This window comes from Variovorax sp. Varisp85, from assembly GCF_047304045.1.
Taxonomy (GTDB): domain Bacteria; phylum Pseudomonadota; class Gammaproteobacteria; order Burkholderiales; family Burkholderiaceae_C; genus Variovorax.
The window spans coordinates 1-55007 of sequence record NZ_JBGLYN010000007.1; the positions used below are offsets into that span (position 1 = coordinate 1).

Here is a 55007-nt window from a genome sequence, read left to right on the forward strand (position 1 = left end):
GTGCTGGGGCGCTGGGGTTCCGAGGCGGGGTGGATCGGCCTGGGCATCCTGGCAATCGTGCTGGTCGCGGTGATCTGGCGGGTTTTCGACGACGGCGAGCGGGCACCGGTCGGCGGCGGGGCTGCGCCGGCGCCTGCTGCCGCGGCCCGCGAAGCCGGATCGGCGGCCGACCGCAGCGACGCCATCTGGCTGGTCGCGCTCTATGGCCTGGCCGGTTTTGGCTACATCATCACTGCCACCTTCCTGCCGGTGATCGCCCGGCAGGCGCTGCCGGGGTCGCCCTGGCCCGATTTCTTCTGGCCGCTGTTCGGGCTGGCCATCATTCCGGGGGCGTTGATCGGAGCCCGCGCGCCAACGCATTGGGACAATCGGCTGCTGCTGGCTGGCGCCTACGCGCTGCAGGCGCTCGGTGTCGTTCTGTCGGTGGCGTGGCCGAGCATCGCCGGATTTGCGCTCGGCAGCCTGCTGCTGGGCATGCCGTTCACCGCCATCACGCTTTTCGCCATGCGGGATGCCCGTCGTCTGCGAGGCAATGCGGCGGCCGGGCTGATCGGCTATGCAACGGCTTCCTATGGGGTAGGGCAGATCATCGGGCCGCTGTTTGCGGCGCCGCTGGCCCAGCGAACCGGGTCTTTTCAGTTGCCGCTACTCGTCGCGGCGGCGGCGCTGGCACTCGGTGCGGTCCTGTTTGCGTTGGTTTGGTCTAAATCGCGTCGCGCAATGGCCGATTGAGGGGCAAAGCCCCTTCATATATTGCACAAATAGCATATAATTCGAGGCTCACGACCAAACGGGCGGGTACCAACCGCCCGTTTTTTTTGGTCTATGCATTCTGGGCTGAGCATTCATGGCTGAGCTCATGGCGATTTGGCATCCGTGGCGGGCGGGTGGCATGAATCCAGTTACTCAAAAGGCGCATTCGAACACGTGGCATTGCAGCAAATAGTGGAACAAACCGTGGCCGGTCTCGGCTATGACCTGGTCGAGATCGAGCGCTCGGCCGGGGGATTGCTGCGCGTGACGATTGATTTGCCCTGGACGGCCCCCACCTCCGAAGCCGTGGCTGCCGGTGTGCCCGAGCCCTTCGTGACGGTTGAGGACTGCGAGAAGGTGACGCGCCAATTGCAATTCGCGCTCGAGGTCGATGGTGTCGATTACAAGCGGCTCGAGGTGTCCTCGCCGGGTATTGACCGTCCGCTGCGCAATGAGCAGGATTTCGAGCGTTTCGTGGGCGAGGTGATCGACATCACGCTCAAGGCGCCCATGGGCGCGGCAGCGGCGGGCCAGGTGTCGGCCAACCGCAAGAAGTTTCGCGGCACGCTGGAGCGGGTCGCAAAGGTAGAGGGTGCCGCTGGCGCCCAGGGCTGGCAAATCGTCTGGAGCGATGCGCCGGAGCCCAAGCCAGGTCAAAAAGTGAGCAAGAAGCGCGCGCCCGCAACGCTGCAGGCGCTGGGCTTCGTGCTGGACGAGCTGCGCGACGCGCGGCTCGCGCCCATTGTGGATTTCAAGGGCCGCAAGGCCAAAACCCAACCGGGTTTTTCGGATATTGACGACGGAACGCAGGTTCCGGACTGACCAGAGGAGTGGTGGCATGAATCGCGAAATGTTGATGTTGGTGGATGCGATCTCGCGCGAGAAGAACGTCGAGCGTGACGTCGTCTTCGGCGCGGTCGAATCCGCACTGGCGCAAGCCACCAAGAAGCTCCATCAGGGCGATGTGGACATCCGCGTCGCGGTCGATCGCGACAGCGGCGACTACGAGACCTTCCGCCGTTGGCATGTCGTGCCCGACGAGGCCGGCCTGCAGCTGCCTGACCAGGAAATCCTCCTGTTCGAAGCCAAGGAAGAAATGTCGGACATCGAAGTCGGCGAGTACATCGAAGAAGCGGTGGATTCGGTGCCGATCGGCCGCATCGGCGCCATGGCCGCCAAGCAGGTCATCCTGCAGAAGATTCGCGATGCCGAGCGCGAGATGCTGCTCAACGACTTCATGTCGCGCGGCGACAAGATCTTCGTGGGCACCGTCAAGCGCCTGGACAAGGGCGACATCATCGTCGAGGCCGGCCGCGTCGAAGGCCGCCTGCGCCGCAGCGAGATGATCGCCAAGGAAAATCTGCGCAATGGCGACCGCGTGCGCGCCATGATCATGGAAGTCGACCTGACGCTGCGCGGCGCGCCCATCATTCTTTCGCGCTCGGCCCCCGAGTTCATGATCGAGCTGTTCCGCCAGGAAGTGCCCGAGATCGAACAAGGCCTGCTCGAAATCAAGAGCTGTGCTCGCGACCCCGGTTCGCGCGCCAAGATTGCCGTGCTCTCGCACGACAAGCGCGTCGATCCGATCGGCACCTGCGTCGGCGTGCGCGGTACCCGCGTCAACGCCGTGACCAACGAGCTCGCCGGCGAGCGCGTGGACATCGTGTTGTGGAGCGAAGACCCGGCCCAGTTCGTGATCGGTGCGCTGGCCCCGGCCAACGTGTCGTCCATCGTTGTGGACGAAGAAAAGCACGCCATGGACGTGGTGGTCGACGAGGAAAACCTCGCGATCGCCATTGGCCGCGGCGGCCAGAACGTGCGCCTGGCTTCCGACCTCACCGGTTGGAAGATCAACATCATGGACGCCAACGAGTCGGCCCAGAAGCAGGCGAGCGAAACCGACGCCAGCCGTAAGCTCTTCATGGAAAAGCTCGACGTCGACGAAGAGATCGCCGACATCCTCATTTCCGAAGGCTTCAACAGCCTCGAAGAGGTGGCCTACGTGCCGATCTCAGAAATGCTGGAGATCGAGGCCTTCGACGAAGACACCATCAATGAGCTGCGCTCGCGTGCCAAGGATGCGCTGCTGACAATGGAAATCGCCAAGGAAGAGGGTGTCGAGCCCCAATCGGCAGTGTCGCAAGACCTGCACGATCTCGAAGGCCTGGACCCCGAGCTGATTCCCAAGCTGACCGAAGCGGGTGTGAACACCCGTGACGACCTTGCCGACCTCGCGGTCGATGAACTCACCGAGATCACCGGCCAGAGCGCCGATGACGCCAAAGCCCTCATCTTGAAAGCCCGCGAACACTGGTTCGCCGGCCAAGAGTGACGGTCATGGAGGCACGAAACCAATATGTCCAGTACCACTGTCGCCGAGTTCGCGAACGAGCTCAAGAAGACTCCCGAAACCTTGCTTGACCAGCTCAAGAGCGCAGGCGTGCCCAAAGCGGCCGCCACCGATGCACTCACCGAGGCTGACAAGCAGCGCCTGCTCGGCCATCTGAAGGCCAGCCATGGCACTGTCGAGCCCGAGCGCAAGAAGATCACGCTGACCAAGAAATCGACCAGCGAGATCAAGCAGGCCGACGCTACCGGCCGCGCCCGCACCATCCAGGTGGAGGTGCGGAAGAAGCGCACCTTCATCCAGCGCGAGGATGGCCATCCGGCCACGCCCGAACACGCGCAGCAGGCCGCCGAAGCCCCGGCAGCCGCACCGGCCGCACCCCGCGTAGACGAAGCCGAACTGGCCCGCCGCGAGGAAGAAGCGCGCCGCCAGGCCGAGCTGATCCGCCGCCAGGAAGAAGAGCTGGCCGAAAAGCGTCGCCTGCGTGAAGAAACCGAAGCACGTGAACGCGAACAGGCTGAAAAAGCCGAACGCGCCGAACAAGCCGAGCAGGAAGCCGCTCGTATCGCCGCCGAAAAGAAGGCTGCCGCCATCGCGGAGGCCGCGGCAGTGAACGCTGCCGCCAGGTCAGCCGCCGCGCCGGCCGTGGCGCCAGCGCCCGCAGCGACAGCGGCTGATGCTGCTGCCGCCGCCGCGGAGCAACAGGCTGCCGACACCAAGCTCGCCGCGCAGACCGCTGCGATGCAGGCCAAGGAAGACGCGAAGGCCAAGGCTGCGGCCGAATCGAAGGCCCGTGCCGACGAGGAAGCTGCGCGCGCCAAGGACCTCGACGAGCGGCGCCGCAAGGCCCTCGCCGAAGCCGAAGCCATCCGCGCCATGATGAACGCACCGGCCCGCGTGCTGGTGCCGCACAAGGCGCCCGAGAAGCCGCAGCCCGAGAAGGCCGCGGTCAAGGGCACGCTGCACAAGCCGGCTGCACCCGCAGCGCGCCCAGGCGCGCCTGCCGCGCCCGGCGCTGCAGCGGCACCCGGCGCTGCCGGTGCCGGCAAGGAAGTCAAGTCAGCGAAGCTCTCGTCGAGCTGGGCTGGCGATCCCGCCAAGAAGAAGGAAATCAAGACCCGCGGTGATGCCAGCGGCGGCGTCGGTCGCGGCAATTGGCGCGGAGGCCCGCGTGGGCGTCGCGGCAACGACCGTGGCGGTCATGACGAGCAGCACGCACCGGCCGCGCCGGTCGAGGCACGCGTGCTCGAAGTGCACGTGCCCGAAACCATCACCGTGGCCGAGCTCGCGCACAAGATGGCCGTCAAGGCGCAGGAAGTCATCAAGCAGCTGATGAAGCTTGGCATGATGGCGACCATCAACCAGTCGCTCGATCAGGACACCGCGATGATCATCGTGGAGGACATGGGTCACAACGCCGTGGTTGCCGCGCTGGACGATCCGGAAGCCTTCACCGACGAGGACGTGTCGGCGCAAACCGCCGAAGCCCTGCCGCGCGCACCGGTCGTGACCGTCATGGGCCACGTCGACCACGGCAAGACCTCGCTGCTCGACTACATCCGCCGCGCCAAGGTCGCCGCGGGCGAAGCCGGCGGCATCACGCAGCACATCGGCGCGTACCACGTGCAAACCGAACGCGGCATGGTGTCCTTCCTCGACACCCCGGGTCACGAGGCCTTCACGGCCATGCGTGCCCGCGGTGCGCAGGCCACCGACATCGTGATCCTGGTGGTGGCGGCCGACGACGGCGTCATGCCCCAGACCAAGGAAGCCATCAAGCACGCGAAGGCGGCAGGTGTGCCGATCGTGGTTGCGATCAACAAGATCGACAAGCCCGATGCCAGCCCGGACCGTGTGAAGCAGGAACTGGTGGCCGAAGAGGTCGTGCCCGAAGAGTACGGCGGCGACGTGCCGTTCGTGCCGGTGTCCGCCAAGACGGGCCAGGGCATCGACGACCTGCTCGAGCAGGTGCTGCTGCAGGCCGAAGTGCTGGAACTCAAGGCGCCGGTGGATGCCGCCGCCAAGGGCCTGGTCATCGAAGCCCAGCTCGACAAGGGCCGCGGCCCGGTCGCCACCGTGCTGGTGCAGTCCGGCACGCTCAAGACCGGCGACGTGGTGCTGGCCGGCTCGACTTACGGCCGCGTTCGCGCCATGCTGGACGAAGACGGCAAGTCGACCAAGGCCGCGGGCCCCTCGATCCCGGTCGAGATCCAGGGCCTGACCGAAGTGCCGCAGGCGGGCGACGAGTTCATGGTGATGAGCGACGAGCGCCGTGCGCGCGAAATCGCCACCTACCGTGCCGGCAAGTTCCGCAACACCAAGCTGGCGAAGGCGCAAGCCGCGAACCTGCAGAACATGTTCACCGACCTGTCGGCCGGCGAAGTGCAGACGCTGCGCATCATCATCAAGGCCGACGTGCAGGGCTCGCAGGAAGCGCTGGCGCAATCGCTGCTCAAGCTGGCGACGGACGAGGTCAAGGTGCAGGTGGTGTACGCGGGCGTGGGTGGTATCAGCGAAAGCGACATCAACCTCGCCATCGCCTCCAAGGCGGTCGTGATCGGCTTCAACGTGCGTGCCGATGCCGGTGCGCGCAAGCTGGCCGAAGGCAACGGCGTGCAGCTGAACTACTACAGCATCATTTACGATGCCGTGGACGAGATCAAGGTCGCGATGTCGGGCATGCTGGCGCCGGAGCGCCGTGAGGAAATCATCGGCTCGGCCGAGATCCGCACGGTGTTCGTGGCCTCGAAGATCGGTACGGTCGCGGGTTCGTACATCACATCGGGCTCGGTCAACCGCAGTGCGCACTTCCGCCTGCTTCGCGACAACGTGGTGATCTACACCGGCGAAGTCGACTCGATCAAGCGCATGAAGGACGATGTCCGCGAAGTCCGCGAAGGTTTTGAGTGCGGTATCAAACTCAAGAACTACAACGACATCAAGGAAGGCGATCAGCTCGAGTTCTTCGAAATCAAGGAAATCGCCCGGACGCTGTAAGCGTTCGAAGCGAGAGAGTCCATGCCGAAAAGAAAAGCCGCCGCCCCCAACCGCGCGTTCAAGGTTGCCGACCAGATCCAGCGCGATCTGACGGAGCTGATCGCGCGTGAGTTGAAGGACCCGCGCGTGGGCATGGTCACGATTCAGGCGGTCGAGGTCACGCCGGACTATGCGCATGCGAAGATCTTCTTCAGCCTGCTCACGGGCGACGTGGACGAGACCACCGAAGCGTTGAACCAGGCCGCGGGATTCCTGCGCAACGGCCTGTTCAAGCGCCTGCATATCCACACCGTGCCCACGCTGCACTTCCTGTTCGACCGCACCACCGAGCGTGCAGCCGACATGAACGCGCTCATCGCGCAGGCCGTCGCTTCGCGTTCGAAAGACGACTAGCCATGAACGCGCCACGCACACGGGTGCAGCGGCGCCCTGTGCATGGGGTGTTGTTGCTCGACAAGCCGCTGGGACTCTCCAGCAACCAGGCCTTGCAGAAGGCCAAGTGGTTGCTGCGCGCCGAAAAGGCGGGCCATACCGGCACGCTCGATCCGCTCGCCACGGGAGTCCTGCCGCTGTGCTTTGGCGCGGCCACCAAATTCAGCCAACTTCACCTTGACGCCGACAAGACCTACGCGGCCACGGCCCGTCTGGGCGTCAAGACCGCGACCGGCGATGCCGAAGGCGACGTGATCGCCGAGCGGCCCGTGCACGTCACGCCGGAAGACCTGGCGCGCGTGGAAGCGCAGTTCACAGGCCCGATCCGCCAGGTGCCCCCGATGCACAGCGCGCTCAAGAAAGACGGCAAGGCGCTGTACGAGTACGCCCGCGAAGGCATCGAAGTCGAGCGCGCGCCGCGCGACGTGGTGATACACAAGCTCGAACTCGCCGCCATCGATGACAACACGATCCGCATTCTTGCCGCCGTCAGCAAGGGCACCTACATCCGCACCCTCGGCGAAGACATCGGCGAGGCGCTGGGCTGCGGTGCGCACCTGACCTCGTTGCGCCGCACCGCCACTGGCGGCTTCGTCGAAGCCCGGTGCATCACGCTCGAGGCGCTCGAAGCCTTGGACGAAGAAGAGCGACTGGCACGGCTCCTGCCTGCCGAAGCTCTGGTGGACGGCCACAGCCGCGTCACGCTCGGCGCGGAAGATTCGGCACGTTTTCTCTCGGGCCTGCGCCGCCGCGGCAGTTGGGCCGATGCGAGCGAGGTGGCCGTGTTCGGCACCGAGCCACCTGCCTTCCTCGGCACGGCCCACGTCACGGCCGGCGAACTGATACCGGGGCGCTTGCTGAACCCCATCGAAATCCAGCAAATTCTTTTGAACGCACAACAGATCGAAGCGACACCATGAGTACCAACCAAATCCGCAATATCGCCATCATTGCCCACGTGGACCATGGCAAGACCACGATGGTCGACCAACTGCTGCGCCAGTCCGGCACCTTCGCCGAGCACGAGAAAGTGGTCGACACGGTGATGGACAACAATGCCATCGAAAAGGAACGTGGCATCACGATCCTGGCCAAGAACTGCGCCGTGACCTGGGAAGGCACGCACATCAACATCGTCGACACCCCGGGCCACGCGGACTTCGGCGGTGAAGTGGAGCGCGCGCTGTCGATGGTCGACGGCGTGGTGCTGCTGATCGATGCACAGGAAGGCCCGATGCCGCAGACGCGCTTCGTGACCAAGAAGGCGCTGGCCCTGGGCCTGAAGCCTATCCTCGTGGTGAACAAGGTCGACAAGCCCGGCGCGAACCCCGACAAGGTGGTCAATGCCGCCTTCGACCTGTTCGACAAGCTCGGCGCAACCGACGAGCAGCTGGACTTCCCCGTGGTGTACGCCTCGGGCATCAACGGCTGGTCGTCGCTGGAAGAAGGCGCACAGGGCGAGCAGTGGGGCCCCGACATGTCGGCCCTGTTCAACACCATCCTGAAGCACGTGCCGTCGCAAAAGGGCGACCCCGCCGCGCCGCTGCAACTGCAGATTTCCGCGCTCGACTTCTCGACCTTCGTCGGCCGCATCGGCGTGGGCCGCATCAGCCAGGGCACGCTGAAGCCGATGACGGACGTGATCGTGATGGAAGGTCCGGATGGCAAGGCCGTGAAGGGCCGCGTCAACCAGGTGCTGACGTTCCAGGGCCTGGACCGCGTGCAGGCGACAGAAGCCGGCCCCGGCGAGATCGTGCTGATCAACGGCATCGCTGACATCGGCATCGGCGTCACCGTGACCGACGCCGCCAACCCGGCGCCGCTGCCGATGCTCAAGGTCGACGAGCCGACCCTGACCATGAATTTCTGCGTCAACACCAGCCCGCTGGCCGGCCGCGAAGGCAAGTATGTCACCAGCCGCCAGATCTGGGACCGCCTGCAGAAAGAACTGCAGCACAACGTGGCGCTGCGCGTGAACGAGACCGACGAGGAGGGCGTCTTCGAAGTCATGGGCCGCGGCGAACTGCACCTGACCATCCTGCTGGAAAACATGCGTCGCGAAGGCTATGAAATGGCCGTGTCGAAGCCGCGCGTGGTGTTCCGCAACGTCAACGGCGAAAAGCACGAACCCATCGAGCTGGTCACGGCCGACATCGAAGAACAGCATCAGGGCGGCGTGATGCAGGCACTGGGCGAGCGCAAGGGCGAACTCGTCAACATGGAACCGGACGGCCGCGGCCGCGTGCGCCTCGAATACCGCATTCCGGCGCGGGGCCTGATCGGCTTCACCAACGAATTCCTGAACCTGACGCGCGGCTCGGGCCTCATTAGCAACATCTTCGACAGCTACGAGCCGCACAAGGGCGAGATCGGCAGCCGCAAGAACGGCGTGCTGATCTCCATGGACGACGGTGAAATCTTCACCTACGCCCTGGGCAAGCTCGACGATCGCGGCCGCATGTTCGTGAAGGCGAACGACCCGGTGTACGAAGGCATGATCGTCGGCATCCACAGCCGCGACAACGACCTGGTGGTGAATGCCACGCGTACCAAGCAGCTGACGAACTTCCGCGTCTCGGGCAAGGAAGACGCGATCAAGATCACGCCTCCGATCGAACTCACGCTCGAATACGGCGTGGAATTCATCGAGGACGACGAGCTGGTCGAAATCACGCCCAAGAGCGTGCGCCTGCGCAAGCGCTACCTGAAGGAACACGAGCGCAAGCGCGCAGGCCGCGACACGTCGCAGGGCTGATCGCTTTTTTTCGGATTGCAGCCCCCTTCATGCGCCTGACGCACGGCAGCGCCGTCTGGCTGATGGCCGTCGTGACCCTGATGTGGGGCACGGCGGGCGTCGTTACGCGGCACCTCGCGCAGGCGCACAGTTTCGAGATCACCTTCTGGCGCAGCTTCTTCACGATGCTGGCGCTGCTGGTGATCTTGCCGCTTTGGCGGGGGCGTGCGGTGTTCTCGCAGCTGCGTCATGCCGGGCGCGAACTCTGGATTTCCGGCGTGTGCTGGGCCGTGATGTTCACGGCCTTCATGGTCGCGCTCACGCTGGCTTCGACGGCCAGCGTGCTCGTCACGATGTCGCTCGGGCCGCTGTTCACTGCGCTGGCGGCGCGCTCTTTCATCGGGCATCGGCTGCCCGCGCGCACCTGGCTGGCCATCGTGGTCGCGGGGGCCGGCATCGGCTGGATGTACGGCACGCAACTGCTGCAGGGCGGCGGCGGTTCACTGGCCGGTACGCTCGTTGCGCTGTGCGTGCCTTTGGCCGGCGCGACCAACTGGACCGTGGTTCAACACGCGCAAGCCAAGGGTCGCAGGATCGACCTGGTACCTGCCGTGCTGATTGGTGCGGTGCTCTCGGCGCTGTTCACGTTGCCCTTCGCCTGGCCCTTCAGGGCCAATGCGCATGATCTCGGGCTGCTGGCTTTCCTGGGCGTGTTCCAGCTCGCCATTCCCTGTGTGCTCTCGGTTCTGTGCGCCCAGGTGCTGAAGGCGCCTGAGGTCGCGTTGCTGGCCTTGCTGGAGGTGATCTTCGGCATCGCGCTGGCCTGGATCGGCGCGGGAGAGCGGCCTGCAGCGAGCGTGCTGACCGGCGGGGTGCTGGTCATCGGCGCGCTGGTGTTCAACGAACTGCTGGCATTGCGTGGGCGGCGCAGCACGATCGCCGACACCGCGGTGCCGGGTGCCCACTGAGGGGCCGGTTCTGCCGCGTGCGGTTCGGATCTCCTCCACACCGCGAAACCAGAAAAAAACGCCGGCAGATGCCGGCGTTTTTGCGTCAGATCCGCAGGGGATCAGGGACGGGCAACCTTCCAGGCGCCGTTCAGGACACCATCGCCGGTCTTGTCGCCGGGCTTGGCATCCTTCGCCCAGTAGTACAGCGGCCAGCCCTTGTAGGCCCACTGGCGCTTGCCGTCTTCGCGAATGATGATGGTGTAGCCGCCGATGGGCTTGGCGGCGTCGGCCACGCCGAGCGGGGGCCAGTTGGTGGCGCACTGGGCGTTGCAGGCGGAGGTGCCGGAGCCCGCGGTGTCCTTGGCGAAGGTGTACAGCGTCATCCCGTTCGGTCCGACCAGCACGCCGTCAGCGGTGCGGGTGGGCGTGTCGGGCGCGCTGGCGGTCTTGTTGGACATGCCGCCGCAGCCGGCGAGCAGGGCCGCCGCGAGGATCGAGGCGCTGAGCAATTTCATGCAGTTTCTCCTTCAGTTGAAAAATCGCGACAACAAGCTTGGTGACAGGCCAGGCGAGATGATTGCGCGAGCCGGCAGTTTATGCGGTCGGCACGACAAATTGCGGTAGGCCGGGGTCGCGAGTTCGAGCAAAAGGGTCGTGCGGCAACCTGCCGGGGATGGCGCCTGCAGAAAAGACTCAGCGGCTGCGGTTCTTCATCGCGCGCTCGACCTCGCGCTTGCCTTCGCGGTCCTTGATGGTGTCGCGCTTGTCGTGCTCGGCCTTGCCCTTGGCGAGCGCGATCTCGCACTTCACCTTGCCGGCTTTCCAGTGCAGGTTGAGCGGCACCAGCGTGTAGCCCTTTTGCTCGACCTTGCCTATCAGGCGACGGATTTCGTCCTTCTTCAGAAGCAGCTTCTTGGTGCGGACCGAATCGGGATTGACGTGGGTGGACGCGCTCTTGAGCGGGTTGATCTGGCAGCCGACGACGAACAGTTCGCCGTTGCGGATCACCACGTAGCCGTCGGTGAGCTGCACCTTGCCTTCGCGCAGCGATTTGACTTCCCAGCCTTCGAGGACCATGCCGGCCTCGAAGCGCTCTTCGAAGAAATAGTTGTACGCGGCCTTCTTGTTGTCGGCGATGCGGGAGGAGGTGTCTTGTTTCTTTGTGGCCATGACTCGGGAATGTGGGGGCTGCATGGCTTCAATACAATCCGTCGCGCACGCTGTGCCGATTCTATGAAAACAGTCAACAAGTCCGTCCTCATCTGGTACAGCGCCGAAGAGATGTATGCGCTCGTCACCGATGTGGCGAGGTATCCGCAGTTTCTTCCGTGGTGCGACAAGGCCCGCATTCTCGAGCAGGACGAGGCCGGCATGACGGCCGAAGTCGGTCTGGCATTCGCCGGTTTGCACCAGAGCTTCACGACCCGCAACACGCACGTGCCGGGGCGCGAGGTGCAGCTGAAGCTGGTCGACGGGCCATTCTCCAACCTCGATGGCAAATGGAAGTTCGTGCCCGTGGGCGAGCAAGGCGAGCGCGCCTGCCGCGTCGAGCTGCACATGAGCTACGGCTTCAGCAACTTCGCCCTGCAGGCACTGGTGGGGCCGGTGTTCGACACCATCGCCTCCAGCCTGGTCGAGGCGTTCGTCAAGCGCGCCGAGCAGGTCTACGGCTCGTCCTGATGATCATCGAGGTCACGCTCAGCTGCTCGCCGGCGGCGCGCGAGGTGTTCGAGCAGGTCCTGCGGCTCGCACCCGACACGACGCTGGCCGATGCGGTCCGGGCCAGCGATCTTTCCCTGCGCTTTCCGGATCTGGATTGGCGGCACGCCATGACCCCGGGCATCTGGGGCAGGGTGGTCGAGTGGGAGCAGGCCCTGAAGGACGGCGACCGCATCGAGCTGTGCCGTCCCCTCAAGGTGGACCCCAAGGTGGCGCGCCGGGAGCGGTTCCAGCGCCAGGGTGCTCGGGGCACAGGCCTGTTTGCGAATCGCCGCAAGGGCGGCAAGGCCGGCTACTGAGCGCCGGTTACTTGCAGTCGCTGTTGATGACCGTCTGAAGGCGCTTCTGCTCGGCGGCGCGCGCAGCGTCGTCCATGATCTCGCGCTCGCCCTGCGCATTGACCTTGGCAATGCGGATGCCGCTGTCGACCGTGGCCTTGCCCTGGCGCGCGAGCGCGCAGTTGTCGGCCTTGGCCTTCGCAACCTTGGCTTCTTCCGCAGCCCGCTTGGCTTTTTCCTCGGCCTCGGCCTTCTTGGTCTTTTCCTCGAGTTCCTTGTCGACGCCGGTGGGCTTCGGCGTGCCCGCCGTCTTGGCAGGTGCACCAGCCTCCGCAGTCGCGCCTTCGGCGGGCGATGCATCGACGTTGGGATTCGCGCGCGACACCGGCGGCGGACCCACGCGGCGCAGGATGTTCTTCTCCGGCACATCGGGCGGTGGCGCCTGATCGCTGAAGACCTTCTTGCCGTTCTTGTCGACCCATTGCCATTGCGCGCTCGCCGACAGCGGCAGCGCAACGACACATCCCAGTACCAGCCAGTGCACGAATTTCATCCCTGAAGTTTAGCCGGGCCTTACTTTTTGCAACATGCGGGGTGGGTGGTTTTGCAACGCTTCGAAAAAGCCCGGCCCGGCAAACAGGTCGGGGGCCTCGTTACAATCCATCTTTTGGAGCTTCACCCATGCGCCTTCTCGGCAAAGCGCTCACCTTCGACGACGTGTTGTTGGTGCCAGCGTTCTCCCAAGTCCTGCCCAAGGACACCTCTCTCGCCACCAAATTCTCCCGCAACATCACGCTGAACCTGCCGCTCGTCTCGGCGGCCATGGACACCGTGACTGAAGCCCGCCTCGCGATCGCCATCGCGCAGGAGGGCGGTATCGGGATCGTGCACAAGAACCTCACCGCGCAACAGCAGGCCGCCGAAGTGGCCCGCGTGAAGCGCTACGAGTCGGGCGTGCTGCGCGACCCCGTGGTGATCACGCCGACGCACTCGGTGCGCCAGGTGATGGCGCTGTCCGACCAGCTCGGCATCTCGGGCTTCCCGGTGGTCGACGCCGGCAAGGTGGTCGGCATCGTCACGGGACGCGACCTGCGCTTCGAGAACCGCTACGACGTGCCCGTCAGCGAAATCATGACGCAGCGCGACCGGCTCATCACCGTGCCCGACGGCACCACGCTGGCCGAGGCCAAGGCGCTGCTGAACAAGCACAAGCTCGAACGCCTGCTGGTCATCAACGGCGACTGGGAGCTCAAGGGCCTGATCACCGTCAAGGACATCACCAAGCAGACCAGCTTCCCCAACGCCGCACGCGATGCCAACGGTCGCCTGCGCGTGGGCGCGGCGGTCGGTGTGGGTGACGGCACCGAAGAGCGCGTCGAAGCTCTCGTGAAGGCCGGCGTCGACGCCATCGTGGTCGACACCGCACATGGCCACAGCGCCGGCGTGATCGAGCGCGTGCGATGGGTCAAGAAGAACTATCCGCAGGTCGACGTCATCGGCGGCAACATCGCCACCGGCGATGCCGCGCGCGCACTGGCCGACGCTGGCGCCGACGCGGTCAAGGTCGGCATCGGCCCTGGCTCCATCTGCACCACCCGCATCGTGGCCGGCGTGGGCGTGCCGCAGATCATGGCGGTCGACAGCGTCGCCACCGCACTGCAAGGCACGGGCATTCCACTGATCTCCGATGGCGGCGTGCGCTACTCGGGCGACATCGCCAAGGCCATCGCGGCCGGCGCCAGCACCGTGATGATGGGCAGCATGTTCGCCGGTACCGAAGAGGCGCCGGGCGAAATCGTGCTGTACCAGGGCCGCAGCTACAAGAGCTACCGCGGCATGGGCTCCATCGGTGCGATGCAGCAGGGCAGTGCCGATCGGTACTTCCAGGAGTCGACCACCGGCAACCCGAACACCGACAAGCTCGTGCCCGAGGGCATCGAAGGCCGCGTGCCCTATAAGGGCTCGATCGTCTCCATCGTCTACCAGATGGCCGGCGGCGTGCGTGCCAGCATGGGCTATTGCGGCTGCGCCACCATCGCGGACATGCAGAACAAGGCCGAATTCGTCGAGATCACCACGGCCGGCATTCGCGAGAGCCACGTCCACGACGTGCAGATCACGAAGGAAGCGCCGAACTACCGCGCTGAATAAGCTCATTCTGGCCAGACCTTGAAAATCGGGCCAGACTGAGTTTAGAATTTGGGCCAGATTCAGATTTTCTGGCCCAAATGCAATCCATCGGCATCGCTGAAGCCAAGAACAACTTCTCGGCCCTGATCGACCTGGTCGAAAAGGGCGAGGAGGTTCGCATCACCCGCCACGGCAAGGAAGTCGTGCGCATGCTGCCGGTGCGCCGCAAGCCGGTCATCACCGACGAGCAGATCGAGCGCGAACTCGGGCAGATCGATGCGCTGCACGCCGCCATCCAGCCGGGTCTGCCACTGCGCGTATTGCTCGACGAAGGGCGCCAATCGTGACAGCCTTCGTCATGGACGCCTCGGTGACCTCCGCCTGGCTGCTGCCCGACATGGCCAGCGAACACACCCGCAAGCTCTACGCCGCCATCCGCCGCGACGAGGTCGAGCCGCAGGCACCGAATGCCTGGCAATGGGAGTGCGCCAACATCCTCGCCAACGGCGTGCGCAGCGGCCGCATTCCGACGTCGGCAGTCGAAGGGCTGTGGAGCGTGCTCGACGCCATCCGTCACCGCGTCGAACTGCACGAGCTCGCGCCCGCACAGCACAAGGCCGTGCTCGCCGTGGCCATCGACGTTGGCGTGTCGCTCTACGACGCCGGCTACCTCTGGCTCGCCAAGTCGCTCAATCTCCCGCTCGCCACCTTCGACGAGCACCTCATCCAGGCAGCGCCCCAGGCGGGCGTGAAGCTGTTCGACATTTCAACGCTCTGAGTCCCAACGCCCATGCAACACGACAAGATCCTCATCCTCGACTTCGGCTCGCAAGTCACGCAACTGATTGCACGCCGCGTGCGCGAAGCCCATGTGCTCAGCGAGGTGCATCCCTGCGACGTCACCGACGAATGGGTGCGCGAATACGCGGCCGACGGCCATCTCAAGGGCGTGATCCTGTCGGGCAGCCATGCCAGCGTGTACGAAGAAACCACCGACAAGTGCCCGCAAGCCGTATTCGACCTCGGCGTGCCCGTGTTCGGCATCTGCTACGGCATGCAGACCATGGCGCATCAGCTCGGCGGCAAGGTCGAAGGCGGCCACAAGCGCGAGTTCGGCTTTGCGGCCGTGCGCGCCCATGGCCACACCGCGCTGCTGAAAGACATCTCGGACTTCACCACGCCCGAAGGCCACGGCATGCTCAACGTGTGGATGAGCCATGGCGACAAGGTCACCGAACTGCCTCCGGGCTTCAAGCTCATGGCCAGCACCGACAGCTGCCCCATCGCCGGCATGGCCGACGAGGCGCGCCGCTACTACGCGCTGCAGTTCCACCCCGAAGTGACGCACACGGTGCAGGGCAAGGCGATCATCGAGCGCTTCGTGCTCGGCATCTGCGAAGCCAAGCCCGACTGGGTCATGCGTGATCACATCGCTGAAGCGGTCGAGAAGATCCGCGAGCAGGTGGGCGATGAAGAAGTCATCCTTGGCCTCTCAGGCGGCGTCGATTCGAGCGTGGCCGCTGCGCTGATCCACCGTGCCATCGGCGACCAGCTCACCTGCGTGTTCGTCGACCACGGCCTTCTGCGCCTGAACGAGGGCGACATGGTCATGGAGATGTTCGAAGGCAAGCTGCATGCGAAGGTGATTCGCGTGGATGCCAGCGACCTGTTCCTCGGCAAGCTCGCCGGCGTGAGCGACCCCGAAGCCAAGCGCAAGATCATCGGCGGCGAGTTCGTCACCGTGTTCAAACAGGAAGCCGCCAAGCTCAAGGCCGGCGATGGCGGCCACAAAGGCGCGACCTTCCTCGCGCAGGGCACCATCTACCCCGACGTCATCGAGTCGGGCGGCGCCAAGAGCAAGAAGGCCGTCACCATCAAGAGCCATCACAACGTGGGCGGCCTGCCCGAGCAGTTGGGCCTGAAGCTGCTCGAACCGCTGCGCGACCTGTTCAAGGACGAAGTGCGCGAACTCGGCGTGGCGCTCGGCCTGCCGCCCGAGATGGTGTATCGCCATCCGTTCCCCGGCCCGGGCTTGGGCGTGCGCATCCTCGGTGAAGTGAAGAAGGAATACGCCGACCTGCTGCGCCGCGCCGACGCGATCTTCATCGAGGAACTGCGAAACTTCACCGACGCCGAAACGGGCAAGACCTGGTACGACCTCACGAGCCAGGCTTTTACCGTGTTCCTGCCAGTGAAGAGCGTGGGCGTGATGGGCGACGGCCGCACCTATGACTACGTGGTGGCGCTTCGCGCCGTGCAGACCAGTGACTTCATGACCGCCGACTGGGCAGAGCTGCCCTACGCGCTGCTCAAGAAGGTGTCGGGGCGGATCATCAACGAGGTGCGTGGCATCAACCGCGTGACGTACGACGTGTCGAGCAAGCCGCCTGCGACGATCGAGTGGGAGTGAAATCGGGTCCCTTCGGGGACTATCGCTAGTTATCGAGAAACTGGGCGCTGTTGCACAACCCGAATTCAGGGCGAGCCTTCCCTTACCAAGTGTAGGCTCGCGCTGCTGCGGCGCGTGGCAATGGCCACACTCAATGTCTTCTGACGCCGCGACAAGGTGCTGTAGTCGGGCACGGCCCAGTCCAAGTGGGCCAACTTGATCAGGCTCTCGGCCAGGCCCGTCGCCTGGCGCTGGCCCAGCCCGAACATGCACTTCAAGGTCAGGCAGAACTGGATCGCAGCATCGCTGAACACAGCGGGCCGGCCTGAGCGACCACTGGCAGGAGCCAGCCATTGAAGGTCGGCATCGAGCCAAACCATCAATGATCCCCTGCGCTTGAGCGCCGCGGTGTACTCACTCCAGTTCGTCGTGCGGTACTTCGCCCGCGGTGGCTTGCTCATCTGCCTAGCCTAACCGCGATCGAAGGCCACTCCCGCAGGGTTATGCAACAACGCCGTTCAGGGGCCTCATCTAGTCACCATCGGCGAAGTTGTCGAACAACAGCCCGCGCAGCCACTGGTTGCCCGGATCGCGATGCGCCTTCGCGTGCCAGAACAGGTTGATCGCGATTTGCGGCAGCGCCACCGGATGTGGGCGCCAGACCAGTCCGAACGGCTCGGCGATGCTCTGTGCGAGCCGTTCGGGCACGGTCGCGATCATCTCGCTCGATCGCAGGATGTGGCCGATGGCAACGAAGTGCGGCACCTTGAGCCGGATGCGCCGCTGGATGCCCTGTGCCGCCATCACGTCGTCTGCCTTGCCGTGGCCGGTGCCGGCAGCCAGCACCTGCACGTGATCGGCCGCGCTGAAGTCCTTGAGCGAAACGCTGCGCTTGTGCGCGAGCGGATGCGCGTTCGAGAACAGGCACACGTACCGCTGCAGGAACAGCCGGCGCTGGAACACGCCCGCTTTCAGCTGCGGCAGCAGGCCGATGGCGATGTCGACGTGGCCGGCCTCCAACTCGTCGCGCAGGTTGGTCGCGGTGTTGTTGCGCAGCGTGCTGATCGTCACGCCCGGCGCCGCCACCGACAGCGCCTCCATCAGCCTCGGCGTGAAGTAGATCTCGCCGATGTCGGTCATGGCGAGCGTGAACCCGCGCGTGCTCGTGGCGGGGTCGAACACCACCTGCTGGTTGAGCGCCGTGTGCAGCGCGCCCATGGCGTAGGCCACCGGCTCGGCCAACTGCAGCGCGAAGGGCGTGGGCTCCATGCCGCGCGCGGTGCGCAGAAACAGTTCGTCGCCCAGCAGCTTGCGCAGCCGCGCCAACGCATTGCTGATGGCCGGCTGCGAAAGCCCGAGTGATTCAGCCACGGCCGACACGCGCTTTTCGGCCAGCATGCGGTCGAACACCAGCAGCAGGTTGAGGTCGATGTCCTTGAGTTGCATGGCGCACCTTTATTCAGCACAGTGATGCAGATGATTCACCAAATTCTATTGGTCAATCGGCAGGGGCCGAGCATCATCGGGCCCGGAGACAAGCCGGATCCACACCGGCGCAAGAGAACCCCACGATGGACCTTCACATTCACCCCCTTGCCCGCACTCTCGAGGTTCGCCCCGGCGCGAACCTGCTCGAAGTGCTGCGGGAACACCATGTGCCGGTGTCGTACAGCTGCATGTCGGGACGCTGCGGCACCTGCCGCTGCAAAGTAGTGTCGGGCCAGCTGCTTGACGGCGGCCAGGACGCGATCCGACCGGACGGGCAGGGCGAGCGCTACGTACTGGCCTGCCAGAGCACGCTGACCGAAAGCTGCGCCATCGAGATTCCGGAGCCCGACGAAGTGGTGGTGCATCCGGCGCGCATCCTGAAGGCGACGGTCACCGGCATCGACGTGCTCACGCACGACATCCGCCGCCTGCGCCTCAAGCCGAACAAGCCGCTGGAGTTTTCCCCGGGGCAGTATGCGCAGCTGCAGTTCGCGCCTGATCTGGCGCGGCCGTATTCCATGGCCGGACTGAGCCGCGACGCCGAGCTTGAATTCCACGTGCGCAGGGTGCCCGGCGGGCGGGTCACGGCGCACATCTTCGAGCAGCTGCGCGTTGGCGATTCGGTGCGCGTGAGCGGGCCGCTGGGTACCGCCTACCTGCGCACCAAACACCGCGGGCCCATGCTCTGCGCGGCGGGCGGCACGGGGCTGGCGCCCATCCTCTCGATCGTGCGCGGTGCCATAGCGACCGGGCTGACACAGCCTGTCCACCTCTACCTGGGCGTGCGCTCCGATGCCGACGTCTACGGCCTGGGCGAGCTGCGCGAACTGCAGGCGCAGCATCCGGGGCTGAATGTGCATGTGGTGGTCGTCACCGGCCCCGCGAAAGAAAACCAGCGTGTGGGTCTCATCACCGATGCCATCCGCGCCGACTGGTCCGGTAACCTCGATGGCTGGCGCGCCTACCTGTGCGGCTCGCCGCCGATGGTCGAGGCCGTGACCCAGCTGGTGCGTGGCCGCGGCCTCGCGACCGAGCAGATCCACGCCGATGCCTTCTACCTGCAAGGCATCTGAAGCAAGAAACCACGAGAAAAAAGGAGACCCGCGATGACCACGCAAACCGTGTTCCCCATCGAATTGAAATGGGAAAGCGAAAAGAGCAGTCGCATTCCCTTCATGGCCTATACCGACGAGGCGCTGCACAAGAAGGAGCTGCAGCGCTTCTTCTACGAAAAGCACTGGTGCTACGTCGGTCTGGAAGCCGAGATTCCGAACCCCGGCGATTTCAAGCGCACTGCCATCGGCGAGCGTTCGGTCGTCATGTCGCGCGACGAAGAGGGCGTGATCCACGTCTTCGAGAACGTCTGCGCGCATCGCGGCATGCAGTTCTGCCGCGAGCGCCATGGCAACCGCAAGGAGTTCGTCTGCCCCTACCACCAGTGGAACTACACGCTCAAGGGCGATCTGCAGGGCGTGCCATTCCGCCGCGGCGTGAAGCAGGACGGCAAGGTCAACGGCGGCATGCCGGCCGACTTCAAGACCGAGGAGCACGGCCTGACCAAGCTCAAGGTGGCCTCGCGCGGCGGCGTGGTGTTCGCATCATTCGACCACGGCATCGAGTCGCTCGAGGACTTTCTCGGGCCCGACATCCTGCATTACTTCGACCGCCTGTTCGACGGCCGCAAGCTCACCATCCTCGGCTACAGCCGCCAGCGCATTCCAGGCAACTGGAAGCTGATGCAGGAGAACATCAAGGACCCGTACCACCCGGGCCTGCTGCACACCTGGTTCGTGACCTTCGGGCTCTGGCGCGCCGACAACAGGTCGGAACTGAAGATGGACGCGCACGGCCGCCACGCCGCGATGATCTCCACGCGCGGCACCGGCGGCAAGGCGGCCCAGGTCACGCAGGTGTCGAGCTTCAAGGAGAGCATGCAGCTGAAGGACCCGCGCTTTCTCGACATCGTGCCCGAGCCCTGGTGGGGCGGGCCGACCGCGGTGATGATGACGCTGTTCCCCAGCCTGATCCTCCAGCAGCAGGTCAACAGCGTCTCGACCCGGCACATCCAGCCCGTGGGACACGAGGCCTTCGATTTCGTCTGGACGCATTTCGGCTTCGAGGACGACACAGAGGAGATGACGCAACGGCGACTGCGCCAGGCCAACCTGTTCGGCCCCGCGGGTTTCGTCTCGGCCGATGACGGCGAAGTCATCGAGTTCTCGCAGGAAGGCTTCGAGCAGAAGCCCTTCCATCGCACGCTGGCCGAACTCGGCGGGCGCGAGGTGGAGAACACCGACCACATGGTGACGGAGACACTGATTCGCGGCATGTACCGCTACTGGCGCGAGGTGATGGAAGCATGAAGAACCTCGACGCCAACGCCTACCTGGAGCTCTCGCGCCTCTATGCGGCCTATGCCCATGCGGTCGATTCCGGTCACTGGGACCTGTGGCCCGCGTTCTTCACGGAGCAATGCAGCTACCGCCTTCAGCCGCGTGAAAACCACGAGCGCAATTTGCCCCTGGCCACGCTCTCGTTCGAGAGCCGGGGCATGCTGGAAGACCGGGTCTACGGCATCAAGGAGACGCTGTTCCACGATCCGTACTACCAGCGCCACGTCGTTGGCCTGCCACTGGTGCACAAGGTCGACGAAGACGGCACGATCCAGAGCGAGGCCAACTACGCGGTGTTCCGCACCAAGCTCGACGGGCCTTCGACGGTGTTCAACGTCGGCCGCTACATCGACACCGTGGTGCCCACACCTGAAGGCCTGAAGTTCGCGTCGCGCCTGTGCGTGTTCGACAGCGAAATGATCCCGAACTCCATCATCTATCCCATCTGAAAGCGACCATGAGCACCATGACCTGGGTCGACGCCGCGGCCGTCGACGACATTCCCTCCGACGACGTGGTGGGCATCGAGGTGCAGGGGCGCGACATCGCCCTCTACGGCACCGAGGACGGCATCCACGCCACGGACAACATCTGCACGCACGGCCATGCGCGGCTGTGCGATGGTTTTCTCGAGGGCCACGAAATCGAATGCCCGCTGCACCAGGGGCGCTTCGACGTGCGCACGGGCAAGGCGATGTGCGCGCCGCTCACCGAAGACCTGCGCAGCTACCTGGTGAAGATCGAGGGCGGGCGGGTGTTTCTCGCGTTCGAGGGCTGATCTGTTCTGCCGCTGATCTGCAGTCTCTGTATCTGTTGCGCGGTGAGAGGGCTGGCGACAATGAACCTCCCTTTCACGGAAGCGCCATGACAGCAGAAAAGACCCGGGACCAGATCGCCGACCAGATTGCCGCGGAGCTGGGCCACAGCTTCGACGGCGAGATCATTGCCGGCGGCCACTACGTGCCGCTCGTGCGCGGCGGCCGCACGGTCTACCTCAGCGGCCAGGTGCCGCGCGTGGGCACCACGGTGGTGGTCACCGGCCGCGTCGGCGACACAGTGTCGCTCGACAAGGCCCGCGAAGGCGCGCAGATCTGCACGCTGCGCAGCCTGGCGCTGCTGCGCAGGGCCTTCGGTTCGCTCGATGCCATCGAGAAGGTCTTGCGCGTGGGCGTGTTCGTGCAATGCACGGCCGACTTCACCCAGCAGAGCGAAGTGGCCGATGCCGCTTCCGACCTCTTGCACCGTGTGTTCGGCGAGGCCGGCGTGCACGTGCGCACGGCGGTCGGCGTGTATGCACTGCCGAAAAATGCGACGGTCGAAGTCGAGATGACGGTCGCTGCCAAGCAGTACATCGGCTAGCGCGACGGCAGGCCGATGAGGTCGCGTGCCAGTTGGGCGATGGTCAGCGGCGCGCAGCCTTCTGCGTTGTTGCTCACGGTGACGAAAGCGTTCTGGCCCGCGCGCGTGGTTCCCGCGATCACCTTGGCCAGCGCCGCGCGCGTCTCGGGATCGGGATCGACGATCTTGTCGAAGGGGCCGTAGAGCTTTTCTGCGTCCTCGTAGCCGAAGCGGCCATGGCGGCGGTGCAGGTTCCAGCGGCACACCAGCGGACCGGGCCACAGCGCACGCAGCATCGGTAACTGCTCCTCGATGGGGGGCATCTTGGCGTGCAGGCCCATGCAGAAGGTGGCACGCACGCTGCGCAGCATCTCGGCGAAGGCGGGGTTCAGCAGCTGCGGGTCGCGCACTTCGACGGCGATCACCGCATCGGGCGCGACCGATGCGAGGTCGGGCAGCGAGTCGAGCATCTCGGCGATGCGCGCCAGCAGCGCGGGCTGGTCGGCCAGCAGGTGGCCGGGAATCGGGCTCAGCTGGAACACCAGCGCGCCGATGCGATGGCCCAGCCCTTCGAGCGCGGGCAGCACGAACTCCTGCCGCGCGATCTCGGCGCTGAGGAACACGGGGTTGGCCTGCATGCCGCGGCCGCTTTCGTCGCGCACGGTGGCGTCGGTCACGAGGCTCGGCGCCTTCACCACGAAGCGGAAGTCGTCCGGCACCATTGCCGCGTAGCGTGCGTACTGGCTGGCGGTGAGGGCGCGGTAGAAATTGCGGTCCAGGCTCACGGTGCGAAACAGCGGGTGCTTCGCCAGCGCGGAGAGGCCGTTCTTCGACAGCACGGTCTCGGCATATTCGCCATCCCAAACCAGGTTGGCCCAGCCCGGATAGCTCCACGACGAGGTGCCGAGCCGCAGCTTGGGCGGCAGCGCAGCGGCCAGCTCGACCAGTGCCGGATCGGTGGGGGCGGGTTCGACCGTGCCGGTGCGCGATTTCTTCTTCGCGGGCGGTTCGGCTTCCGCCTTGGCGGGCGCCGGCGCGGCCGCTGACGCCTCTTCAGGGCGCGGAAGATCGGGAAAAAGAGAGTCCTGTACGTCAGCCATGTCTGGGCCCGCATTCTCGGCCAACCCCGGACAGGCTCGCCGCGCCGGGCACAATCCGCGCCATGAAACAGTGGTTGCGCACGCAGGGTGGTTGGTGGCTGGCATGGCTGGTGCTCACCGCCGCTGGCGCGGTGTGGCTCGCGCGCGCCGAACTGGCGCAGGTGCACCAGGACTTCGAGACCGATGTGCGCATCGCGCACCGGCTCATGAGCCAGCAGATGGTGCAGTACGACGCCGTGCTGGCCACGCTCGCGCTGCTGGAGCCCAGCACCGGCGCGGACCATCCGGAGCAGCGCCTGCCTTCGGTGTATTCGTCCATCCTGCGCGTGCAGCGGAGCGACCGCGACGAGCCCTGGGCAGACGGCGTGCAGGCCGGCGCACTGGCCGCGGCCGAGGCGCGTTCGCGTAGCCTGCAGCGCCCCGAACTGGCCGCGCTCGACCTGGCTCATGGCCGCTATGTGCTCGTCATCGGCGCCACGCCGTTCAGCTACGCACTCGACGTCGACCTGGCCGGCTCCGTGCCGTGGCGCGACTGGCCGATGAACCCGCAGCGCAGCCCCGTGAGGGTGAGCCTGCAGCGCGACGGGCAGCAACTCGTGCTGCAACCCGGTGCACCGGCCACGAACGGATGGCGCTTCGGGCTGACCAAGGCGCTGGCCTCGCCGAGCCAGCCCTTCGACCTCGTGGCCGAGCGGCAGGTGGGATGGGGCGAGTTGCCGTGGCGCGGCATCGCTGGCTGGGCTGTGGCCGCGGCTGCGCTTCTGGTAGGCCTGTGGACCGCGCAGCGCCAGCGCGTGGCGCGGCGGCGGGCCGAAGAGCTGCTGCGGCTCGGGCAGGTCGCGCGGCTCAATGCGCTGGGCGAACTGTCTGCCGGGCTGGCGCACGAACTCAACCAGCCCCTCACGGCGGTGCTGGCCAACGTGCAGGCCGCGCGCCGTTTGCTCGGCGACGAGCCACCGGACCTGGCCACGGCGCGCGACGCGATGGGGCAGGCCGTCGAGCAGGCGCGCCGCGCGGCCAGCGTGGTGGGACGCCTGCGCCGCGTCATCGAGCGTCCAGAGGCCGCGGGCGACGCGAAGCCGCTGGTGCTGCAGGAGGTGGTGCGCAGCGCCATGCACCTGCTGGCGCCGGAGTTCGCGAAGCACACGATCAACGCGCAGTTCGACGCCACCGCGCAGGCGCCGGTGCGCGTGCAGGCCGAGGCCGTGGCCCTCGAGCAGATCGTGCACAACCTACTGATGAACGCGCTTCAGGCGCTCGATCTCGTGCCGGCGGCCGAGCGGCGCCTCGTCGTCTCGGTCGGCCGCAATGGGCAGGAGGGCGTGCTGACCGTGACCGACAACGGACGCGGCATCGCCCCCGAGGCCCTGCCGCGCCTCTTCGAGCCCTTTTTCAGCACGCGCGAAGGCGGACTGGGCCTCGGCCTGAGCCTCAGCGAAACCCTGGCCAGCGGCATGGGCGGCAGCCTGAGCGCGGCCAACGCCTCGCCGCGCGGCGCGCGCTTCACTCTTTTGCTGCCGCTGGTCGCACCGTCTCCATGAACACGCCGAGCATCCATCCACCGCAATCTCCGCTGGTCCACCTGATCGACGACGACCAGGCGGTGCGCGACAGCCTGTCGCTGCTGATCGGTACGGTCGGCCTGCGCGTTCAGGCCTGGGCCGACCCGCAGGCCTTTATCGACGGGTTCGACCGCGCGAGTGTCGGCGCCATCGTGCTCGACGTGCGCATGCCCGGTATCAGTGGCCTGACGGTGCTCGACCGTCTGGTGGCGCAGGGCGTCGACCAGCCCGTGATCATGCTGACCGGCCACGGCACGGTCGAGATGTGCCGCCGCGCCTTCAAGGCCGGCGCGGCCGAGTTTCTCGAAAAGCCGGTGGACGACGAGCAATTGCTCGAAGCGCTGCAGCAGGCCGTGCGGCAGCACGTGCGCTCGCGCGAACGCTCGCAGGCGGACAACGCCGCGCGCGAGCGGGTGGCTCAGCTGTCGGAGCGCGAGCGCGAGGTGCTCGCCTTCATCGTGCAGGGGCTGACCAACAAGGAGATCGCGCGCACGCTCGCGCTGTCGCCGCGCACGGTCGAGACGCACCGCGCCAACCTGTTCGCCAAGCTCGGCTGCGATTCGCTCGCGCAATTGATCCGGCGCTACGCCGTGCTGGTGGACAGCGCTCCGTAGAACTACGGAGCACCGCGCGTAGCCGTACGAATGGCCGTTGCGCGCCGGGTTTTCTACAGTGGCGCAGCCGTCGGCAACAGCCGGCGCAACCACCCGCATCCACTGGAGAAAACGAACAATGCATTCCATCCTTCGCCTCGGCGGCCTCGCCGTCCTGCTTGCCGCTTCCGCGGTCCAGGCCCAGACGCCCGCACCCGCGGCTTCGGCCGTGCGCACCGAAAAGAACATCTCGCTCGCGCTGGCCAACCAGATCGCGGCCGAAGCCGTGGCCGCCTGCGCGGCCAACGGCTACAACGTGGCGGCCACCGTGGTCGACCGCGCCGGCACCGTGCGTGCCGTGCAGCGCGCCGACAACGCCGGCCCGCACACGCTGGCTTCGAGCGAGCGCAAGGCCTGGACCTCGGCCTCGGCCAAGAGCCCGACGCAGGCCATGATGGAAGGCGCGCAGAAGAACGCAGGTGCGGCCAATCTGGTCTACCTGCCGGGCTTCCTGCTGCTGGGCGGCGGCGTGCCGGTCAAGTCGGGCAATGAAGTGATCGGCGCGGTCGGTGTGGGCGGCGCACCCGGCGGCCACCTCGACGACCAGTGCGCCAACGCGGCGCTGGAAAAGGTCAAGGGCCTGCTCTGATGAAGGCGCGCGGCATCTGGCCGGGTGTGCTGGCGATCGCGCTCGGGTTGGGCGTGCCGATCAGCGCGCTCGCCCAGGTGCCGCCGCTGGCAGCGGAGGTGCTGGCCTACGAGGGACTGCACCAGGCTGCATGGCATGGCGACCTGCAGAAGCTGAAGGCGCTGGCCGCCGCGGGCGCCAACCTCGATGCGCGCGACACGCGCGGCCGCACGCCGCTGCATGTTGCCACGCATGCGCGGCAGCGCGAGGCGATCAAGCTGCTGGCCAAGGCCGGCGCCAACCTCGACCTGCTAGACGACGACCGCTACGACGCCGTCACCATCGCGTCGGTGGCCGATGACACGCCGACGCTTTCCCTGCTGCTGTCGCTCGGCGCCAAGGCCGGGCAGACCACGAGCCGCTACGACGGCACCGCGCTGATCGCGGCCGCGCACCTCGGGCACGACGAGGTGGTGCGGCGGCTGATCGCCGCGGGTGCGCCGCTCGACCACGTCAACAACCTGCACTGGACGGCCGTGATCGAATCCATCGTGCTCGGCGACGGCGGCCCGCGCCATCAGCGCACGCTGGCCGCGCTGATCGATGCCGGCGCCAGCCTCAAGCTGACCGACCGCCAGGGCAACACGCCGCTGCAGCTGGCCAAGGCGCGCGGCTACACCGCGATGGTGAAACTGCTGGAGGCGCCGCGTACAAGATAGGGGCGGCTCGGGGACAATCGGGCCTCGCCACGAGGAAAAACGCCCATGTACATGCCCCCGCAGTTCAATGCCAAGGACCCGGCCATCGCGCTGGAGCTGATGCGCTCGCACCCGTTCGCGAGCCTGATCTCGAACGACGACGACGGGTTGCCGTACGTCACGCACCTGCCGCTCGTGGCCGAGCCGCGCGGAGGCGACGAACTGGTGCTGCTGGGGCATTGCGCCAAGCCCAATCCGCACTGGCGCTACCTGCAGGCGCGCCCCAAGGCGGTCGTCACCTTCCTCGGTCCGCATTCGTACCTGTCACCTTCGGTGTACCCTGACCTGGCCCGCGTGCCGACCTGGAACTACCTGGCCGTGCACTGCACCGTCGAGGCCCGGCTGATCGAGGAGTCCGCGGACAAGGACGCGCTGCTCAAGAAACTCATCGGCGACCACGAGCCCGCCTATGCGCAGCAGTGGCGCGACCTGGGCGAGGAATTCCAGCTCAAGATGCTGGCCGGCATCACGGGCTTCGAGTTGCGCGTGACGGCGCTGCAATGCAAGGTCAAGCTCAACCAGCACCGCCGCGAGTCGCATGCCGCGATGCACGCGGTCTACAGCGCGGGCACGCCGGACGAGCAGGCGCTTGCCGTGTGGATGGGCCGGCTCGGCATGACGGCCGATGCGCCCGTGGCGCAGGAACGCTGAGATGCGCGGACTCGGACTCATCGGCCTCGTGCTGGCACTCGTGATCGCCGGGCTGGTTGCGAAGAAGCAGATGACGAGCATGGCTTCTTCTTCGCGGCCGGCCGTGCCCGGCGTTGCTGCACCAGCAGGCGAAGCGCCTGTGAATGCGCAACAGGTGCAGCGACAGGTCAAGGAAGCGCTCGACGCGGCGACCAAGGCGCGCCAGATGCCGGATGACAACTGAGGCCATTCCCGCGCCGATGCCGGGCGATGCGCACTGGATGGCGCTCGCGCTCGCCGAGGCGCAGCTTGCCGCCGAGGCTGGCGAAGTGCCCGTCGGCGCTGTGCTGGTCAAGGACGGCCAGCTGATCGCGACAGGCCGCAACACGCCGGTCGCACAGCACGATCCGAGCGCGCATGCCGAGATCAACGCGTTGCGCGCCGGTGCCGCAGCGCTCGGCAACTACCGGCTCGATGGCTGCGAGCTGTTCGTCACGCTGGAACCGTGCGCGATGTGCTCGGGGGCAATGCTGCATTCGCGGCTGGCGCGCGTCGTGTACGGCGCGACCGATCCCAAGACCGGTGCAGCCGGTTCGGTGCTCGATCTCTTCGCCGAACCTCGGCTGAACCATCGCACGCTGGTGCAGGGCGGGGTGCTGGCGCAGGAGTGCGCCGCGGTGCTGCAGGCCTTCTTCCAGCAGCGCCGGAGCGTCGCGCGCGCGCAGGCCGAACCCTTGCGCGACGACGCGCTGCGCACGCCGCAGGAACGCTTCGACGCGCTGGCCGGCTACGCCTTCGCGCCGCACTACGTGCAGGACCTGCCGAGCCAGCAGGGCTGGCGCATGCACTACGTCGATGAAGGCGGTGAAGGCGGTGAAGGCGAAGCAGCCTGCTGCCTGTGCCTGCACGGCCCGGGCGAATGGGGCTACTTCTTCCGGCAGCTCGTGGGCCTGCCCGGGCTGCGCACGCTCGTGCCCGACCTGATCGGTTTCGGCAAGAGCGACAAGCCCAAGCGCGAAGCGCCGCATCGCCTTGAATGGCACCGCGACGTGCTGCTCGAATGGCTGGATCGCATGCAGCCCGGCGCGATGGTGCTTGCGCACAGCGCGGCCGCGACCGACCTGGCCGCGCTGCTGCAGGCCGCGGCGCCCGGCCGTTTCGCGGCGATGCTGCTCGTGCCCGACGGCGGCGAGCAAATCGGGGGCGCATGGCGCGCACCTTTCCCCGATCGGGGCTACGAAGCCGCGCTGCGCGCGCTCGGCCCCATCGCCACGTCCTCGGGACCTGCGCCGGCGCAAGCTCGAACGTTCGTGCTGCAGGCGCGAAACGCAATGGGATACTCGAACACGTGAGCAAACACATCTATATCTATTCCCCCGCCAGCGCGGTCCGCGACAAGGCCGCGTTCCGGCGCGGCGTCAAGCGGCTCCAGGCGCTGGGCCATGAAGTCGAAATCGACGAGGCGGCACTCTCGGCGTACCAACGCTTCGCGGGCGACGACGCCACGCGGCTCGCCGCGATTTCGCGCGCCGCAGCAAGCGGTGCCGACGTCGCGCTCATCGCGCGCGGCGGCTACGGCCTCACGCGCATCCTGGATGCCATTCCCTACAAGGCCGTGGCCAAGGCGATCGGCAAGGGCACCGAGTTCGTCGGCTGCAGCGACTTCACCGCGCTGCAGAGCGCGCTGCTGGTCAAGACCGGCGCCGTGAGCTGGTCGGGCCCTGCGCTCGGTGAAGACTTCGGCGCTGAGGCCGGTCCTGACGACATCATGGAAGCCTGCTTCGACGACCTCGTGAGCGGGCAGGGCGAAGGCACCGGCTGGCGCATGCCGGCGCGCGATGCCGACCTGAAGTTCAAGCCGGTGCAGGACGCGGTGCTGTGGGGTGGCAACCTCTGCGTGCTGGCCAGCCTGCTTGGCACGCCATACTTTCCCGCGGTCGACAAGGGAGTGCTCTTCATCGAGGACACCAACGAGCATCCGTACCGCATCGAACGCATGCTCGACCAGTTGAAGATGGCCGGCGTGCTGGCGCGCCAGCGTGCCATCGTGTTCGGGCAGTTCACGGGTATCCGCAAGGTGCCGGGCTACGACCGCGGCTTTGGCCTGGACACGGTGATCGACCGGCTGCGCGCTTCGCTCAAGGTGCCGGTGCTGGCGGGCCTGCCGTTCGGCCACGTGCCCACGAAGGTGCTGCTGCCGGTGGGCGCGAAGGTGTCGATGGCGGCGCAAGGGCGCGACGTCTTCCTCGTCTGGGGCCACTTGCACGCGTCGGCGCACGGGCACCACCACGAACATGATCATCAACACGCCCATTGACCACGGGCAGGGAGAAGAAATCGAAAAAAGAAAAACGGCCCCGAAGGGCCGCCGCAGCTTCAGCTGTTGTTGCTGGTAAAGCGCTGGTGCGCACGAGGCCCCATCGAGCCCGGCAATCCGCCCTTGAACATGCTGTTGATGGCTTTCATCTGGCGGCGGGCGGCGGTTTCGCCATCGATGGCGCTCAGCGCCATCATCACGTCCTGTCGCAGGTACCAGAGTGCCTCGACGTCGGCCGCGAAGCGCACGCGTTGGCTGACGCGCTGCACCGAGTGGCCGCCATGGCCCTGGAGCACCGACAGCATCGCAGTGCGAATGCGCCCCAGCTGGCTCTCCGTCGCCTGGCGGGATCCGGAGCCGGGTACGTTCAGCAGGCGAAGGAGGCGGAGAAGCATGGACGGGATGCGTGTGGGAAGCCAGGACGGCCGCTACCTTAAGCCTCAGTCAGGAGTTCCACAAGATCTGAAACGATGTTTCTTGTTTGTAAACAACACCCTTGGCTTAGTGTTTTTCGCCGTCGTTGTATTTTGTTTTCAAAAGTACTACAAGCGGCCAAAAGACCCTTGGTATGTCTGCTCCGTGCCCAACGGGGTATACCCAGCGGTCAACACGAAGAGAGCGCACGCCGTTTCTTTTTGTGCGCGATGGATATAGCCAGGAGAGCTGTTTGCGGAGGAAGGTAGAGAGCCTGAACGTTCACAACCTGCGATAGAAAAATCGAGAATCACAACAATATGGGTGTCAATTCCACAGTCGTATTCGCGGACTTGACGGGGAGTACGAGAGTCTTCGAGGCCATGGGGAATGCGCGGGCCACGGAAACGGTGACGCGGCTGACGCAATGGATCGGCGGCGTGTGCCAGGCGCATGGCGGCCGGGTGGTGAAGTCGCTCGGAGACGGCGTGTTCGCCATCTTCTCCAGTGGTGCAGCCGCCACGCACGCTGTCGTCGAGCTGCAGCGCTATCACCAGAAGCGGCTGCTCGCGTGGCCTGTGCCGTTGCGCATGGCGCTGCAGATCGGCGTGGCCAGCGGCGAGGTGGTCGAGGTCGAGGGCGACTGCTACGGCGACGCCGTCAACCTGGCCTCGCGCCTGAGCGACCTGGCCGGTCCCGGCCAGATCTGGGTGACCGACGCGGTCATCTCGCAATTGCGCGAAGGCACGGTGCAGCACCGCGACCTGGGCCTCATCAACATCCGCGGCCGCAGCGAGATGTCGGTGGTGCACCGTATCGATTGGCAGGAGGAGGTGACGAGCTTCCTCACCGTGCCTGCGGCGCTCGCTCCGCTGCGGATGCCGGACTCCACGTTCGGCCAGATCGAACTGGCCTGGCTCGACGTTCGTTCGATGTTCCGTACCGAAGAACTCCCGATCCATCTCGGGCGCGTCAATGACGCCCAGTTCGTGGTCAACGATCCCCGCGTCTCGCGGCTGCATGCGCGCATCGAGTTGCGACAGGGCAGCTGTGTGCTGATCGACGTCAGCACCTATGGCACCTGGGTGCGCTTCCATGGCAACGGCGGACCGAGCACCGAGATCGCCCTGCGGCGCGAGGAATGCGTGCTGCACGGGCGCGGAGAGATCGGGCTGGGCGCGCCGCTCAGCGATGTCAGCGCGCCGACCATCGCCTTCAACACCAACAGCGGCGATGTGATGCTGTCGCGCCGGGAGATTGCGCGTTGACGCTGCGCGGCCGCTGCCTCAGGGCTTGAGAAGCATGGCATGCACACTGGCATGCCAATTTTGTTTTGGGAAGTGACCAAAAAGTCACGCAAGTACACATTTGTGCGGCGAAGGCGCTGGTTTTTGGATGCCCGCCAGCAGTTTTTCGCAGGGCATGCTGCTTGCCTTGTATCGCTCGACCGGCGCTGAAACGCCGTAGGAGCGAGGAACATGGTGGAACAGTTCGAGGCCGGCTGCGCGAGCCGGGTCGTGGCATGAACGCAATGAGCAGCATGGGTGCCATCGGTGGCCTCAACGGCATGGAAGGCGGAGCCAGCGTGAATTTCAGCGCGGAACATCCCGCGAAGGAGCGCACTGCGGCGAGCAGCAAGGGGATGACGCATGTGCGTCCCTTCACCCGCGTCGAGGCCGCCATTGCGGCGGTGGAATCGCTGGACCGCGAACTGAAGAAATTCGAACTCGCTGTGGCCGACAGCCTGCAGGACTACCTGGGCGTGCAGATGGCGCAGATCACCGACTGCGCGCTGGCACGCGGCTGGGAGCCGGTCAGCTTCATGCAGAAGGACGGATTCCGCGTTTATCGCTACGAGGCCATGCCCGCCTACAAGGGGCGCCGCAAGAAGCGTTGAGGCGCCGCCGCAGAGCCGGACGTCAGCCGCTGGCCGTCGTGTCGAAGACGGCCAGGGCGCCAAGCACGCCGCGCGTCTCGAGCACGGCCAGTTGGCGCGCCACTGCCGCGACGAAGCGCGGTTCACCGCCGAGCTCGCCGAAGACTGGCGCGAACCCCGCGAAGAAGGCAACGCGCTCCTGCACCGACGGTGCCGCGTCGGCTTGCACGAGCCGGTGGGCCAGTGCTTCGGCGAGAGGGTCTTGTATGTCGTGCGTGGCACCGGTCTCGTCCACGCCGCGCAGGTAGTGAATCCATGCGGCGATGGCGAGCGCGAGCCGGTCGATGGGCTGTCCGGCAGCGAGCCGGTCGCGCACGGTGCCGAGCAGGCGCTGCGGCAGCTTCTGCGAGCCGTCCATTGCGATCTGCTTCGTCTGGTGCTGCAGCGCGGGATTCGAGAAGCGCTGCAGCAGCCGCGCGCGATAGCTGTCCAGGTCGAGGCCCTGCATGGCCGGCAGCGTGGGGGCGATCTCTTCGCGCATCAACGCATCGATGAAGTTGCGCAAGGCCGGCTCCGCCATCGCGCGGTCCACCGTGCGAAAGCCCGCCATCGTACCCAGGTAGGCGAGCGCCGAATGGCTGCCGTTGACCATGCGCAGCTTCAGCCGCTCGAAGGGTTCCGCATGCTCGACGAAGCGCGCGCCTCCCGCGGCCCAGCCGGGGCGCCCGTTGGCGAAGCGGTCTTCCACCACCCATTCGAGAAAGGGCTCGCCGATCACCGGCCATGCATCTTCGGCGCCGAGGCGCGCGGAGATGCGTTCGCGATCGGCGTCGGTGGTGCGCGGCACGATGCGATCGACCATCGAATTGGGGAAGGTGCAGTGCGCGCCGATCCAGCCGTGCAATGCGCCGTCGACCTGCTGCGCAAAGGCCAGCACGATGCCGCGCAGCGTGTCGCCGTTCGCGGGCAGGTTGTCGCAGGACAGCAGCGTCACGGGCGGCAGCCCGCGCTGGCGGCGCAGGTTCAGCGCGTGCACGACGAAGCCGGGCATCGTGCGCGGCGCTTGCGGGTGCGCGAGGTCGTGCACGATGCCGGCGTCGTCCAGCCGCAGCGCGCCGGTGGCCGGGTCGTGGTGGTAGCCCTTCTCGGTGATCGTCAGGGTGACGATGCGCGTGTCCGGATGGGCGAGGCGTTCGAGCACGGCCAGCGGGTCTTCCGGCGCCACGAGCACGTCGAGCAGGTTGCCCACCACCTGCAGCGCCTCGCGCGGGCTGCCGTCGTCGGCCGCATCGCGCAGTGCCAGCGTGTAGAGGCCGCCTTGCGGCTGCAGCGCATCGCGCGTATCGGCCGCGCGCAGCGACACGCCCACCGTGCCCCAGCGCAGGTCGCCGCTGGCATGCAGCGCGGCCTCGTTGACGACCGCAAGGTGCGCGCGATGGAAGGCGCCCACGCCGAGGTGGACGATGCCGGCCTGCAGCGCATCGCGCACATAGCGCGGTTTTGCCACGTCGGCGGGCAGCGAGGGCAGGGTGCCGGGATGCAGACGTGCCATGGCGCTTTCCCCGTTCACCAGTTCCACAGCGTGCCGTCGTGCTGAAGCCGGTTCACCGGCAGGTAGGCGCGCTGGTACGGGTACTTGGCGGCGAGCTTCTCGTCGATGTCCACGCCATGGCCCGGTGCCTCGCCTGGATGCAGCATGCCGTTGGCGAAGCTGTAGGCATGAGGGAACACTGCATCGGTCTCGTCGGTGTGGCGCATGTATTCCTGGATGCCGAAGTTGGGCACCCACATGTCGAAGTGCAGCGCCGCGCCCATGCAGGCCGGCGACAGGTCGGTCGCGCCATGGCAGCCGGTGCGCACCTGGTAGAGCGAAGCCAGGTCGGCGATGCGGCGCAGCTGGGTGATGCCGCCCGCGTGGACCACCGTGGTGCGGATGAAGTCGATCAGCTGGTTTTCGATCAGGTCCTTGCAGTCCCAGATGCTGTTGAAGATCTCGCCCACGGCCAGCGGTGTGGTCGTGTGCTGGCGGATGAGCCTGAAGGCTTCCTGGTTCTCGGCCGGCGTCGCGTCTTCCATCCAGAACAGGTTGAAGGGTTCGAGCGACTTGCCCAGCCGCCCGGCCTCGATGGGCGTCAGGCGATGGTGCACGTCGTGCAGCAGGTGGATGTCGGGGCCCACGGCGCTACGCACTGCGTCGAAGAGCTTCGGCGTGTGCTCCAGGTACTTGGCGGTCGACCAGTCGTGCTCGCTGGGCAGGTCAGCGTCGGCCGGCTCGTAGAACATGGTGCCGCGGCCCACGCCGTACACCTTTTCCAGGCCCGGCACGCCGCTCTGTGCGCGGATGGCCAGGTAGCCTTCGTCCCTGTAGCGAAGCACCTCGTCCACCGTCTGTTCGATGTCGCGGCCGTTGGCGTGGCCGTACACCATCACGCCGGTGCGGCTCTTGCCGCCGAGCAGCTGGTACAGCGGCATGTTCGCGGCCTTGGCCTTGATGTCCCACAGCGCGGTGTCGACCGCGGCGATGGCGGTCATGGTGACCGGGCCGCGGCGCCAGTAGGCGCCCTTGTAGAGGTATTGCCAGATGTCCTCGATCTGCTGCGCGTCGCGCCCGATCAGGCAGGGAATGACGTGCTCAGTGAGGTAGGCCGCCACGGCCAACTCGCGTCCGTTGAGCGTGGCATCGCCGATGCCGGTGAGGCCCTCGTCGGTTTCGATCTTGAGGGTGACGAAGTTGCGCCCGGGGCTGCAGACGATGACGCGTGCGTTGGTGATTTTCATGATGCGTGGCTTCAGGGGGTGTGTGGTTCAGCCGTTCCAGCCGAGGTGACCGAGGAAGTCGCGGGTGCGCTCCACCGTCGGGTTGTCGAAGATCTGCGTGGGCGGGCCCTGTTCGATGATGGCGCCGGCTTCGAACACCACCACCCAGTCGGCCACGCGCCGCGCGAAGCCCATCTCGTGCGTCACCACGATCATGGTCATGCCTTCCTGCGCGAGCTTCTGCATCACGCTCAGCACTTCGCCGACGGTCTCGGGGTCGAGCGCCGAGGTGGGCTCGTCGAACAGCATCACCTCGGGCTCCATCGCCAGCGCGCGGGCAATGGCCACGCGCTGCTGCTGGCCGCCCGAGAGGTTGGCCGGGAAGTTGCCGGCCTTGTTCGCCAGGCCCACCTTTTCCAGCAGCACCATCGCGCGGGCGCGGGCCTTGTCCTCGGGCATGCCCAGCACTGTGACCGGGCCCATCGCCACGTTGTCGAGCGCCGACTTGTGCGGGAACAGCTCGAAGCTCTGGAACACCATGCCCATGCGCTGGCGCACCTTGCGCACCTGCGACTCCTGCGAGGGCAGCGCCACGCCGTCGACCAGCACGCGCCCGCCGTCGATGGCCTCCAGCGCGTTGGTGCAGCGAAGCAGCGTGGACTTGCCCGAGCCCGAGGGACCGATCAGGCACATCACCTCGCCCTTGTGCACCTGCAGCGACACGCCGCGCAGCGCCACGAAGTCGCCGTACAGCTTGCGGACGTTCTCGTACACCAGCACGGGCGGCTGGTCGGCGTTCTTGCGCGCCGGGGAAAGAGCGGTTGGGGTGGTTGCGTTCATTCCTTGACTCCGTATTTGCGGTGGATCCAGTCCACCAGCTTGGCTTGCGGGTAGCCCATGAGCCAGTAGATGACGGCCATGGCGGTGAGCATCTCCAGTACGCGGAAGGTCTGCGCACGAATCTGCATCGAGGTGTAGGCCAGCTCGCTGACGGCGATGACCGAGACCAGCGAGGTGTCCTTGAACAGCGAGATCCAGGTGCTCGCGATCACCGGCAGGATGCGGCGCGCGGCCTGCGGGATCACCACCTTGAACATCGCCTGGCGGCGCGACATGCCCATGGCGAGCGCGGCCTCCATCTGCCCCTTGCGGATCGAGTTGATGCCTGCGCGGAAGGTCTCGGCGTTGTAGGCCGCGACGTTCAGCACCAGCGCCACGAGCGCGGTGGTGATGGCCGAGAACTGCACGTCGAAGGCCATGGGCATCACGTAGAAGGCCCAGTAGATGACGAGGATCAGCGGCAGGTTGCGGAAGAACTCCACGAAGCCGAGCGAAACCGACTGCAGCAGCTTGTTGGGCGACAGGCGCATCAGCGCGAGCACGATGCCGCCGGGCACTGCCAGCAGCATCGTGAGCACGGTCAGGCCCACGGTGAGGGCGGCGCCTTCGAGCAGCGCGGCGCGGTGCGTCCAGATCACGGACCAATCGAATGTCATGGCTGTGTCTTTCCTACGAGCGGCCAAGGTGCGCGAAGCGGCGATAGAGCCGGTCCACGCCCCGCGTGACGGGAAACAGGATGCAGAAGTACGCCACCATCACCGCGGTGAACACCTCCACCGGCCGGTAGCTCTGGCCGGCCACGGTTTCGGCGCGGTGCATCAGCTCGGGCACCGCGATCACGGTGGCGATGGCCGTGTCCTTGATCGCGATGGTGAGGATCGAACCGAAGGCCGGCAGCATCCGCACGATGGCCTGCGGCAGCAGCACCTTGCGCAAAATCTGCGCGCGCGACATGCCCAGCGCCAGTGCGGCGCGCGTCTGGCCCGGCCGGATCGACTCGATGCCTGCGCGGATCACCTCCGCCGCGTAGGCCGCGATGTGCAGCGTGAGCGCGACCAGCGCCGCCCAGAAGGGCGGGAAGGTCACGTTCGCGATGATCGGGAACGCGAAGTAGATCCAGATCAGCACCACCAGCACCGGAATGGCGCGCATCGAGTCGATGTAGAAGACCAGCAGCGGCCGCAGCCAGCGCGGGCCGTACAGGCGCAACAGCGCAATCACGAGCCCGGCCAGCAGGCTCGTGGCCGCGCTGACGATGCTCAGCAGCACGGTCATGCCCAGGCCGCTGGCGAAGAAGCGCCAGTTGTCCGCGATCGGCGAGAAATCGAAGTTCATGGGAATAATCCCCGTGAGGTGATGAAGGGAAGGGCGGGTGCGTTCTTCAGAACGTGACCATCACCTTCATGGCGCGCTGCCGGTCGGCGGCCAGCGCAAAGGCCTCGTGCACGCGCGACACCGGCAGTGCGTCGGTCAGCAGCGGCGACACGTCGAGCACGCCGCGGCTCAGGTAGTCGACCGCCCATGCGTACTCGCCGATGAAGCGGAAGGTGCCAACGTAGGTGAGGCTCTTCACCATGACCTGGTTGAACGGGCAGCCCTCGCTGCTGCCGTTGAGTGTGCCCACCTGCACGACGGTGCCGCGCGGGCGCGTGAGGCGGATGCAGTTGGCCAGCCCTGCGTAGTTGCCCGACACCTCGAAGCTCACGTCGACCTGGCCCTTGCCCTCGGCCAGCGCGTCCAGTGCCGCCGGGTCCTTCGCGGCGTTGATGGTCTGCGTGGCGCCCACGCGGGTGCAGGCGGCCAGCGTCTGGTCCTGGATGTCCACCGCGATCAGCCGGCTCGCGCCCGCCAGCTTCGCGGCCATGAGGATCAGGGCCCCGATGGGGCCGGTGCCGATCACCATCACCGTCTTGCCCAGCAGCGAGCCGGCCTCCTGCACCGCATGCAGCGCCACCGCCAGCGGCTCGCCGAAGGCGGCCAGTTCGAACGACAGGCCGTCGGGTACGGGCACGCACTGGCTCGCTTCCACCACCACCTGCTCGCGCATCGCGCCCTGCATGTGGGGCCACTTGCTCGCGCTGCCGAAGAAGTGCACGTTCTCGCAGTGGTTGGAAGCACCCACGCGGCAGAAGCGGCAGTGGCCGCAGGTGCGCGAGGGGTTGAGCGCCACGCGGTCGCCGGCGCGCACCGAGGTCACTTGCGCGCCCACTTCCAGCACCTGGCCCGAGGCTTCGTGGCCCGGCGTGAGCGGGGCGCGGATCAGGAAGTCGCCGACGCGGCCGTGCTGGTAGTAGTGCAGGTCGGAGCCGCAGATGCCCACGGCCTTGACGCCGACGCGCACCTGCGTGGGCGAGAGCGTTTCCGTGGGCACGTCTTCCACGCGCAGGTCGCGGGCACCGTGGATCTGGCAGTTCAACATGATGAAGATCTGGAAATGATGAGCAAGGGAGTCCCCGCGGGCCACTCTGATGGCGGCGGCCCGAAAGACTTCGATGGGAGGTGGAGGAAGCGCCCGAAGGCGCTCGACTTACTTGAGGTTCTGCGTCATGCGCCGCTCTTCCGCGGTCAGCGCGGGCTGCATGCGCTGCGCCACCGATCGCAGCCAGTCGAGGTACACCTGCTGTTCCTTGGCCACGCCCATGCCGGACTGGATCTCGAAGATCTTGCTGTCCTGGCAGTCGTTTTCCTTCGGGAACGCGGCCAGCCCCTTCACCTTCTTGCTGATGTTGGGCCACAGCATGCGGTTGAGCGGCGCCACGTCGGAGCGCCCGGCCATCACTTCCTCGATGGGCGCGACCGAGCCTGAATTGGCCACCCCGCGCAGCTTGGCCTTCGGGAACTGCTGGCGCACCAGCGGCTCTTCGCCGGCACCCGAGAAATAGGCGATGGTGACTTCGGGCCTGTTGAAGTCCTCGAGCGTCTTCGCGCCGGTGAACTTCGGGTTGTCGGCGCGTCCGAACATGCACACGCCGGTGCTGGAGAAGGTGACGAAGTCGATGATCTTCGCGCGCTCGGCCGTCTGGTTCAGCGGGCCGATCATGATGTCCATCTGGTTGGCCACCAGCGCCGGCACCTTGGTTTCGTGGCTCACCGCCACCGGCATCATCCTCACGCCGAGCAGCTTGGCGAATTCCTTGCCCAGCATCCACGACGGGCCGGCCCAGTCTTCGCCGTCGCCGCTGGTGTTCTGCACCAGCCAGGGCGGGTTGTTGACCACGCCGACGCGCAGCACGCCGGCCTTGCGGATGGCGTCGATGCGGGGGCTGGCACCCGGCGCGGGCGGGGTCTGCGCCAGGGCCGTCGAGCCCAGGGCCGCGAGTGCTGCAGCGAACACGGCACCGCGCGATGCGCGCGCCAGGAAGGTCTTGATCTTCGTCATGCTGTCTGTCTCCTGATGTTGCTGGGATTCATGCTCACTTGAGCGTGCCGACGATGCGGGCCTCGTCCGCGTCCAGGCGCGCCTTCTGCGCCTTGGCGACCTCGCGCAGCCAGTTCAGGTACGCCGGCTGGTTCTTGTCCACCGCGAGCCCGACGGGCGAGGCCTTCTCGGTGCTCGACTGGCAGTTGTTGTCCTTCGGCAGCACGGCCAGTCCCTTGACCTTCTGCTGCAGGCCGACCCATGGCACGCGGTTGATCGGCGCGGCGTCGGCGCGGCGCGCCATGATTTCCTCGATGGGGGCGGTGGCGCCCGAACTGGCGACGGCGCGCAGCTTCGCCTTCGGGAAGCGCTCCTTGACCCAGCCTTCCTCGGCGCCGCCGGTGAAATAGGCGATCGTCACGTCGGGCTGGTTGAGGTCGTCCACAGAGGCGGCCTTGGCCAGCTTCGCGTTGTCGGCGCGACCGAACATGCACACGCTGGTGGCGGAGTAGATGACGAAGTCGACCACCTTGAGCCGCTCGGGCGTTTCGCCCAGGGGGCTGATGGTCATGTCGACCTGGTTGGCCGCGAGCACCGGCACCTTGGTCTCGTGTGAGACCGGCACGGTGCGCAGCTTCACGCCCAGCAGCTTCGCGTATTCGGTGGCCAGCAGCCAGGCCGGGCCGCTCCACGGTTCGCCCTGGCCGGTGGTGTTTTCCATCAGCCAGGGGGCGTTCTGCAGCACGCCCACGCGCAGTTCGCCGGCCTTGCGGATGGCGTCGATGCGTGGGCTGGCGCCGGGCGCCGGCTGGGCGGACGCGCCACCCGCGGTAGCGGCCAGCAATGTCAGGGCGAAGCAATGCGCGGCGATGCGGCATCGCCGAAGGACGGTGGATCTCATGGTCTTGTCTCCGTGGTTCGGGTGGCGCCGGCCGGCAGGCCGGACGCCGGGTGCCTGCTCAGCGCCAGGCTTGCGCGAATTCGCTGATCACGCGCTCGATGTGCGCGCGCATGGCTTTGCGGGCCGCGTCTGCGTCGCGCTCCAGCAGGGCGGTGAACACGCGCTGGTGGTCGTCCTGCGAGGCGCGGCGCAGCGCCGGGGTGTGGAAGTGGGCCTCCAGCTGCGACCAGATCGGGGCCTTGGTGTGGTCCCACACCGCGGTCACCATCTGCAGCAGCACGCTGTTGCCGGTCGACTCGGCAATGCGCAGGTGGAACAGGCGGTCGGCCGCTTCGTTGGCCTCCTTGTCGTGCATGTTCTCGCGCATCTCGGCCAGCGCGCTGTAGATGCGGTCGAGGTCGCTGTCCTTGCGGCTCTCGGCGGCCACCGCCGCGATCTCGGCCTCGATCAGGCAGCGCGCGCGCAGCAGCTCGAAGGGGCCCGGGCCGGGCGACAGGGTGTAGGCCGAGGCCGGCGCCACCGCGCCGGGTGCCGGCGCACAGACATAGATGCCCGAGCCGCCGCGCACTTCGACGTTGCCCTGGATCTCCAGCACGATGATGGCCTCGCGCACCAGCGTGCGGCTCACGCCGAAGCGGTCGGCCAGTGCGCGCTCGGACGGCAGGCGGTCGCCCACCTTGAATTCGCCTTCGGTGATGAGGGCGGCGATGCTGGCTGCGAGCTTCTGGTAGGAGCGGTCGGAATCCGGCTCGGTCGCAGGCAGGCGGGGGAGTTCGTGAATGGTCGCCATGTGGTGAGCCAGTCTAAAAGTGGTTCACCAATTTGCCGATAGTGGTTTACCACTAGCCGGCTGCCGGCTGCCGGCCGCGCTCAGCCCTGCGCCAGGAGGCCGCCGAGCCTGTCGATGTCGATCGGCTTCTGCAGGTGGTGGTCGAACAGCCCTTCGGCCGCCTCGCTGCCCGCGTCCTCCGCCGAAAAACCCGAGATCGCGATCAACAGCTTCGGCGTGCCTTGGGTGGTGCTGGCGCGCAGCCGCCGCGCCACCTCGGGGCCCGGGAAATCGGGCAGCGTGAGGTCGATGAGCGCGGCATCGAAGCTCTCGGCGGCGGCCGCGTCCAGCGCCTGCTGCGCCGTGTAGGTGCAGCGCGCGGTGTGGCCGAACAGGCCCAGCAGTTCCTGCAGCAGGTCAGCCGCTGCCTTGTTGTCGTCGACGATCAGCACGTTCACGAGGGGTTTCTTTCCTTCAGGTTGAAGAGGGAAGTATGGCCGGCGGCTCGAGCGGCAGGTCGACCACGAAGCGCGAGCCTTCGCCCGGCGCACTTTCCACTCCGATCTGTCCGCCATGCAGGCTCACGATCTTGTGCGTGATGTACAGGCCCAGGCCCAGCCCGGCCGCGTGCTTGCGGCTGTCCTTGGTGCGCTCGAACTGCTTGAAGATGCGCTCCTGGTCTTCGGGCGCAATGCCGATGCCCTGGTCGCGCACGGCCACCCGGGCGGTGCCTCCCATCTGCTGCACCGCCATCTCGACCGGCTTGCCGCCGCCGTAGCGCAGGGCATTGGTCAGCAGGTTGGTCAGCACCTGTTCGATGCGGAACTCGTCCCACACGCCGTGCAGTTCGGCGGGCGCAATCAGCGTGATGGCCGAGCCCGCGGCTTCGGCCTGCTGGCGCAGGTTCTCCACCACTGCGCGCGCCAGCGCGGCCAGGTCGACCGGCTCGGTCTTGATCGACAGCGCGTCGCGCCGCATGCGCGTGACGTCGAGCATGTCGTCGATCAGCCGCACCATGTTGCGGATCTGCCGCTGGTCGCGCTCGATCATCGCGGGCAGCCGCTCGGGCGCGAAGTTGGCGAGATTGCCCTTGGACAGGTGCAGCTGCCGCAGCTGCGCCTCGAGGTACAGCGTGTTGAGCGGTGTGCGCAGCTCGTGCGACACCATCGACATGAAGTCGTCGCGCATGCGCACCGCGCGCTCCAGTTCGTGCTGCGTCTGCTGCAACTGCTGCACCAGCTCTTCCTGCTTGCGGTGCGCGGCAGCGAGCGATTCCATCTCGTGCCGCAGCGCCTTGCGGTGCCGGTACAGGTCGACGAACACGTGCACCTTGCTGACCACCGCATGCGGGTCCAGCGGCTTGTGCAGGAAGTCGACCGCGCCGCTCTCGTAGCCCTGGAAGGCGTAGTTCAGCTCGCGCCCGGCTGCGCTCACGAAGATGATGGGAATGTGTCGCGTGCGCTCGGTGCCGCGCATCAGCTCGGCCAGCTCGAAGCCGTTCATGCCCGGCATCTGCACGTCGACGATGGCGAGCGCGAATTCATGCTCCAGCAGCAGCGCGAGAGCGGCGTCGGCCGAGGCGGCGCGGTACACGATGCGCCCCGGCGCGCGGATCAGCGCCTCCAGCGCCAGCAGGTTTTCCGGCAGGTCATCGACGATGAGCAGCTTGCTCTGGACGTCAATGTTCATGGGCGGCCTCCAGTTGAAGCAGCAAGGTGCGCAGTTCGCGCAGGGGAAGCACGTAGTCGGGAGCGTGGCGCGCTATGGCGGCTTGGGGCATGGTGGGAATCTGTGCTTCTTTCGGTTCCTGGACGGCGGTAAGTCCGCCGGCCAGATGGATGCGACGCAGGCCTTCGGCGCCGTCTTCGTTCGCGCCGGTCAGCAGAAAGCCGGCGAGGGCAGGGCCATAGGCGTCGGCGGCGGAGGCCATCAGCACGTCGATGGACGGCCGCGAGAACAGCACCGGCGGCTCGCAGCTCAGCGAGAAGGTGCGCTCGCGCTCGATCGACAGGTGATAGCCGGGCGGCGCGAAGTAAAGGCTGCCGGCCGCCAGCGGCATCTTGTCGGCGGCCTCGTGCACCGGAATAGGCAGGCGCTGCGCGAAGATCTCGGCGAGGTGGCTCTCGTGCCCCTCGGGCAGGTGAAGGACCACCGCCATCGGAATTTGCCAACCAGCGGGCAGGCCGTGCAGCAGCGCGGAGAGCGCATCGATGCCGCCGGCCGAGGCGCCGAGCACCACGGCGTCCACGCGCTTGCGAACGGGTGAGCGAAGGTGGCGGTTCATGTGGCCTTGCGGTAGATGCGCTCGGCACGCGCATGCGTATCGAAACGGTTGGAGTAGCCCGAGAAGTCGATGCTTTCCTTCGAGCCCAGCCCGAGAAAGCCGCGATGCGACAGCGACTCGTGGAACAGGCCCAGCGCCCTGTCCTGCAGCTCCCGGTTGAAGTAGATCAGCACGTTGCGGCACGACACCAGCTGGGTTTCGGCGAACACGCTGTCGGTGGCCAGGCTGTGGTCGGCAAAGATCACGTCGGCGCACAGCGAAGGGTCGAAGCGCGCGGCGTCGTAGGCGGCGGTGTAGTAGTCGGAGAACGCGCTGCGTCCGCCCGCGCGCTGATAGTTTGCGGTGTAGCCGCGGATCGCCTCCAGCGGAAAGATGCCCAGCCGCGCCTTCTCCAGCGAAGCGGGGTTGATGTCGGTGGCGTAGATCTGCGTGCGCGCGAGCAGGCCTTCCTCGCGCAGCAGGATGGCCAGCGAGAACACTTCCTCGCCCGTGCTGCAACCCGCCACCCAGACCTTGACGGAAGGGTAGGTGTGCAGGATCGGCACCACATGCTCGCGCAAGGCCAGGAAGTAGGCCGGGTCGCGGAACATCTCGCTCACCGGGATCGTCAGGAACTGCAGCAGCCGGCCGAACAGCAATGGCTCGCGCAGCACCCGTTCCTGCAGCGCCGAGATGCTCGGCAGCCCGAGTTGCTCGAGCGCATGCAGCACGCGGCGTTTCTGCGAGGCCACGGTGTAGTTGCGGAAGTCGTAGCTGTACTTCAGGTAAATGGCTTCCATCAGCAGGCGCAGCTCGATCTCCGTGTCGCTCAGCGGGTGCAGCGGCGGCGTCTGCGCAGCCTGCGATGTGCCGGGGCGCGTGGTCACAGGCGCTCCATCTTCGGCATCCACACGCGCAGCAGCGAGAACAGGCGTTCCAGGTCCACCGGCTTGGCGAGGTAGTCGTTGGCGCCGGCAGCCAGGCATTGCTCGCGGTCGTCCTTGGTGGCCTTGGCGGTGATGGCGATCACCGGCATCTTCTCGAAGCGCGGGTCGCCGCGCAGGCGGCGCGTGGCTTCGAGGCCGTCCATCTCCGGCATCATCACGTCCATCAGCACGAGGTCGATCTCGCTGACCTGGTCGAGCCGCTCCAGCGCCTCGCGGCCGTTGCGGCCGATCTCCACGATGGCGCCGCGTTGCTCCAGCGCGCTGGTCAGCGCGAAGATGTTGCGCACGTCGTCGTCCACCAGCAGGATGGTGCGGCCCTCGAAGATGCGGTCGCGCCCGCGCGCCGTCTTCAGCATGCCCCGGCGCTCGCTGGACAGCTCTGCCTCCACCTTGTGCAGGAACAGCGTCACCTCGTCGAGCAGGCGCTCCGGCGAGCGGGCGCCCTTGATGATGATCGAGCGCGAATAGCGCTGCAGCTCGGCTTCTTCGTCGCGCGTAAGGTTGCGCCCGGTGTAGACGATGACCGGCGGGAACGACACGATCTCTTCAGCTGCCATGGCCTTGAGCAGCTCGCTGCCCTGCATGTCGGGCAGCTTCAGGTCGGTGATCATGCAGTCGAACACGCGGGTGCGCAGCAGCTCCAGCGCTTCCTCGCCGGAGCCGACGGCAACGATCTCGATGTCCTCGTCGCCGATGAGCCGGATGACGCTCTCGCGCTGCAGCTCGTCGTCTTCCACCAGCAGCACGACCTTGACCTTCTGCGTGAGCTTTTCCTCCAGCCGACCGAACACCTTCCTCAGCTCGTCGCGCGTGGCCGGCTTCAGCGCATAGCCGATGGCGCCCATCTGCAGCGCCGCGCTCTGCGCGTTCTCGGCGGCGGACACCACGTGGATCGGAATGTGGCGCGTGTGCGGCGAGTCTTTCAGCCGCTGCAGCAGGCCGAGCCCGGTGCTGTCGGGCAGGCGCATGTCGAGCAGGATCGCGTCGGGCAGGAACTGCGTGGCCAGCTCGAAGCCGTCGGCCGCGCCATGCGCCACCAGGCAGCGGTAGCCCAGCTCGTGCGCCAGGTCGTAGAGGATGTGCGCGAACTGCGGCTCGTCCTCGATCACGAGCACGCGGCGCACCTGGTCGCGCGGGAGGCTGCGGTCATCGGCGAACTGCGGTGCGGGCACCGGGGGAGGGGGTTTTGGCGCCAGTGGCGCAGCGGAAGGCACGGACGGTGCGGGTGCAGGCCGGGGCGTGTAGACCGACGACGACTGTTGCGGCAGCCCCGGCGAAGCCTGTGGCGCCTTCGCCGGCAGTTGCAGCGTGAAGGTGCTGCCCCGGCCCGGCTCGCTCTGCACCGTGAGCGTGCCGCCCAGCAGCTGCGTGAGGTCGCGCGAGATCGACAGGCCCAGCCCGGTGCCGCCGTAGCGCCGGCTGGTGGTGCCGTCGGCCTGGCGGAAGGCCTCGAAGATCAGCTCGTGCTGCTGCGCATCGATGCCGATGCCCGAGTCGGAGACCGCGAAGGCGGCGCCACCGTCCGATGTCGGCGAGACGACCAGCGCCACTTCGCCGCTGTCGGTGAACTTGATCGCGTTCGACAGCAGGTTCTTGAGGATCTGCTCGACCCGGTGCCGGTCGGTGACCAGCGAGGCCGGCGCGTCGGGCCGCACCTCGAGCCGGAAGCCCAGGTTCTTCTGCATCGCCAGCGGGCCGAAGGTGCTCTCCAGGCTGCGGGCCAGCTTGGCGAGCGCGACGTCTTCGGGCACCACTTCGAGCTTGCCGGCCTCGACCTTCGCGATGTCGAGGATGTCGTTGATCAGCACCAGCAGGTCGTTGCCCGACGAGTAGATCGACTCCGCGAACTTCACCTGCTCCAGCGTGAGGTTGCCCTGCGGGTTGTCGCCCAGCAGCTTGGCGAGGATGAGCGCGCTGTTGAGCGGCGTGCGCAGCTCGTGCGACATGTTGGCGAGGAACTCCGACTTGTAGCGGCTGGCGCGCTGCAGCTCGTCGGCGCGGTCCTCCAGGTCGCGCTGCACGCGGCGCAGCGCGGTGTTGCGCTGGTCCAGCGCCTCGGTGCGTTCGGAGAGCTGGCTGTTGGTCTGCTCCAGTTCGGCCTGCTGGTTCTCCAGCATGGCCTGCGAGGCATGCAGGGCGCGCGACTGTTCTTCGAGCTCTTCGTTGGCGGTGCGCAGTTCTTCCTGCTGCACCTGAAGTTCCTCGTTGAGCTGCTGGGTCTGGGCAAGAACGTCCTGTAGCTGCTCGCGGTAGCGCGCCGCCGCCAGCGAGCTGCCGATGTCGTCGGCCACCGTGTCGATCAGCTGGCTGCCGCGCTCGTCCAGCGTGCCGGGCAGGCCGAGCTCGACCACGCCGTTGACCATGCCGGCGCTGGCAACGGGCACCAGCAGCACGGCCTTGGGCGACATCTCGCCCAGGCCCGAATTGACCTTCAGGTAGTCGGCATCGACCGGGTCGAGCAGCATGCGGCGCCGCTCGGCCGCGGCCTGGCCCACCAGGCTCTCGGTGGGGGAAAAGACCTGCGGCATCGCCTCGGCCGAGCTCGAAAAGCCATAGCTCGCCGCCCGACGCAGCGGACCGTGGCGCTCGCGCACATACATCGCGCCGACCGACGTGCCCAGGTAGCGCGAGAAGAACGCGAGGATCTTGCGGCCCATGTCCGGTGCGCTGAGTTCGCCTACCAGCTCTCCCACGAGCTCGGTCTGCGCGCTGCGCAGCCAGGCCTCCTGGGCGAGCCTGTCCGCGTGCTCGGCCTGCTCCTTCAGCACCACGTCGTAGCTGTCGGACAGCAGCACCAGCTGGCGCCGCCCGAAGTAGGCCGCCAGCCCGGTGATGACCAGCGTGAACAAGAGGAACAGGCCGACCACCCACCATGCGGTGCGGTTGGCGTCGTTGTTGCGCTGGAAGCGCAGGGCCTGCTCGGTTTCCATGAACGCCGTGAACTCGGCGCGCATGGCGTCGGCCAGCCGCTTGCCCTGGCCCAGGCGCACCTCGAGCTGGGGGTCCGGGCCGGCACGGCGCGCGGCGATCAGCTGCGCGGCCAGCTCGTTCCAGTTGTTCTGGATGGCGGCGATGCGGTCGACGCGTTCCACCTGCTGGCGGTTGTCCGACACCAGCTTGCGCAGCGTGGCCGTGTCGCCGTTGATGCGGGGCAGGGCGCTCTGGTAGGGCTCCAGGAAGGCGTCGTCGCCTGTGAGAAGGAAGCCGCGCATGCCGGTCTCCATGTCGACGCTCTGGTGCCGCAGCTCGCTGGCGACACGGGTGACGCGGTCGGTGTGCTCGACCCAGCCGATGGTCGACAGCAGGAAGAGGATCAGCCCGACGAACACCACCGCACCGAACACGCCGCCGATCAGCGGGAGCTTGAGGTTGCGGCTCAGCAGACGCTCGAAGTCGTCGGGGTCGATCGCGGTGGGAGTTTTCATCAGGCGCATTTGTAAGCAAAACCTATCGAGTCTTGCCGATAAATCGGGGGGGCCCTGTCGGAGAAGGACCCGTCGCAATTTTGACGTGCGCGAGGAAGCCTTATCGTCGGCACCCCTGTGGCTATACTGTGAATTCATACAGCATTGCCAGATGGGCGCCACACCCTCCAACCCGCAGAATGATGCGGCCACCGTTGCCGCACATGTCGTTTCCGTCAAGGCCCTGTGCGCCTTCGGTGCGAAGGCGGGCGACCTCGACCTGCGGTTCGTGCCCGCGCCCAGCGCGCTCGAAGGCATGGCAGGCCACGCGCTGGTGCAGCACCGGCGCGATCCCGAGCACTACGCCTGCGAAGTCGGGCTCGAAGCCACTTGCGGTGCGGTCCGGGTGCGCGGCCGGACCGACGGTTATGAAGCGCGCAAGGCCCGCGTCGAAGAGATAAAAACCTTCCGCGGCGATTTCGACGCCATTCGCGGCAACCACCGCGCGCTGCACTGGGCGCAGGCCCGCACCTACGCCTGGATGCTGTGCGAGCTGGACGGCCACGACGAAATGACGGTGGCGCTGGTGTACCTCGACCTCGCCACCGGCGACGAGACGGTGCTCGAAGAGCATCACACCCGCGAAGCGCTGCGGGAGCACTTCGAACTGCTGTGCGGCCGCTACAGCGCCTGGGCCGCGAGTGAAGCCGGCCACCGCGCCGCGCTCGACGAAACATTGGCCCGGCTCGAATTTCCGCATCGCAACTTCCGCACGGGCCAGCGCGAACTGGCCGAGGCCGTCTACCGCGCGGCGATGGGCGGGCGCTGCCTCATGACGCAGGCACCCACGGGCATCGGCAAGACGCTGGCCACCATCTTCCCGCTGCTCAAGGCCCGCGCCGCGCGCAGGATCGACAAGGTGTTCTTCCTCACCGCCAAGACCTCCGGCCGCCCGGTGGCGCTCGACGCGCTGCGCGTGCTCGACAGGGGGCAGGGCCAGGGCCGGCTGCGCGTGCTCGAACTCGCCGCCCGCGAGAAGGTCTGCGAATACCCCGACCGCGCCTGCCACGGCGACGCCTGCCCGCTCGCCAGGGGCTTCTACGACCGCCTGCCAGCCGCACGCGAGCAGGCCGCGCAGGTGGCGTGGCTCGACCGCGAAGCCTTGCGCCACATCGCGCTCGTGCACGAGGTGTGTCCCTATTTCCTCGCGCAGGAAATGGCGCACTGGGCTGACGCCATCGTCGGCGACTACAACTATTACTTCGACAGCAGCGCCTTCCTCTACGCCACCATGCGCGACGCCGACTGGCGCGTGGCCGTGCTGGTGGACGAGGCCCACAACCTGCTGGAGCGCTCGCGCGGCATGTACACCGCGCAGCTCGAAGGCGCGGCGCTCGAAGAGGCGCACCGAGTCGCGCCGGCCGCGCTGCGCGATCCGCTGGCCCGGCTGTTCCGCGAATGGGACACGGTGCAGCAGGCCCAGGTGGCCGACTACGAAACCGGCGACGAGATTCCCGAGCGCTTCCTGCGCACCCTGCAGGCTGCCAACACCGCCATGGCCGAGTACTTCGCCGCCACGCCCGATGCTTCGCAGGGGCCGCTGCAGCGCTTCTTCTTCGACGCGCTGCACTTCGCCCGGCTGGCCGAGGCCTTCGGCGACCACTCGGTGTTCGAGCGCACGCTGGGTGCGGCGCAGCAGGATCGCGGCCTCGCCATTCGCAACCTCGTGCCGGCGCCATTCCTGGAGGCGCGCTTCGGCGATGCGGTGTCGGTCACCTGCTTCTCGGGCACGCTGTCGCCCTTCGAGTTCTACCGCGATGCGCTCGGCCTGCCCGAAGGCACCGCGCTGCTCGACGTGGCCTCGCCCTTCAACAGCCAGCAGCTGCGCGTCGAGGTGGCGATGCATGTGTCGACGCGCTTCCGCGACCGTGCGGGGTCGCTGCGCAACGTGGCGGACATCATCGGCGCGCAGTTCGAGCGGCTGCCCGGCAACTACCTGGCCTTCTTCAGCAGCTTCGACTACCTCGAGAAAGCCTGCGCCGCCTTCTCGCTGCGGCATCCTGGCGTGCCGGTATGGGCGCAGACGCGCGGCATGCGCGAGGCCGACCGCCACGGCTTCATCGCGCGCTTCGAGGAGGGCGGGCAAGGCATCGGCTTTGCGGTGCTCGGCGGCGCGTTCGGCGAGGGCATCGACCTGCCGGGAAGCCGCCTGATCGGCGCCTTCGTGGCCAGCCTGGGCCTGCCGCAGTACAACGAACTCAACGAGATCACGCGCGAGCGCATGCAGACGCGCTTCGGCAAGGGCTACGAGTACACCTACCTGTACCCGGGCCTGCAGAAGGTGGTGCAGGCGGCCGGCCGCGTGATCCGCACCGAACAGGACCGTGGCGTGCTGCACCTGCTCGACGACCGCTTCGCGCGTGCAGAAATCCGGGAGCTGCTGCCGCGCTGGTGGCATGTGCAACTGGGCGGAGGCGATGAAGAAGATGCGCGCAGCTAGACGCCTCGAACACGCCGGCCAGCCTGACCTGTTCGGCGAGGCGCCCGTGGCCGCCATCGAGGGACTGCGCTATGAAAGCGGGTTCCTGTCGCCCGAAGAAGAGGCGGCGTTGCTGCACATCGTCCAGGGCCTGCCGCTCAGGGAGATGCGCTACAAGGAATACACGGCGCGGCGGCGCGGCACCAGCTTCGGCGGCAGCTACGACTTCGACACCAACCGCCTCAAGCCCGGCCCACCGCTGCCCGTGGTGCTTCACCCATTGCGGGGGGGGGGGGGGGGGGGCGCGGGCGGCCCCCCGCCCCCCCCCCCGCCCCCCCCCCGGACCCGACCAACAGCGCCCCCCCCCCCCCCCCCCCCGCCCCCCCGCCGCCGGGGGGGCTCCCCCATTTGGGGGTGTGGGGGGCGGCGGGGCCCCCCCCCGCGCCCGAAGACCTCGCCCACATGCTCATCGCCGAATACCGGCCTGGCACGCCGCTCGGCTGGCACCGCGACGTACCGGACTTCGAGGACATCGTCGGCATCTCGCTGCTCGGCGATGCGGTCATGCAGTTCAGGCCGTATGCGCCCGGCGCGGCGGCCTCGCGACCGAGTTCGCTGGAGTTTCTTGTCGAGCCGCGCTCGATCTACATGCTGCGCGGTCCGGCACGGTGGGCGTGGCAACACGCCATCGCGCCGACCGAGGCATTGCGCTATTCGATCACGCTGCGCACGCGAAGAAGATCGCCCGGGCCGTGATCGCGGCCGTCATCGCGTGCCGCCGCCGCGGCGCGCCTGCAGCTGGTTGCCTGCGCCGACGTGACTCTCGCGGTCGTGCCGGCTTTCCGGCGTGCGGCGCGGCTCGTTCCTTGGCGTGGCGGGCTGATTGCCCGCCTTGTTGTGCTGCGTGGGCACGGTGTCGTGCTCGTCGGTGGTGATGGCGTCGGGGTTGTGTTTCGGGTGCTGCCTGTGGCTCGTCATGGGGCTTCCTGGGTAGGGGTGGACAAGACATCCATTTGTCCTGCGGCCGATGGAGGATGCCTGTGGGAACGGACCGACCCCGTGCGTCGTCCAAGCCGCGCGGCAGCCGGCCGACGCACGCCATGGGGCGCAAGACAGACTTCGCTGACGCGCAGCGCGTGCGTCTTCTTACCCCTTGCGCGCGCCGTGCGCCCAGCATGGGGGGCTTCTCAACCCGCAGGAGCAGCAGGAGCAATGCCATGCCAAGAGGCGACAAGTCGTCCTACACGGACAAGCAGAAGCGAAAGGCCGAACACATCGAAGAGGGCTACGAGCACCGCGGTGTGGGCAGGGGCGAGGCCGAGCGCCGCGCCTGGGCCACGGTGAACGCCGAGACAGGCGGCGGCAAGAAGTCGGGTTCCGGCCGCGGCAAGGCAGAGAACCACGGCCCCTCGCGCAAGGGCGGGCGCCTGGGCGGCGCTGCCGCCGCCCACCGCACCGCGGCCGAACGCTCGGCCTCGGCGAAGAAGGCCGCCGCCACGCGCAAGCGCAACGCCGAAAAGCGCGGCTGAGCGGGGTGAAGAGGAACCCCGCCTGAACGTGCGAGTTCCGCGGCCTCCTGAAACCAGCCATTGGGCATGTCCGAAAATCGGATTTCTCCTCGGGAAGCCGCGAAAACCGGACATTCCTGACCTGTTTCTGGCGCCAGCCGGACGACTTGCGATTTCCCGCCACCCGGCGGTGGACGCGGGTTGCCGGCTTGTTCGGCGACGCTGCGCCGAACGCGGCTTCTATGCCGTCCAACATCGGGCAACCGGCGGTCATTCCGCCGCCGTTTTCGTCGTTTGCCGCGCCTTCGACGCGTCGATACGATCCCGCGCCTTGCCCTTCACGAAAGGACCGCGCGAGTGCCCATCACCACAGCTTCTTCCCCTGGCTCCGATGCCAATGCACGCTGGCAGCAACGCAGCCGGCGCCATGTCTGGCATCCCTGCACGCAGAGCATCCGCCTCGAAGCGGTGCCGCCGTTGCCCATTGCGCGCGGCGACGGCGTGTGGCTCTTCGACGCCGAAGGCCGCCGCTACATGGATGCCACCAGCTCGTGGTGGGTCAACCTCTTCGGCCATGCGCATCCGGCGATCAACGCCGCGCTCAAGGACCAGCTCGACAAGCTGTCGCACGTGATGCTCGCGGGCTGCACGCACGCGCCGGCGGTGGAACTGGCCGAGCGCCTGTCCGCGCTGACGGGCCACGCGCTCGGCCATTGCTTCTACGCGTCCGACGGCGCCTCGGCCGTGGAGATCGCGCTGAAGATGAGCTTTCATGCCTGGCGCAACGCCGGGCGCGGCGGAAAGCGGCGCTTCGTGGCGCTGAAGCGGGGCTACCACGGCGAGACCCTGGGCGCCTTGCACGTGACCGACGTGCCGGTGTTCCGCGATGCCTATGCGCCCTTGCTCGCTGATGCACACCTCGTCGCCTCGCCGGATGCGCGCAACGCCCGGCCCGGCGAGGACGCGGCCGCCGTTGCGCGCCGCGCCGCCGCCGAGCTCGAAGCGCTGCTGGCCGAGCAGCACGACACCATCGCCGCAGTGATCGTCGAGCCGCTGGTGCAATGCGCCACCGGCATGGCGATGCACGACCCCGAGTACCTGCGTCGGCTGCGCGCCCTGTGCGATCGCCATGGGGTGCACCTCATCGCCGACGAGATCGCGGTGGGCTGCGGGCGCACCGGCAGCTTCTTCGCGTGCGAGCAGGCCGGCATCTGGCCCGACTTCCTGTGCCTGTCGAAAGGCATCAGCGGCGGCTACCTGCCGCTGGCGCTGGTGATGACGCGCGACGCCATCTACGAAGGCTTCGTCGACGACGACGCGGCGCGCAGCTTCCTGCATTCGCATTCCTACACCGGCAATGCACTGGCCTGCCGCGCGGCAATTGCCACGCTGGATCTTTTCGAGAGCGAGGATGCGCTGCAATGCAACCGCGGCCGTGCCGCGCGCCTGCTGCGGCACCTGCGCGGCGGGCTTGCAGGGCAGGCGGTCGATCATCTGCGGCAGCGCGGAATGATCACGGCCTTCGACGTGCGCGAGCCGGGCGCGCGTTTCGCCGAACGCTTTCACCTGGCGGCGCGCGCGCACGGGCTGCTGATGCGGCCGATCGGCAACACCGTGTACCTCATGCCGCCGTACACGATCGGCGACGGCGAGATCGATCAGCTGGTCGACGGCACGCTGGCCACGCTGAAAGCCGTCATGGCCACGGACCAGGAAGAAGGAGCCCGCGATGTCGCGCTTGCTTGACCGCCTGCAGGGCGAGATCCACGCGCTCGACGCGCAGTCGCTGCGCCGCCGCCGGCAGATCGCCGAAACCGCCTGCGCGCCCGAGCAGATCCTCACGCTGGCCGGCGCCACCGCGCCGCGCACCATGCTCGGCTTCAGCAGCAACGACTACCTCGGTCTTGCCGCGCACCCCGCGTTGGCGAAGGCATGGGCCGAAGGCGCCGCGCTGTACGGCACGGGCAGCGGTGGTTCGCACCTGATCCTCGGCCATTCGCGCGCCCACGCGCAGCTCGAGGAGCGGCTCGCCGAGTGGATGGCTCCTTTCATCCCCGAAGCGCAGAGCCTGTTCTTCTGCACGGGCTACATGGCCAACCTCGCCGTGCTGTCGGCGCTCGGCGGCGCCGAGGCGGTCATCTTCTCGGAAGCACTCAACCATGCTTCGCTGATCGACGGCGCGAGGCTGGCGAAGGCGCGCGTCGAGCGCTATCCGCACTGCGGCGTGGCCGCGCTCGACGCGCAGCTCGCCGCCTGCGACGCGCCCGTGAAGCTCATCGTCAGCGATGCAGTGTTCAGCATGGACGGCCACATCGCACCCGTGGCCGAACTGCTCGCGCTGGCCGAGCGGCACGATGCCTGGCTGGTGATCGACGACGCGCACGGCTTCGGCGTGCTCGGCGCCACGGGGCGCGGCGTGCTCGAAGCCATGGGCTTGCGCTCGGAGCGGCTGGTGCTGATCGGCACGCTGGGCAAGGCCGCGGGCGTGTCGGGCGCCTTCGTGGCGGCGCATCGCACCGTCGTCGACTACCTGGTGCAGCGCGCGCGGCCGTACATCTTCACCACGGCCGCACCGCCGGCCGTCGCGCACGCGCTGCTCGCGAGCCTGGCGCTGATCGAGGGCGAGGAGGGCGCCGAACGCCGTTCACGGCTGCGGGAACGCATCGCGCAATTGCGCCGGGGCCTGACCGCCGTGCTGCCAGCGGACGGCAGCGCATGGCTGCCCGAGTCGCCCACCGCGATCCAGCCGCTGATCGTCGGCGACAACGCGCGCGCGATGCGCACCATGGCGCAGCTCGATGCGCGCGGCCTGCGCGTCGGCGCGATCCGCCCGCCGACCGTGCCCGCCGGCACCGCGCGGCTGCGCATCGCGCTGTCGGCCAGCCACGGCGAAGCCGACGTCGCCCGGCTCGTCGATGCATTGGGCGATGCGCTGGCGCAGCCCTGGAAGGAGGCCGCATGAACTGGTTCGTTACCGGCACCGACACGGGCATCGGCAAGACGCTGGTCAGCAGCGCCATGCTGAGCCTGCTGGCCGGTTCCGGCCTGCGCGCGGTCGGCATGAAGCCGGTGGCCGCAGGGCTCGAAGAACGCGACGGCGAATGGCGCAACGAAGACGTGGAGCAGCTGCGCGCGGCCGGCAACGTCGACGCGCCACTGGCGCTGCGCAGCCCGTACCTGCTGCGCGCGCCGATGTCGCCGCACCTGGCGGCCAGGGAAGAGGGCGTGCACATCACGCTGCGGCCGATGCTCTTGGCCTTCGCGGAACTCTCGGCGCGCGCCGATGCCGTGGTGGTCGAAGGCGTGGGTGGCTTCTGCGTGCCGTTCGGCGACGACCTCGACAGCGCCGACCTCGCCGTGGCGCTGGGCCTGCCCGTGATCCTCGTGGTCGGCCTGCGGCTGGGTTGCCTCAACCATGCGCTGCTGAGCGCCGAGGCGGTTCGCGCGCGGGGCCTCGTGCTGGCGGGCTGGGTGGCGAGCGTTGTCGATCCCTCGATGCTGGCGCCGCAAGCCAACCTGCAGACGCTGCGTGCCCGGCTCGGCGCGCCGCTGCTCGGCGTGGTGCCGCATCTGCAGCAACCCGGCGCCGCGCAGGCCGCGCGCCACATCGACTTGCGTGCACTGCGCGCGACGGCGGCCCATGCCGCGCGCCGTGCCGCGGCGGAGGAATCAGCCGCGCTGGCCTGATTCGACGAGCCGCTTGGCTCGCACGCCGCCCTGGCGCTCCAGCATCCAGCCCGGGTACTCGGCCGGCAGCGCGCTCACCTTGTCCAGCGCGGCCAGCTCGTCGCCCGTGAGCTTGATGGCCGTGGCTGCGATGTTGTCGTCCAACTGCTCGGCGCGCTTGGCACCGACGATCACGCTGGTCACCACCTGCTGGTGCAGCAGCCACGCCAGCGCGATCTGCGCGACCGAAACCTTGCGCGCTTCGGCCAGCTGGCGCATCACGTCGATG

The 55007-nt window shown here is 67.3% G+C and carries 57 protein-coding genes and 1 pseudogene (1 of these 58 running past the window's edge); 35 read left to right on the top strand and 23 right to left on the bottom strand.

The features are described 5' to 3' along the window. From ACCC97_RS04585 to ACCC97_RS04620, 8 genes are all read left to right on the top strand, one after another. A partial coding sequence (locus ACCC97_RS04585; protein ID WP_413331716.1) for a YbfB/YjiJ family MFS transporter occupies positions 1-732 on the top strand: 732 nt, incomplete at its 5' end. A 195-nt stretch (positions 733-927) separates the two neighbouring features. Next, complete coding sequence (gene rimP, locus ACCC97_RS04590; RefSeq protein WP_042673195.1) at positions 928-1575, top strand: ribosome maturation factor RimP; 648 nt, start codon at positions 928-930, stop codon at positions 1573-1575. A gap of 16 nt (positions 1576-1591) precedes the next feature. Beyond that, complete coding sequence (gene nusA / locus ACCC97_RS04595; RefSeq protein WP_056596656.1) at positions 1592-3085, top strand: transcription termination factor NusA; 1494 nt, start codon at positions 1592-1594, stop codon at positions 3083-3085. A gap of 24 nt (positions 3086-3109) precedes the next feature. Next, the gene (infB, locus tag ACCC97_RS04600) at positions 3110-6097 is read left to right on the top strand and encodes a translation initiation factor IF-2 (RefSeq protein WP_413331717.1); all 2988 of its coding nucleotides are present in this window, start codon (positions 3110-3112) and stop codon (positions 6095-6097) included. A gap of 21 nt (positions 6098-6118) precedes the next feature. After that, positions 6119-6490, top strand: coding sequence for a 30S ribosome-binding factor RbfA (gene rbfA, locus ACCC97_RS04605; protein ID WP_056518388.1), 372 nt, complete (start codon positions 6119-6121; stop codon positions 6488-6490). A 2-nt stretch (positions 6491-6492) separates the two neighbouring features. Then, positions 6493-7449 (top strand): tRNA pseudouridine(55) synthase TruB, encoded by a 957-nt coding sequence (gene truB / locus ACCC97_RS04610; RefSeq protein WP_413331718.1) that lies wholly within the window; start codon positions 6493-6495, stop codon positions 7447-7449. Next, entirely contained in the window at positions 7446-9284 is a 1839-nt protein-coding gene (gene typA / locus ACCC97_RS04615; RefSeq protein ID WP_007832252.1) for a translational GTPase TypA, read from the top strand. The genes truB and typA overlap by 4 nt, the downstream gene beginning before the upstream one ends. Positions 9285-9313: 29 nt before the next feature. Next, entirely contained in the window at positions 9314-10231 is a 918-nt protein-coding gene (locus tag ACCC97_RS04620) for a DMT family transporter (RefSeq protein ID WP_007832250.1), read from the top strand. A 101-nt stretch (positions 10232-10332) separates the two neighbouring features. On the opposite strand, the gene ACCC97_RS04625 is transcribed toward ACCC97_RS04620, so the two are convergent. After that, complete coding sequence (locus ACCC97_RS04625) at positions 10333-10728, bottom strand: hypothetical protein (RefSeq protein ID WP_007832248.1); 396 nt, start codon at positions 10726-10728, stop codon at positions 10333-10335. Between the two features lie 178 nt (positions 10729-10906). Further along, positions 10907-11383, bottom strand: coding sequence for an SsrA-binding protein SmpB (gene smpB, locus ACCC97_RS04630; protein ID WP_007832247.1), 477 nt, complete (start codon positions 11381-11383; stop codon positions 10907-10909). A 63-nt stretch (positions 11384-11446) separates the two neighbouring features. Between smpB and ACCC97_RS04635 the strand changes: the two genes are divergently transcribed. Beyond that, positions 11447-11893 carry a type II toxin-antitoxin system RatA family toxin gene (locus ACCC97_RS04635; RefSeq protein ID WP_007832245.1) on the top strand — a complete coding sequence of 149 codons (447 nt, stop codon included), beginning with the start codon at positions 11447-11449 and terminating at the stop codon, positions 11891-11893. Continuing rightward, a complete protein-coding gene (locus ACCC97_RS04640; protein WP_413331719.1) occupies positions 11893-12231 on the top strand; it encodes an RnfH family protein in 339 nt (112 codons plus the stop codon). Before ACCC97_RS04635 ends, ACCC97_RS04640 begins: the two co-directional genes overlap by 1 nt. Before the next feature lie 7 nt (positions 12232-12238). Here ACCC97_RS04640 and ACCC97_RS04645 read toward each other — a convergent pair whose 3' ends face one another. After that, entirely contained in the window at positions 12239-12763 is a 525-nt protein-coding gene (locus ACCC97_RS04645; RefSeq protein WP_007832242.1) for a DUF4124 domain-containing protein, read from the bottom strand. Between the two features lie 128 nt (positions 12764-12891). On the opposite strand from ACCC97_RS04645, the gene guaB reads away from it, so the two are divergent. From guaB to guaA, 4 genes are all read left to right on the top strand, one after another. Continuing rightward, positions 12892-14361 carry an IMP dehydrogenase gene (gene guaB / locus ACCC97_RS04650; protein WP_007832241.1) on the top strand — a complete coding sequence of 490 codons (1470 nt, stop codon included), beginning with the start codon at positions 12892-12894 and terminating at the stop codon, positions 14359-14361. A 77-nt stretch (positions 14362-14438) separates the two neighbouring features. Continuing rightward, positions 14439-14687 (top strand): type II toxin-antitoxin system Phd/YefM family antitoxin, encoded by a 249-nt coding sequence (locus tag ACCC97_RS04655; RefSeq protein WP_413311708.1) that lies wholly within the window; start codon positions 14439-14441, stop codon positions 14685-14687. Between the two features lie 11 nt (positions 14688-14698). Further along, positions 14699-15118: a type II toxin-antitoxin system VapC family toxin gene (locus ACCC97_RS04660; RefSeq protein ID WP_007832239.1), complete on the top strand. Its 420-nt coding sequence runs from the start codon at positions 14699-14701 to the stop codon at positions 15116-15118. Between the two features lie 12 nt (positions 15119-15130). Next, positions 15131-16750 (top strand): glutamine-hydrolyzing GMP synthase, encoded by a 1620-nt coding sequence (gene guaA / locus ACCC97_RS04665; protein WP_007832237.1) that lies wholly within the window; start codon positions 15131-15133, stop codon positions 16748-16750. 83 nt (positions 16751-16833) lie between these two features. Here the strand turns inward: guaA and ACCC97_RS04670 are convergent. Together ACCC97_RS04670 and ACCC97_RS04675 are read right to left on the bottom strand one after the other, a co-directional pair. After that, positions 16834-17190 (bottom strand): annotated as a pseudogene (locus tag ACCC97_RS04670) (transposase); the annotation flags it as partial. A gap of 70 nt (positions 17191-17260) precedes the next feature. Further along, positions 17261-18175, bottom strand: a complete 915-nt coding sequence (locus ACCC97_RS04675) for a LysR family transcriptional regulator (RefSeq protein ID WP_007832233.1) — start codon at positions 18173-18175, stop codon at positions 17261-17263. A 125-nt stretch (positions 18176-18300) separates the two neighbouring features. On the opposite strand from ACCC97_RS04675, the gene ACCC97_RS04680 reads away from it, so the two are divergent. From ACCC97_RS04680 to ACCC97_RS04700, 5 genes are all read left to right on the top strand, one after another. Continuing rightward, the gene (locus ACCC97_RS04680; RefSeq protein ID WP_413331720.1) at positions 18301-19290 is read left to right on the top strand and encodes a 2Fe-2S iron-sulfur cluster-binding protein; all 990 of its coding nucleotides are present in this window, start codon (positions 18301-18303) and stop codon (positions 19288-19290) included. Positions 19291-19323: 33 nt separating this feature from the next. After that, positions 19324-20580: an aromatic ring-hydroxylating dioxygenase subunit alpha gene (locus tag ACCC97_RS04685; RefSeq protein ID WP_413331721.1), complete on the top strand. Its 1257-nt coding sequence runs from the start codon at positions 19324-19326 to the stop codon at positions 20578-20580. Then, positions 20577-21059: an aromatic-ring-hydroxylating dioxygenase subunit beta gene (locus tag ACCC97_RS04690; protein WP_413331722.1), complete on the top strand. Its 483-nt coding sequence runs from the start codon at positions 20577-20579 to the stop codon at positions 21057-21059. Before ACCC97_RS04685 ends, ACCC97_RS04690 begins: the two co-directional genes overlap by 4 nt. An 8-nt stretch (positions 21060-21067) precedes the next feature. After that, on the top strand, positions 21068-21388 hold the full coding sequence (locus ACCC97_RS04695; RefSeq protein WP_413331723.1) for a non-heme iron oxygenase ferredoxin subunit: 321 nt from the start codon (positions 21068-21070) through the stop codon (positions 21386-21388). Between the two features lie 86 nt (positions 21389-21474). Next, positions 21475-21969: a RidA family protein gene (locus tag ACCC97_RS04700; RefSeq protein ID WP_007832225.1), complete on the top strand. Its 495-nt coding sequence runs from the start codon at positions 21475-21477 to the stop codon at positions 21967-21969. Here the strand turns inward: ACCC97_RS04700 and ACCC97_RS04705 are convergent. Next, positions 21966-23048, bottom strand: coding sequence for a DUF72 domain-containing protein (locus ACCC97_RS04705; RefSeq protein WP_413331724.1), 1083 nt, complete (start codon positions 23046-23048; stop codon positions 21966-21968). The genes ACCC97_RS04700 and ACCC97_RS04705 overlap by 4 nt on opposite strands. 62 nt (positions 23049-23110) lie before the next feature. Between ACCC97_RS04705 and ACCC97_RS04710 the strand changes: the two genes are divergently transcribed. The 8 genes from ACCC97_RS04710 (at position 23111) to ACCC97_RS04745 (ending at position 29536) form a co-directional block, all read left to right on the top strand. Further along, a complete protein-coding gene (locus ACCC97_RS04710; protein ID WP_413331725.1) occupies positions 23111-24589 on the top strand; it encodes a sensor histidine kinase in 1479 nt (492 codons plus the stop codon). Next, the gene (locus tag ACCC97_RS04715; RefSeq protein ID WP_007832222.1) at positions 24586-25224 is read left to right on the top strand and encodes a response regulator transcription factor; all 639 of its coding nucleotides are present in this window, start codon (positions 24586-24588) and stop codon (positions 25222-25224) included. Before ACCC97_RS04710 ends, ACCC97_RS04715 begins: the two co-directional genes overlap by 4 nt. 118 nt (positions 25225-25342) lie before the next feature. Beyond that, on the top strand, positions 25343-25852 hold the full coding sequence (locus ACCC97_RS04720) for a GlcG/HbpS family heme-binding protein (RefSeq protein WP_007832221.1): 510 nt from the start codon (positions 25343-25345) through the stop codon (positions 25850-25852). Continuing rightward, entirely contained in the window at positions 25852-26550 is a 699-nt protein-coding gene (locus ACCC97_RS04725; RefSeq protein WP_007832220.1) for an ankyrin repeat domain-containing protein, read from the top strand. The genes ACCC97_RS04720 and ACCC97_RS04725 overlap by 1 nt, the downstream gene beginning before the upstream one ends. 45 nt (positions 26551-26595) lie before the next feature. After that, on the top strand, positions 26596-27240 hold the full coding sequence (locus ACCC97_RS04730) for an FMN-binding negative transcriptional regulator (RefSeq protein WP_413311740.1): 645 nt from the start codon (positions 26596-26598) through the stop codon (positions 27238-27240). Position 27241: 1 nt separating this feature from the next. Then, positions 27242-27463 (top strand): hypothetical protein, encoded by a 222-nt coding sequence (locus tag ACCC97_RS04735; RefSeq protein WP_413311741.1) that lies wholly within the window; start codon positions 27242-27244, stop codon positions 27461-27463. Then, positions 27453-28571, top strand: coding sequence for a tRNA adenosine(34) deaminase TadA (gene tadA / locus ACCC97_RS04740; RefSeq protein ID WP_413331726.1), 1119 nt, complete (start codon positions 27453-27455; stop codon positions 28569-28571). The genes ACCC97_RS04735 and tadA overlap by 11 nt, the downstream gene beginning before the upstream one ends. Continuing rightward, a complete protein-coding gene (locus ACCC97_RS04745; RefSeq protein WP_007832216.1) occupies positions 28568-29536 on the top strand; it encodes an LD-carboxypeptidase in 969 nt (322 codons plus the stop codon). The genes tadA and ACCC97_RS04745 overlap by 4 nt, the downstream gene beginning before the upstream one ends. A 59-nt stretch (positions 29537-29595) precedes the next feature. Here the strand turns inward: ACCC97_RS04745 and ACCC97_RS04750 are convergent, their stop codons facing one another. Continuing rightward, positions 29596-29931, bottom strand: coding sequence for a hypothetical protein (locus ACCC97_RS04750; protein WP_007832215.1), 336 nt, complete (start codon positions 29929-29931; stop codon positions 29596-29598). 339 nt (positions 29932-30270) lie between these two features. Here ACCC97_RS04750 and ACCC97_RS04755 point away from each other — a divergent pair, with 339 nt between their 5' ends. Continuing rightward, a complete protein-coding gene (locus tag ACCC97_RS04755; protein WP_007832214.1) occupies positions 30271-31218 on the top strand; it encodes an adenylate/guanylate cyclase domain-containing protein in 948 nt (315 codons plus the stop codon). 254 nt (positions 31219-31472) lie between these two features. Next, entirely contained in the window at positions 31473-31847 is a 375-nt protein-coding gene (locus ACCC97_RS04760) for a hypothetical protein (RefSeq protein WP_413311746.1), read from the top strand. Between the two features lie 22 nt (positions 31848-31869). Here ACCC97_RS04760 and ACCC97_RS04765 read toward each other — a convergent pair whose 3' ends face one another. The 14 genes from ACCC97_RS04765 to ACCC97_RS04830 all read right to left on the bottom strand — a co-directional run bounded on the left by ACCC97_RS04765 (position 31870) and on the right by ACCC97_RS04830 (position 47086). Next, positions 31870-33378, bottom strand: a complete 1509-nt coding sequence (locus tag ACCC97_RS04765; protein ID WP_007832212.1) for a mannitol dehydrogenase family protein — start codon at positions 33376-33378, stop codon at positions 31870-31872. A 14-nt stretch (positions 33379-33392) separates the two neighbouring features. Continuing rightward, positions 33393-34604, bottom strand: coding sequence for a D-mannonate dehydratase ManD (gene manD / locus ACCC97_RS04770; RefSeq protein WP_413311749.1), 1212 nt, complete (start codon positions 34602-34604; stop codon positions 33393-33395). A gap of 27 nt (positions 34605-34631) precedes the next feature. Beyond that, on the bottom strand, positions 34632-35423 hold the full coding sequence (locus ACCC97_RS04775) for an amino acid ABC transporter ATP-binding protein (protein ID WP_007832210.1): 792 nt from the start codon (positions 35421-35423) through the stop codon (positions 34632-34634). Further along, positions 35420-36079, bottom strand: a complete 660-nt coding sequence (locus ACCC97_RS04780) for an amino acid ABC transporter permease (protein WP_413311751.1) — start codon at positions 36077-36079, stop codon at positions 35420-35422. The genes ACCC97_RS04775 and ACCC97_RS04780 overlap by 4 nt, the downstream gene beginning before the upstream one ends. Before the next feature lie 13 nt (positions 36080-36092). Further along, positions 36093-36758: an amino acid ABC transporter permease gene (locus tag ACCC97_RS04785; protein WP_007832206.1), complete on the bottom strand. Its 666-nt coding sequence runs from the start codon at positions 36756-36758 to the stop codon at positions 36093-36095. A 46-nt stretch (positions 36759-36804) separates the two neighbouring features. Beyond that, the gene (locus tag ACCC97_RS04790; protein ID WP_007832203.1) at positions 36805-37842 is read right to left on the bottom strand and encodes an L-idonate 5-dehydrogenase; all 1038 of its coding nucleotides are present in this window, start codon (positions 37840-37842) and stop codon (positions 36805-36807) included. Between the two features lie 108 nt (positions 37843-37950). Beyond that, complete coding sequence (locus ACCC97_RS04795) at positions 37951-38802, bottom strand: transporter substrate-binding domain-containing protein (RefSeq protein WP_007832202.1); 852 nt, start codon at positions 38800-38802, stop codon at positions 37951-37953. 34 nt (positions 38803-38836) lie between these two features. Then, positions 38837-39682: a substrate-binding periplasmic protein gene (locus ACCC97_RS04800; protein WP_007832200.1), complete on the bottom strand. Its 846-nt coding sequence runs from the start codon at positions 39680-39682 to the stop codon at positions 38837-38839. A gap of 58 nt (positions 39683-39740) precedes the next feature. Beyond that, a complete protein-coding gene (locus ACCC97_RS04805; protein ID WP_007832199.1) occupies positions 39741-40472 on the bottom strand; it encodes a FadR/GntR family transcriptional regulator in 732 nt (243 codons plus the stop codon). 80 nt (positions 40473-40552) lie between these two features. Next, positions 40553-40909, bottom strand: coding sequence for a response regulator (locus ACCC97_RS04810; protein WP_413331727.1), 357 nt, complete (start codon positions 40907-40909; stop codon positions 40553-40555). Positions 40910-40925: 16 nt separating this feature from the next. Continuing rightward, the gene (locus tag ACCC97_RS04815; RefSeq protein ID WP_413331728.1) at positions 40926-42140 is read right to left on the bottom strand and encodes an ATP-binding protein; all 1215 of its coding nucleotides are present in this window, start codon (positions 42138-42140) and stop codon (positions 40926-40928) included. Further along, on the bottom strand, positions 42130-42735 hold the full coding sequence (locus tag ACCC97_RS04820; protein WP_413331729.1) for a chemotaxis protein CheB: 606 nt from the start codon (positions 42733-42735) through the stop codon (positions 42130-42132). The genes ACCC97_RS04815 and ACCC97_RS04820 overlap by 11 nt, the downstream gene beginning before the upstream one ends. Beyond that, positions 42732-43601, bottom strand: a complete 870-nt coding sequence (locus tag ACCC97_RS04825) for a CheR family methyltransferase (protein ID WP_007832191.1) — start codon at positions 43599-43601, stop codon at positions 42732-42734. The genes ACCC97_RS04820 and ACCC97_RS04825 overlap by 4 nt, the downstream gene beginning before the upstream one ends. Continuing rightward, positions 43598-47086 carry a response regulator gene (locus ACCC97_RS04830; RefSeq protein WP_413331730.1) on the bottom strand — a complete coding sequence of 1163 codons (3489 nt, stop codon included), beginning with the start codon at positions 47084-47086 and terminating at the stop codon, positions 43598-43600. Before ACCC97_RS04830 ends, ACCC97_RS04825 begins: the two co-directional genes overlap by 4 nt. A 151-nt stretch (positions 47087-47237) precedes the next feature. Between ACCC97_RS04830 and ACCC97_RS04835 the strand changes: the two genes are divergently transcribed. Further along, positions 47238-49565, top strand: a complete 2328-nt coding sequence (locus ACCC97_RS04835; protein ID WP_413331731.1) for an ATP-dependent DNA helicase — start codon at positions 47238-47240, stop codon at positions 49563-49565. A 441-nt stretch (positions 49566-50006) separates the two neighbouring features. Next, positions 50007-50300, top strand: coding sequence for an alpha-ketoglutarate-dependent dioxygenase AlkB (locus ACCC97_RS04840; protein ID WP_413331732.1), 294 nt, complete (start codon positions 50007-50009; stop codon positions 50298-50300). A gap of 9 nt (positions 50301-50309) precedes the next feature. On the opposite strand, the gene ACCC97_RS04845 is transcribed toward ACCC97_RS04840, so the two are convergent. Next, positions 50310-50522 (bottom strand): hypothetical protein, encoded by a 213-nt coding sequence (locus ACCC97_RS04845; RefSeq protein ID WP_007832184.1) that lies wholly within the window; start codon positions 50520-50522, stop codon positions 50310-50312. A gap of 239 nt (positions 50523-50761) precedes the next feature. On the opposite strand from ACCC97_RS04845, the gene ACCC97_RS04850 reads away from it, so the two are divergent. The 4 genes from ACCC97_RS04850 (at position 50762) to bioD (ending at position 54739) form a co-directional block, all read left to right on the top strand. Next, positions 50762-51073 (top strand): hypothetical protein, encoded by a 312-nt coding sequence (locus ACCC97_RS04850; protein ID WP_007832183.1) that lies wholly within the window; start codon positions 50762-50764, stop codon positions 51071-51073. A 336-nt stretch (positions 51074-51409) separates the two neighbouring features. Further along, the gene (locus tag ACCC97_RS04855) at positions 51410-52798 is read left to right on the top strand and encodes an adenosylmethionine--8-amino-7-oxononanoate transaminase (protein WP_413331733.1); all 1389 of its coding nucleotides are present in this window, start codon (positions 51410-51412) and stop codon (positions 52796-52798) included. Further along, positions 52782-54014: an 8-amino-7-oxononanoate synthase gene (bioF, locus tag ACCC97_RS04860; protein WP_007832181.1), complete on the top strand. Its 1233-nt coding sequence runs from the start codon at positions 52782-52784 to the stop codon at positions 54012-54014. Before ACCC97_RS04855 ends, bioF begins: the two co-directional genes overlap by 17 nt. Then, the gene (bioD, locus tag ACCC97_RS04865; protein ID WP_007832179.1) at positions 54011-54739 is read left to right on the top strand and encodes a dethiobiotin synthase; all 729 of its coding nucleotides are present in this window, start codon (positions 54011-54013) and stop codon (positions 54737-54739) included. Before bioF ends, bioD begins: the two co-directional genes overlap by 4 nt. Here bioD and ACCC97_RS04870 read toward each other — a convergent pair. Beyond that, positions 54722-55007: the final stretch of an aldo/keto reductase gene (locus tag ACCC97_RS04870; protein ID WP_413331735.1), read on the bottom strand. 767 nt of this gene lie beyond the right edge of the window; the window shows 286 of its 1053 coding nt (coding positions 768-1053); its start codon lies beyond the right edge, outside the window; the stop codon is at positions 54722-54724. The two genes, bioD and ACCC97_RS04870, sit on opposite strands and share 18 nt — an antisense overlap.

Coding starts and splice junctions, on each gene's coding strand:
- nusA (WP_056596656.1), top strand. CDS start 1,592: ATGAATCGCGAAATGTTGATGTTGGTGGATGCGATCTCGCGCGAGAAG.
- infB (WP_413331717.1), top strand. CDS start 3,110: ATGTCCAGTACCACTGTCGCCGAGTTCGCGAACGAGCTCAAGAAGACT.
- rbfA (WP_056518388.1), top strand. CDS start 6,119: ATGCCGAAAAGAAAAGCCGCCGCCCCCAACCGCGCGTTCAAGGTTGCC.
- truB (WP_413331718.1), top strand. CDS start 6,493: ATGAACGCGCCACGCACACGGGTGCAGCGGCGCCCTGTGCATGGGGTG.
- typA (WP_007832252.1), top strand. CDS start 7,446: ATGAGTACCAACCAAATCCGCAATATCGCCATCATTGCCCACGTGGAC.
- ACCC97_RS04620 (WP_007832250.1), top strand. CDS start 9,314: ATGCGCCTGACGCACGGCAGCGCCGTCTGGCTGATGGCCGTCGTGACC.
- ACCC97_RS04625 (WP_007832248.1), bottom strand. CDS start 10,728: ATGAAATTGCTCAGCGCCTCGATCCTCGCGGCGGCCCTGCTCGCCGGC.
- smpB (WP_007832247.1), bottom strand. CDS start 11,383: ATGGCCACAAAGAAACAAGACACCTCCTCCCGCATCGCCGACAACAAG.
- ACCC97_RS04635 (WP_007832245.1), top strand. CDS start 11,447: ATGAAAACAGTCAACAAGTCCGTCCTCATCTGGTACAGCGCCGAAGAG.
- ACCC97_RS04640 (WP_413331719.1), top strand. CDS start 11,893: ATGATCATCGAGGTCACGCTCAGCTGCTCGCCGGCGGCGCGCGAGGTG.
- ACCC97_RS04645 (WP_007832242.1), bottom strand. CDS start 12,763: ATGAAATTCGTGCACTGGCTGGTACTGGGATGTGTCGTTGCGCTGCCG.
- guaB (WP_007832241.1), top strand. CDS start 12,892: ATGCGCCTTCTCGGCAAAGCGCTCACCTTCGACGACGTGTTGTTGGTG.
- ACCC97_RS04655 (WP_413311708.1), top strand. CDS start 14,439: ATGCAATCCATCGGCATCGCTGAAGCCAAGAACAACTTCTCGGCCCTG.
- ACCC97_RS04660 (WP_007832239.1), top strand. CDS start 14,699: ATGGACGCCTCGGTGACCTCCGCCTGGCTGCTGCCCGACATGGCCAGC.
- guaA (WP_007832237.1), top strand. CDS start 15,131: ATGCAACACGACAAGATCCTCATCCTCGACTTCGGCTCGCAAGTCACG.
- ACCC97_RS04675 (WP_007832233.1), bottom strand. CDS start 18,175: ATGCAACTCAAGGACATCGACCTCAACCTGCTGCTGGTGTTCGACCGC.
- ACCC97_RS04680 (WP_413331720.1), top strand. CDS start 18,301: ATGGACCTTCACATTCACCCCCTTGCCCGCACTCTCGAGGTTCGCCCC.
- ACCC97_RS04685 (WP_413331721.1), top strand. CDS start 19,324: ATGACCACGCAAACCGTGTTCCCCATCGAATTGAAATGGGAAAGCGAA.
- ACCC97_RS04690 (WP_413331722.1), top strand. CDS start 20,577: ATGAAGAACCTCGACGCCAACGCCTACCTGGAGCTCTCGCGCCTCTAT.
- ACCC97_RS04695 (WP_413331723.1), top strand. CDS start 21,068: ATGAGCACCATGACCTGGGTCGACGCCGCGGCCGTCGACGACATTCCC.
- ACCC97_RS04700 (WP_007832225.1), top strand. CDS start 21,475: ATGACAGCAGAAAAGACCCGGGACCAGATCGCCGACCAGATTGCCGCG.
- ACCC97_RS04705 (WP_413331724.1), bottom strand. CDS start 23,048: ATGGCTGACGTACAGGACTCTCTTTTTCCCGATCTTCCGCGCCCTGAA.
- ACCC97_RS04710 (WP_413331725.1), top strand. CDS start 23,111: ATGAAACAGTGGTTGCGCACGCAGGGTGGTTGGTGGCTGGCATGGCTG.
- ACCC97_RS04715 (WP_007832222.1), top strand. CDS start 24,586: ATGAACACGCCGAGCATCCATCCACCGCAATCTCCGCTGGTCCACCTG.
- ACCC97_RS04720 (WP_007832221.1), top strand. CDS start 25,343: ATGCATTCCATCCTTCGCCTCGGCGGCCTCGCCGTCCTGCTTGCCGCT.
- ACCC97_RS04725 (WP_007832220.1), top strand. CDS start 25,852: ATGAAGGCGCGCGGCATCTGGCCGGGTGTGCTGGCGATCGCGCTCGGG.
- ACCC97_RS04730 (WP_413311740.1), top strand. CDS start 26,596: ATGTACATGCCCCCGCAGTTCAATGCCAAGGACCCGGCCATCGCGCTG.
- ACCC97_RS04735 (WP_413311741.1), top strand. CDS start 27,242: ATGCGCGGACTCGGACTCATCGGCCTCGTGCTGGCACTCGTGATCGCC.
- tadA (WP_413331726.1), top strand. CDS start 27,453: ATGACAACTGAGGCCATTCCCGCGCCGATGCCGGGCGATGCGCACTGG.
- ACCC97_RS04750 (WP_007832215.1), bottom strand. CDS start 29,931: ATGCTTCTCCGCCTCCTTCGCCTGCTGAACGTACCCGGCTCCGGATCC.
- ACCC97_RS04755 (WP_007832214.1), top strand. CDS start 30,271: ATGGGTGTCAATTCCACAGTCGTATTCGCGGACTTGACGGGGAGTACG.
- ACCC97_RS04760 (WP_413311746.1), top strand. CDS start 31,473: ATGAACGCAATGAGCAGCATGGGTGCCATCGGTGGCCTCAACGGCATG.
- ACCC97_RS04765 (WP_007832212.1), bottom strand. CDS start 33,378: ATGGCACGTCTGCATCCCGGCACCCTGCCCTCGCTGCCCGCCGACGTG.
- manD (WP_413311749.1), bottom strand. CDS start 34,604: ATGAAAATCACCAACGCACGCGTCATCGTCTGCAGCCCCGGGCGCAAC.
- ACCC97_RS04775 (WP_007832210.1), bottom strand. CDS start 35,423: ATGAACGCAACCACCCCAACCGCTCTTTCCCCGGCGCGCAAGAACGCC.
- ACCC97_RS04780 (WP_413311751.1), bottom strand. CDS start 36,079: ATGACATTCGATTGGTCCGTGATCTGGACGCACCGCGCCGCGCTGCTC.
- ACCC97_RS04785 (WP_007832206.1), bottom strand. CDS start 36,758: ATGAACTTCGATTTCTCGCCGATCGCGGACAACTGGCGCTTCTTCGCC.
- ACCC97_RS04790 (WP_007832203.1), bottom strand. CDS start 37,842: ATGTTGAACTGCCAGATCCACGGTGCCCGCGACCTGCGCGTGGAAGAC.
- ACCC97_RS04795 (WP_007832202.1), bottom strand. CDS start 38,802: ATGACGAAGATCAAGACCTTCCTGGCGCGCGCATCGCGCGGTGCCGTG.
- ACCC97_RS04800 (WP_007832200.1), bottom strand. CDS start 39,682: ATGAGATCCACCGTCCTTCGGCGATGCCGCATCGCCGCGCATTGCTTC.
- ACCC97_RS04805 (WP_007832199.1), bottom strand. CDS start 40,472: ATGGCGACCATTCACGAACTCCCCCGCCTGCCTGCGACCGAGCCGGAT.
- ACCC97_RS04815 (WP_413331728.1), bottom strand. CDS start 42,140: ATGAACATTGACGTCCAGAGCAAGCTGCTCATCGTCGATGACCTGCCG.
- ACCC97_RS04820 (WP_413331729.1), bottom strand. CDS start 42,735: ATGAACCGCCACCTTCGCTCACCCGTTCGCAAGCGCGTGGACGCCGTG.
- ACCC97_RS04830 (WP_413331730.1), bottom strand. CDS start 47,086: ATGAAAACTCCCACCGCGATCGACCCCGACGACTTCGAGCGTCTGCTG.
- ACCC97_RS04835 (WP_413331731.1), top strand. CDS start 47,238: ATGGGCGCCACACCCTCCAACCCGCAGAATGATGCGGCCACCGTTGCC.
- ACCC97_RS04840 (WP_413331732.1), top strand. CDS start 50,007: ATGCTCATCGCCGAATACCGGCCTGGCACGCCGCTCGGCTGGCACCGC.
- ACCC97_RS04845 (WP_007832184.1), bottom strand. CDS start 50,522: ATGACGAGCCACAGGCAGCACCCGAAACACAACCCCGACGCCATCACC.
- ACCC97_RS04850 (WP_007832183.1), top strand. CDS start 50,762: ATGCCAAGAGGCGACAAGTCGTCCTACACGGACAAGCAGAAGCGAAAG.
- bioF (WP_007832181.1), top strand. CDS start 52,782: ATGTCGCGCTTGCTTGACCGCCTGCAGGGCGAGATCCACGCGCTCGAC.
- bioD (WP_007832179.1), top strand. CDS start 54,011: ATGAACTGGTTCGTTACCGGCACCGACACGGGCATCGGCAAGACGCTG.